Source organism: Inquilinus sp. CAU 1745 (assembly GCF_039839375.1).
Lineage (GTDB): Bacteria > Pseudomonadota > Alphaproteobacteria > DSM-16000 > Inquilinaceae > JBDOQU01.
Genome location: NZ_JBDOQU010000007.1, coordinates 167,767 through 223,135, shown reverse-complemented (window position 1 = coordinate 223,135; position 55,369 = coordinate 167,767). Strand labels below are relative to the sequence as shown.

Annotated in this window: 54 protein-coding genes and 1 tRNA gene (1 of these 55 cut by a window edge); 34 read left to right on the top strand and 21 right to left on the bottom strand. The window is 66.1% G+C overall.

Annotated features, from left to right (window positions below; translation table 11 throughout):
* Positions 1–257: 257 nt before the first annotated feature.
* From AAFN89_RS11140 to tyrS, 4 genes are all read right to left on the bottom strand, one after another.
* Positions 258–620 (bottom strand): hypothetical protein, encoded by a 363-nt coding sequence (locus AAFN89_RS11140; RefSeq protein WP_347539036.1) that lies wholly within the window; start codon positions 618–620, stop codon positions 258–260.
* Between the two features lie 137 nt (positions 621–757).
* Positions 758–1,669, bottom strand: coding sequence for a LysR family transcriptional regulator (locus AAFN89_RS11135; protein ID WP_347539034.1), 912 nt, complete (start codon positions 1,667–1,669; stop codon positions 758–760).
* A gap of 19 nt (positions 1,670–1,688) precedes the next feature.
* Positions 1,689–2,447 (bottom strand): sulfite exporter TauE/SafE family protein, encoded by a 759-nt coding sequence (locus AAFN89_RS11130; RefSeq protein ID WP_347539032.1) that lies wholly within the window; start codon positions 2,445–2,447, stop codon positions 1,689–1,691.
* Positions 2,448–2,453: 6 nt separating this feature from the next.
* Positions 2,454–3,707: a tyrosine--tRNA ligase gene (tyrS, locus tag AAFN89_RS11125; protein WP_347539030.1), complete on the bottom strand. Its 1,254-nt coding sequence runs from the start codon at positions 3,705–3,707 to the stop codon at positions 2,454–2,456.
* Positions 3,708–3,805: 98 nt separating this feature from the next.
* Between tyrS and AAFN89_RS11120 the strand changes: the two genes are divergently transcribed.
* A complete protein-coding gene (locus AAFN89_RS11120) occupies positions 3,806–4,549 on the top strand; it encodes a TlyA family RNA methyltransferase (RefSeq protein WP_347539028.1) in 744 nt (247 codons plus the stop codon).
* A 79-nt stretch (positions 4,550–4,628) separates the two neighbouring features.
* On the opposite strand, the gene sppA is transcribed toward AAFN89_RS11120, so the two are convergent.
* Positions 4,629–6,395, bottom strand: a complete 1,767-nt coding sequence (sppA, locus tag AAFN89_RS11115; RefSeq protein ID WP_347539026.1) for a signal peptide peptidase SppA — start codon at positions 6,393–6,395, stop codon at positions 4,629–4,631.
* A 103-nt stretch (positions 6,396–6,498) separates the two neighbouring features.
* Positions 6,499–6,918: a MarR family transcriptional regulator gene (locus AAFN89_RS11110; RefSeq protein ID WP_347539024.1), complete on the bottom strand. Its 420-nt coding sequence runs from the start codon at positions 6,916–6,918 to the stop codon at positions 6,499–6,501.
* Positions 6,919–7,115: 197 nt separating this feature from the next.
* Between AAFN89_RS11110 and AAFN89_RS11105 the strand changes: the two genes are divergently transcribed.
* Positions 7,116–7,631 carry a GAF domain-containing protein gene (locus tag AAFN89_RS11105; protein WP_347539022.1) on the top strand — a complete coding sequence of 172 codons (516 nt, stop codon included), beginning with the start codon at positions 7,116–7,118 and terminating at the stop codon, positions 7,629–7,631.
* Positions 7,628–9,223, top strand: a complete 1,596-nt coding sequence (locus tag AAFN89_RS11100; protein WP_347539020.1) for an ABC transporter substrate-binding protein — start codon at positions 7,628–7,630, stop codon at positions 9,221–9,223. Before AAFN89_RS11105 ends, AAFN89_RS11100 begins: the two co-directional genes overlap by 4 nt.
* 487 nt (positions 9,224–9,710) lie before the next feature.
* On the opposite strand, the gene AAFN89_RS11095 is transcribed toward AAFN89_RS11100, so the two are convergent.
* From AAFN89_RS11095 to fabI, 4 genes are all read right to left on the bottom strand, one after another.
* Positions 9,711–10,370: a peptidoglycan-binding domain-containing protein gene (locus tag AAFN89_RS11095; protein ID WP_347539018.1), complete on the bottom strand. Its 660-nt coding sequence runs from the start codon at positions 10,368–10,370 to the stop codon at positions 9,711–9,713.
* An 84-nt stretch (positions 10,371–10,454) separates the two neighbouring features.
* Positions 10,455–10,700, bottom strand: coding sequence for a hypothetical protein (locus AAFN89_RS11090; RefSeq protein ID WP_347539015.1), 246 nt, complete (start codon positions 10,698–10,700; stop codon positions 10,455–10,457).
* 168 nt (positions 10,701–10,868) lie between these two features.
* Positions 10,869–11,960: a chorismate synthase gene (gene aroC, locus AAFN89_RS11085; RefSeq protein WP_347539013.1), complete on the bottom strand. Its 1,092-nt coding sequence runs from the start codon at positions 11,958–11,960 to the stop codon at positions 10,869–10,871.
* Between the two features lie 9 nt (positions 11,961–11,969).
* On the bottom strand, positions 11,970–12,809 hold the full coding sequence (fabI, locus tag AAFN89_RS11080; protein ID WP_347539011.1) for an enoyl-ACP reductase FabI: 840 nt from the start codon (positions 12,807–12,809) through the stop codon (positions 11,970–11,972).
* Between the two features lie 185 nt (positions 12,810–12,994).
* Between fabI and AAFN89_RS11075 the strand changes: the two genes are divergently transcribed.
* Positions 12,995–14,350, top strand: a complete 1,356-nt coding sequence (locus AAFN89_RS11075) for a YihY family inner membrane protein (protein WP_347539010.1) — start codon at positions 12,995–12,997, stop codon at positions 14,348–14,350.
* Positions 14,351–14,356: 6 nt separating this feature from the next.
* Here AAFN89_RS11075 and AAFN89_RS11070 read toward each other — a convergent pair whose 3' ends face one another.
* Both AAFN89_RS11070 and AAFN89_RS11065 read right to left on the bottom strand, forming a co-directional pair.
* A complete protein-coding gene (locus tag AAFN89_RS11070; RefSeq protein WP_347539008.1) occupies positions 14,357–15,463 on the bottom strand; it encodes an ankyrin repeat domain-containing protein in 1,107 nt (368 codons plus the stop codon).
* Between the two features lie 166 nt (positions 15,464–15,629).
* Positions 15,630–15,926, bottom strand: a complete 297-nt coding sequence (locus AAFN89_RS11065; RefSeq protein WP_347539006.1) for a YciI family protein — start codon at positions 15,924–15,926, stop codon at positions 15,630–15,632.
* 89 nt (positions 15,927–16,015) lie between these two features.
* Here AAFN89_RS11065 and AAFN89_RS11060 point away from each other — a divergent pair, with 89 nt between their 5' ends.
* Together AAFN89_RS11060 and AAFN89_RS11055 are read left to right on the top strand one after the other, a co-directional pair.
* Positions 16,016–16,873: a LysR family transcriptional regulator gene (locus tag AAFN89_RS11060; RefSeq protein ID WP_347539004.1), complete on the top strand. Its 858-nt coding sequence runs from the start codon at positions 16,016–16,018 to the stop codon at positions 16,871–16,873.
* Positions 16,874–16,977: 104 nt separating this feature from the next.
* Positions 16,978–18,306, top strand: a complete 1,329-nt coding sequence (locus AAFN89_RS11055; protein WP_347539002.1) for an exonuclease domain-containing protein — start codon at positions 16,978–16,980, stop codon at positions 18,304–18,306.
* A 67-nt stretch (positions 18,307–18,373) separates the two neighbouring features.
* Here AAFN89_RS11055 and AAFN89_RS11050 read toward each other — a convergent pair whose 3' ends face one another.
* Complete coding sequence (locus AAFN89_RS11050; protein ID WP_347539000.1) at positions 18,374–18,553, bottom strand: DUF3553 domain-containing protein; 180 nt, start codon at positions 18,551–18,553, stop codon at positions 18,374–18,376.
* A 133-nt stretch (positions 18,554–18,686) separates the two neighbouring features.
* Here AAFN89_RS11050 and AAFN89_RS11045 point away from each other — a divergent pair, with 133 nt between their 5' ends.
* The 6 genes from AAFN89_RS11045 to AAFN89_RS11020 all read left to right on the top strand — a co-directional run bounded on the left by AAFN89_RS11045 (position 18,687) and on the right by AAFN89_RS11020 (position 25,174).
* Entirely contained in the window at positions 18,687–19,325 is a 639-nt protein-coding gene (locus tag AAFN89_RS11045; RefSeq protein WP_347538998.1) for a histidine phosphotransferase family protein, read from the top strand.
* A gap of 138 nt (positions 19,326–19,463) precedes the next feature.
* On the top strand, positions 19,464–22,199 hold the full coding sequence (locus tag AAFN89_RS11040; protein WP_347538996.1) for a chemotaxis protein CheW: 2,736 nt from the start codon (positions 19,464–19,466) through the stop codon (positions 22,197–22,199).
* A gap of 86 nt (positions 22,200–22,285) precedes the next feature.
* Positions 22,286–22,702 carry a chemotaxis protein CheW gene (locus tag AAFN89_RS11035; RefSeq protein WP_347539069.1) on the top strand — a complete coding sequence of 139 codons (417 nt, stop codon included), beginning with the start codon at positions 22,286–22,288 and terminating at the stop codon, positions 22,700–22,702.
* 52 nt (positions 22,703–22,754) lie between these two features.
* Positions 22,755–23,120, top strand: a complete 366-nt coding sequence (locus AAFN89_RS11030) for a response regulator (protein WP_347538994.1) — start codon at positions 22,755–22,757, stop codon at positions 23,118–23,120.
* A gap of 10 nt (positions 23,121–23,130) precedes the next feature.
* Positions 23,131–24,291 carry a chemotaxis response regulator protein-glutamate methylesterase gene (locus AAFN89_RS11025; protein WP_347538992.1) on the top strand — a complete coding sequence of 387 codons (1,161 nt, stop codon included), beginning with the start codon at positions 23,131–23,133 and terminating at the stop codon, positions 24,289–24,291.
* Between the two features lie 13 nt (positions 24,292–24,304).
* On the top strand, positions 24,305–25,174 hold the full coding sequence (locus AAFN89_RS11020; protein ID WP_347538990.1) for a protein-glutamate O-methyltransferase: 870 nt from the start codon (positions 24,305–24,307) through the stop codon (positions 25,172–25,174).
* A gap of 22 nt (positions 25,175–25,196) precedes the next feature.
* Here the strand turns inward: AAFN89_RS11020 and AAFN89_RS11015 are convergent, their stop codons facing one another.
* On the bottom strand, positions 25,197–26,012 hold the full coding sequence (locus AAFN89_RS11015; protein WP_347538988.1) for a GSU2403 family nucleotidyltransferase fold protein: 816 nt from the start codon (positions 26,010–26,012) through the stop codon (positions 25,197–25,199).
* A 332-nt stretch (positions 26,013–26,344) separates the two neighbouring features.
* Complete coding sequence (locus tag AAFN89_RS11010; protein WP_347538985.1) at positions 26,345–27,010, bottom strand: alpha/beta hydrolase; 666 nt, start codon at positions 27,008–27,010, stop codon at positions 26,345–26,347.
* A gap of 262 nt (positions 27,011–27,272) precedes the next feature.
* Between AAFN89_RS11010 and cysE the strand changes: the two genes are divergently transcribed.
* The 5 genes from cysE to AAFN89_RS10985 are packed head-to-tail and all read left to right on the top strand — an operon-like array spanning position 27,273 to position 31,237.
* A complete protein-coding gene (gene cysE, locus AAFN89_RS11005; protein ID WP_347538983.1) occupies positions 27,273–28,022 on the top strand; it encodes a serine O-acetyltransferase in 750 nt (249 codons plus the stop codon).
* A 47-nt stretch (positions 28,023–28,069) separates the two neighbouring features.
* The gene (locus AAFN89_RS11000) at positions 28,070–28,570 is read left to right on the top strand and encodes an Rrf2 family transcriptional regulator (RefSeq protein WP_347538982.1); all 501 of its coding nucleotides are present in this window, start codon (positions 28,070–28,072) and stop codon (positions 28,568–28,570) included.
* Positions 28,567–29,685 carry a cysteine desulfurase family protein gene (locus AAFN89_RS10995; protein ID WP_347538980.1) on the top strand — a complete coding sequence of 373 codons (1,119 nt, stop codon included), beginning with the start codon at positions 28,567–28,569 and terminating at the stop codon, positions 29,683–29,685. Before AAFN89_RS11000 ends, AAFN89_RS10995 begins: the two co-directional genes overlap by 4 nt.
* 11 nt (positions 29,686–29,696) lie before the next feature.
* Entirely contained in the window at positions 29,697–30,872 is a 1,176-nt protein-coding gene (locus tag AAFN89_RS10990) for a cysteine desulfurase family protein (RefSeq protein ID WP_347538978.1), read from the top strand.
* A 38-nt stretch (positions 30,873–30,910) separates the two neighbouring features.
* Positions 30,911–31,237 (top strand): ferredoxin family 2Fe-2S iron-sulfur cluster binding protein, encoded by a 327-nt coding sequence (locus AAFN89_RS10985; protein WP_347538976.1) that lies wholly within the window; start codon positions 30,911–30,913, stop codon positions 31,235–31,237.
* Positions 31,238–31,393: 156 nt separating this feature from the next.
* Here the strand turns inward: AAFN89_RS10985 and AAFN89_RS10980 are convergent, their stop codons facing one another.
* On the bottom strand, positions 31,394–31,867 hold the full coding sequence (locus tag AAFN89_RS10980) for a VOC family protein (protein WP_347538974.1): 474 nt from the start codon (positions 31,865–31,867) through the stop codon (positions 31,394–31,396).
* A 650-nt stretch (positions 31,868–32,517) separates the two neighbouring features.
* Here AAFN89_RS10980 and sufB point away from each other — a divergent pair.
* The 9 genes from sufB (at position 32,518) to AAFN89_RS10935 (ending at position 42,036) form a co-directional block, all read left to right on the top strand.
* A complete protein-coding gene (gene sufB / locus AAFN89_RS10975) occupies positions 32,518–33,975 on the top strand; it encodes a Fe-S cluster assembly protein SufB (RefSeq protein WP_347538972.1) in 1,458 nt (485 codons plus the stop codon).
* Positions 33,976–34,074: 99 nt separating this feature from the next.
* Positions 34,075–34,824 carry a Fe-S cluster assembly ATPase SufC gene (gene sufC / locus AAFN89_RS10970; protein ID WP_347538970.1) on the top strand — a complete coding sequence of 250 codons (750 nt, stop codon included), beginning with the start codon at positions 34,075–34,077 and terminating at the stop codon, positions 34,822–34,824.
* The gene (sufD, locus tag AAFN89_RS10965; RefSeq protein WP_347538968.1) at positions 34,824–36,155 is read left to right on the top strand and encodes a Fe-S cluster assembly protein SufD; all 1,332 of its coding nucleotides are present in this window, start codon (positions 34,824–34,826) and stop codon (positions 36,153–36,155) included. The genes sufC and sufD overlap by 1 nt, the downstream gene beginning before the upstream one ends.
* Positions 36,155–37,420, top strand: a complete 1,266-nt coding sequence (locus AAFN89_RS10960; protein ID WP_347538966.1) for a cysteine desulfurase — start codon at positions 36,155–36,157, stop codon at positions 37,418–37,420. The genes sufD and AAFN89_RS10960 overlap by 1 nt, the downstream gene beginning before the upstream one ends.
* Before the next feature lie 8 nt (positions 37,421–37,428).
* Positions 37,429–37,866, top strand: a complete 438-nt coding sequence (locus AAFN89_RS10955; protein ID WP_347538964.1) for a SufE family protein — start codon at positions 37,429–37,431, stop codon at positions 37,864–37,866.
* Positions 37,867–37,925: 59 nt separating this feature from the next.
* Positions 37,926–38,303 carry an iron-sulfur cluster assembly accessory protein gene (locus AAFN89_RS10950; protein WP_347539067.1) on the top strand — a complete coding sequence of 126 codons (378 nt, stop codon included), beginning with the start codon at positions 37,926–37,928 and terminating at the stop codon, positions 38,301–38,303.
* A gap of 3 nt (positions 38,304–38,306) precedes the next feature.
* Complete coding sequence (locus tag AAFN89_RS10945) at positions 38,307–38,735, top strand: iron-sulfur cluster assembly protein (RefSeq protein WP_347538962.1); 429 nt, start codon at positions 38,307–38,309, stop codon at positions 38,733–38,735.
* Between the two features lie 215 nt (positions 38,736–38,950).
* Complete coding sequence (locus AAFN89_RS10940; RefSeq protein ID WP_347538959.1) at positions 38,951–40,012, top strand: acyltransferase; 1,062 nt, start codon at positions 38,951–38,953, stop codon at positions 40,010–40,012.
* Between the two features lie 287 nt (positions 40,013–40,299).
* The gene (locus tag AAFN89_RS10935) at positions 40,300–42,036 is read left to right on the top strand and encodes a LytS/YhcK type 5TM receptor domain-containing protein (protein WP_347538957.1); all 1,737 of its coding nucleotides are present in this window, start codon (positions 40,300–40,302) and stop codon (positions 42,034–42,036) included.
* On the opposite strand, the gene AAFN89_RS10930 is transcribed toward AAFN89_RS10935, so the two are convergent.
* Complete coding sequence (locus tag AAFN89_RS10930) at positions 42,037–43,611, bottom strand: glucan biosynthesis protein (RefSeq protein WP_347538955.1); 1,575 nt, start codon at positions 43,609–43,611, stop codon at positions 42,037–42,039.
* Between the two features lie 185 nt (positions 43,612–43,796).
* Between AAFN89_RS10930 and mnmA the strand changes: the two genes are divergently transcribed.
* The 5 genes from mnmA (at position 43,797) to AAFN89_RS10905 (ending at position 46,296) form a co-directional block, all read left to right on the top strand.
* Positions 43,797–44,915, top strand: a complete 1,119-nt coding sequence (gene mnmA, locus AAFN89_RS10925) for a tRNA 2-thiouridine(34) synthase MnmA (RefSeq protein WP_347538953.1) — start codon at positions 43,797–43,799, stop codon at positions 44,913–44,915.
* Positions 44,916–44,940: 25 nt separating this feature from the next.
* Positions 44,941–45,243 carry an SCP2 sterol-binding domain-containing protein gene (locus tag AAFN89_RS10920; RefSeq protein WP_347538951.1) on the top strand — a complete coding sequence of 101 codons (303 nt, stop codon included), beginning with the start codon at positions 44,941–44,943 and terminating at the stop codon, positions 45,241–45,243.
* 91 nt (positions 45,244–45,334) lie between these two features.
* Positions 45,335–45,411 (top strand) — tRNA-Met (locus AAFN89_RS10915).
* Between the two features lie 241 nt (positions 45,412–45,652).
* Entirely contained in the window at positions 45,653–46,003 is a 351-nt protein-coding gene (locus tag AAFN89_RS10910) for a hypothetical protein (RefSeq protein ID WP_347538949.1), read from the top strand.
* Positions 46,000–46,296 (top strand): hypothetical protein, encoded by a 297-nt coding sequence (locus tag AAFN89_RS10905; RefSeq protein ID WP_347538947.1) that lies wholly within the window; start codon positions 46,000–46,002, stop codon positions 46,294–46,296. The genes AAFN89_RS10910 and AAFN89_RS10905 overlap by 4 nt, the downstream gene beginning before the upstream one ends.
* An 11-nt stretch (positions 46,297–46,307) precedes the next feature.
* On the opposite strand, the gene AAFN89_RS10900 is transcribed toward AAFN89_RS10905, so the two are convergent.
* The 4 genes from AAFN89_RS10900 to AAFN89_RS10885 form a co-directional block, all read right to left on the bottom strand.
* Positions 46,308–46,880 carry a GNAT family N-acetyltransferase gene (locus AAFN89_RS10900; protein ID WP_347538945.1) on the bottom strand — a complete coding sequence of 191 codons (573 nt, stop codon included), beginning with the start codon at positions 46,878–46,880 and terminating at the stop codon, positions 46,308–46,310.
* Positions 46,877–47,188 carry a DUF1778 domain-containing protein gene (locus AAFN89_RS10895; RefSeq protein WP_347538943.1) on the bottom strand — a complete coding sequence of 104 codons (312 nt, stop codon included), beginning with the start codon at positions 47,186–47,188 and terminating at the stop codon, positions 46,877–46,879. Before AAFN89_RS10895 ends, AAFN89_RS10900 begins: the two co-directional genes overlap by 4 nt.
* 85 nt (positions 47,189–47,273) lie before the next feature.
* Positions 47,274–48,803: a sorbosone dehydrogenase family protein gene (locus tag AAFN89_RS10890; RefSeq protein ID WP_347538941.1), complete on the bottom strand. Its 1,530-nt coding sequence runs from the start codon at positions 48,801–48,803 to the stop codon at positions 47,274–47,276.
* Complete coding sequence (locus tag AAFN89_RS10885; RefSeq protein ID WP_347538939.1) at positions 48,796–49,251, bottom strand: DUF2231 domain-containing protein; 456 nt, start codon at positions 49,249–49,251, stop codon at positions 48,796–48,798. The genes AAFN89_RS10890 and AAFN89_RS10885 overlap by 8 nt, the downstream gene beginning before the upstream one ends.
* A gap of 508 nt (positions 49,252–49,759) precedes the next feature.
* Here AAFN89_RS10885 and AAFN89_RS10880 point away from each other — a divergent pair.
* The 3 genes from AAFN89_RS10880 to AAFN89_RS10870 all read left to right on the top strand — a co-directional run.
* Positions 49,760–53,005 (top strand): PAS-domain containing protein, encoded by a 3,246-nt coding sequence (locus tag AAFN89_RS10880; RefSeq protein WP_347538937.1) that lies wholly within the window; start codon positions 49,760–49,762, stop codon positions 53,003–53,005.
* On the top strand, positions 53,005–54,177 hold the full coding sequence (locus AAFN89_RS10875; RefSeq protein ID WP_347538935.1) for an adenylate/guanylate cyclase domain-containing protein: 1,173 nt from the start codon (positions 53,005–53,007) through the stop codon (positions 54,175–54,177). Before AAFN89_RS10880 ends, AAFN89_RS10875 begins: the two co-directional genes overlap by 1 nt.
* Positions 54,178–54,492: 315 nt before the next feature.
* On the top strand, positions 54,493–55,369 hold the start of the coding sequence (locus AAFN89_RS10870) for an NADP-dependent malic enzyme (protein ID WP_347538933.1). The gene runs 1,460 nt beyond the window's last position; the window shows 877 of its 2,337 coding nt (coding positions 1–877); it begins with the start codon at positions 54,493–54,495; its stop codon lies off the right edge, out of view.

The following is a 55,369-nucleotide window of genomic DNA, read 5'->3' as shown; positions in this document are numbered from 1 at the left end:
GCCGCTTCGCCGGCGGCGAAGAACCGGGCGCGGTCTCCAGCATGACTTTGTTGTAGTTACTTATTGTTTGTTGGTCATTCCGGACTTGATCCGGAATCCATGGGCCCCCGCCGCTTCACCGGCGGCGAAGAACCGGGCGCGGTTCAGCAAGTCCAGTATGACATTGTTTCTATCAGGTCCAGCGAAAGACCCGACAGGAACGCCAGAACGATACGGAGGGGCCTGAATGCCCCTCCGCATCCGATGGAAGGCTGAATTTACTGCTCCATCGATCCGTGGACGGCCTCCTCGACTGTCATCTCGGGATTTTCCGCACAGGCGGAGACGACGTCGGCGGCCGTCGGGCTCGTCTCTACGCCGGTGGACCCGGTCATGTCGCCGGAGTCTTCCCCTCCGCCTCCGGTCGCATCCGGCATCGTGCCGGGATCCGCGCCGCCGGTGGTGTCGCCCTCCATCTGGTCTGCCGGCGCCCCCATGTTCAGGGCTTCCATCTGCGCGTCGGAATCCATGGCGGTGAACTCTTCGCAGGTCATCGCCATGCCGTCGGAGGATGAGGCCGCGAAGGCCGGAGCGGCGGCAAAAGCGCCTATGGCTGCGGCCGTTACGAGAAGATATTTCATGTCGTCACTCCATTGTTGGCTCGTCGCGTGACGCGCGACTTGCTTAATCAGCAAGCCGGAGGCCGAAATTGTTCCGGAGCGCGGGGTCGCAGCCGGTTCACATCTGGTTGACTACTCCCTCTCCCCTCGTGGTTCCGCTACCAGGCCAGCGTCGGGTCGGCCGAGGCGCAGAATTCGTCGGCCACGTCCCGCGCCATCAGCGCGATCGCCCCGGCCAGCAGGCAGTTGGGCGTCTCCTGGTAGCTGGCGTGAAAGGGCAGGGGCGGGAAGGATTGCAGCACGTCCAGCGTCCTCAGCTCCTCCCGCGCCAGATCCTGCTGGACCAGCACGGCGGGCAGCGCCGCCACGCCCAGCCCGTCCTTCACCATGCGGATGATGGTGGCGAGCGAGTTGGAGGTGTAGAAGATGACGCCGCCTTCCTCCGGCTTCCCCAGAAGCCTCGTCATCGATTCATGGGGCTTGGACGAGGCGGGAAATGAGACGATCGGATACCGCGCCAGATCCTCGACCGTAAGCCGCCCGTCCGGAAAGGGCAGGGCGGGGGAAGCCAGCCAGACGCAGGAATAGGTGCAGAGGTCGATATTGACCATGTTCGGGCCGATCACCGGCCCCATCAGCAGGCCCAGATCCAGCTCATGCCGCAGCAGCGCGTCGGCGATGTTCAGGCTGGTGTCGGCGTGGAGGACGACATTGACGTTCGGATAGCCGTCATGCGCCCGCTCGATCAGCCTGACCAGCCAGGTGTGGGATATCGTGTCGATGACGCCGATCCGCACGCTGCCGCGCAGCGCATCGCGGTCGCCGATCTGGTCCTTGAACTCTTCCGCCAGCCTGACGATCGTCTCCGCCTTGTCCAGCGCGGCGAGGCCCTGGGGCGTCAGCTTGACCTCCCGCCCCTCGCGGTCGAACAGGCGGACCCCCAGCTCCTGCTCCAGCGAGGCGATGCGCGCGGAGATCGCGGCCTGCGTCGTGTGCAGCCGTTCGGCCGTCAGGCTGAAGCTCTTCAGCCGCGCGACCCAGATGAAGGTCTCCAGGAACCGCAGGTTCATGGATTCGATATTCCCCGCTTCACCCGCGTCCGTCGAGCGCTCCGAAGATGATGAAGGCGGCCATGACGCACAGCATGGCCAGGATGATCCGGTCGAACGCCTCGCGGCTCAGCAGCGTCGCCAGCTTCTGCCCCAGGGGCATCAGCAGCACCACCGGCAGCAGCGCGAAGACCCCTTCCAGGAATCTCGGGCCGGTCAGGATGCCGGCCGCCGCCAGCGCCCCCGTCTGGGCCAGCGCGAACAGCAGGAACATGGTGGATACAGCGAAAACATGAGCTTCTCGGTCGAACCTCATGGCGTGGATGAAGGTGACGCCGACCGGCGCCGACAGGCCGGTCGATCCCTGCAAGGTTCCGGCGGCCAGCCCCACGAAAGGCGCGGCGCGGCGGCCGGTGACGGTTGTCAGCCGGAAGGATGGGCTGAACAGGCGCAACGCCACATAGGCCAGCACCAGCGCGGCCAGCCCCAGCGCCATCGCATCCTCGCTGATCGTGGTCAGCAGCCATGTTCCCGCCGCCACGCCGATCGCGCCCATGACCAGCATCGGCGTCAGGAACGCCATGTCCCCGCCGGCCCGGGCCTGGCGGTATCGCCAGACCTGCCACGCGTTGGTGACGACCAGCGGCACGCACATGATGGCGATCGAATGGGCAACGCCGAAGGTCGCGGCCAGCGCCGGCAGCGCGACCAGCGGCAGCCCCATCCCGGTCGCGCCCTTGACCAGCGCGCCCGCGCCCAGCGCCGCGGCGATGATCGCCAGGGATTGCAGGTCGATCATTGGATGTCAGACCGCGCGGACCAGCGCGTGACGCTTCTTCCCGGCGGACAGTTTGATGATTCCGTCTTCGTTAAGGTCGCCAAGTCCCACCATCCGCTCGCCATCGTCCAGCCGGCTGTCGTTCAGCTTCGCGCCGCCCTGCTGGATCAGCCGCCTCGCCTCGCCGTTGGAGGCGACGAGCCCCGTCATCCGCAGAAGCTGGAAGGCCACGATCCCGGCCTCCAGTTCGCTCCTCGGCATGTCGATGGTCGGCAGCCCTTCGGCGGCCTGGCCCTGGACGAAGGCGCTGTGCGCGGTCGTCGCAGACTCCTCGGCGGCCTCCCTTCCATGAGCCAGCGCCGTCGCCTCCGTGGCCAGCACCTTCTTCGCCTCGTTGATCTCCGCGCCGCCCAGCGCGGCCAGCCGGTCGATCTCGTCCAGCGGCAGTTCGGTGAACAGCTTCAGGAACCGGCCGACATCGGCATCCTCGGTATTCCGCCAGAACTGCCAGTAATCATAGGGCGACAGCCGGTCTGGGCTCAGCCACACCGCGCCGGCGGCGGTCTTGCCCATCTTCGCGCCCGACGCGGTGGTCAGCAGCGGGCAGGTCAGGCCGAACAGATCGACCCCGGCGATCCGGCGGCCCAGATCGACGCCGTTGACGATGTTGCCCCACTGGTCCGATCCGCCGCTCTGCAGGCTGCAATCGTAGCGCCGCGCCAGCTCCACGAAATCATAGGCCTGGAGGATCATGTAGTTGAATTCCAGGAAGGTCAGCGGCTGTTCCCGGTCCAGCCGCAGCTTCACGGAATCGAAGCTCAGCATCCGGTTGATGGTGAAATGCCGGCCAACGTCGCGCAGGAAGGGGATGTATTCCAGCCGGTCCAGCCATTCGGCGTTGTTGGCCATGATCGCGTCCGACGCGCCGTCGCCGAAGGTGAGGAAGCGCGCGAACGTCTTTTCGATGCTGGCGATGTTGGCGGCGATGTCGTCGGACGACAGCAGCCGGCGGGATTCGTCCTTGCCCGAAGGATCGCCAACCTTGGTCGTCCCGCCACCCATCAGCGCGATCGGCCGGTGGCCTGTCTTCTGCATCCAGCGCAGCATCATGATCGGCAGCAGATGGCCGACATGCAGGCTGTCCGCCGTTGCGTCGAAGCCGGTATAGGCGGTGATGCGGCCCTTTCCCGCGCGGGCGTCCAGCGCCTCCATGTCCGTGCACTGATGGAGGAAGCCGCGCTGCTGGAGAACGCGCAGAAGGTCCGATGTCGGCGAGGTCATGGGTGTCACGAATGTAAAGGGGTAGCCTGGATGAGCAGCGGTGATTAACACACAAAGCCGAGCCGCCACAATCTGACCGGCGGAAAGGGACGAAACGTATGGCGATTGAACGCAAGCGGCTGGACCAACTCCTGGTCGACCGGGGGCTGGCGGAAAGCAAGACTAAAGCCCAGGCGCTGATCATGGCCGGCCTCGTCATCACCGACGACCGCCGCCTGGACAAGGCCGGCCAGCCGGTCGCGGTCGACACGCCGATCGTCCTGAAGGGGCAGGACCACCCCTGGGTCAGCCGGGGCGGGCTGAAGCTGGTGAAGGGGCTGGATTCCTTCGGCATCGATCCCTCCGGCCTCGTCTGCATGGATGTGGGCGCCTCGACCGGCGGCTTCACCGACGTGCTGCTGTCGCGCGGCGCGGCGAAAATCTATGCCGTCGATGTCGGCCACGGCCAGCTTGCCTGGAAGCTGCGGCAGGACGGCCGGGTCGTTGTGCTGGAACGCACCAACGCCCGGCATCTGACGCGGGCGGAGGCGCCGGACCCGATCGGCCTCGTCGTCTGCGACGCCAGCTTCATTGGCCTCGCCAAGGTGCTGGAAACCCCGCTAGCGCTCACCCGTCCGGGCGCATTTCTGGTGGCGCTGGTCAAGCCGCAGTTCGAGGTCGGGAAGGACCGCGTCGGCAAGGGCGGCGTGGTCCGCGATCCCGACCTTCACAGGGAAGTCTGCGACGCCGCCGAGGCATGGCTTTCGAACCAGCCGGGCTGGCGGACGCTCGGCATCGTCGAAAGCCCGATCACCGGGCCGGAAGGAAATGTCGAATTCCTGTTGGGCGGCGTCCGCGACTAATCGCGGAGCGTGAGCTATAGAACCTGTTTCTATAACTCATGATCGGGCGCAATCGTGAGTTATAGAATGGGACCGCTCGTCATCCGCCGATGAGGATCGGCGGCATGCGGGCGACATGGGCGGAGGGATCGAACAGCAGCGGCTCCAGTCGCTGGACGAGCGGCCTTAGCCGGTCGAAAGCGCCGTTCGCGCCGCTGCCCGCGAAGCCGCCGACCAGCGAGAGCAGGCGGTCCAGGAGGGATGGCGGTTCCGGCATGACCCTTACCTCCAGCGGAACGTCCGGTTCCGCGTCGATCAGCTCCCGCGCCGCCGCGAACGCCTCGTTCAGCCCGCCCAGCCTGTCGACCAGCCCCAGCTCCAGCGCCTGCGCGCCGGTCCACACGCGGCCGCCGGCGATCGCCTCCACCGCCGTGGGGTCGAGGTCGCGGCCGGTCGCCACGCGCTCGATGAAGGCGGCGTAGGTCGCGTCCAGAAAGGCGTTCAGCCGCTCGACCTCCGAAGGCGAATAGCGGCGGCCGCTGCTCCACATCAGCGCGTTCTGCGCCTGCGGGACCGCCTCCCAATTGACGCCCCAGCTTTCCCAGAATTCCTCCGTCACGATCTTTCCGGCGAAGACGCCGATCGATCCGGTCAGCGTCGCCGGCTGGGCGATGATGAGGTCGGCCGGTGCTGCGACCCAGTAGCCGCCGGACGCCGCCGCATTGCCCATGGAGACGACGACTGGCTTCCCGTTTTCCCCGGCGCGCCGGATCGCCTGCCCGATGATGTCCGAGGCGACGGCCGATCCGCCGCCGCTGTCGATCCTCAGCACGATCGCCTCCACGGCCGGGCTGGCCGCGGCCCCGTCGATCGCGCGGGCGATCGTGTCCGCGCCCATGACGGCCAGGCCCAGCAGCGGGTCGGTGGCGCCCTCGCCCTCGACGATCAGCCCCTCGGCCTCGATCAGGGCGATGGTCGGGGCGTCTTCGGGAATCTCCACCGGCCACCGCGCATAGTCGGAAAGCGAGACGCGAGGCGTGGTGAGCGAGACGCCGTGCCGGTCGAAGATCTCCTCCGCCAGCGCCTCGCCGGAAGCCAGCCCGTCGATAAGCCCCGCCTCCAGCGCTTCCCGCGCCGTGAAAGGCCCCCGGTCGATCAGGTCGCGGACGGAGGCGACGGGCCGGTCACGCCCTTCGGCGATGCCGGCGACGAGTTGGGCCTGGAGGTCGCCGGTCAGGCTCTCGATCATCTCCCGGTGCGGCGGCGTGAAGCCGCTTTCCGTCAGGCTTTCGGGAAAGCTCTTGTAGATTCCCCGCCGGGCGAACTGGGCGTCGAAGCCCAGATCGTCCAGCCCCTCGCGCGCGAACGGGACCTCCGCCGCAATGCCGGTCAGGCCGACGCCGCCGACCTCGCGCAACCAGATCGTGTCGAAGGCGGTCGCCGCATAGTAGGAGATGTTGCCCGGCCCGAACTCCCCGAACGCGTCGGCGTAGGCCACGGCGGGCTTGCCTGCCGCGCGGAAGCGGGTGACGGCATCCCTGATCTCCTGCGCCGCCGCCATGCCGAAGGCGTCGCCGCCGAAATGGGCGACCAGCAGTTCAACCTCGGGATCGGCCGCCGCCTTGTCGATCGCCCGCACCGTGTCGCGCAGCGTCATCGCCTCGTCGCCCAGTATCTGCGCCAGCGGGCCCGCGCCCGGACCTTCCGAAAGGGTCTGCCGGAAATCGACGGTGAGCGCGATCCATCTGTTCTCGTAGGCGGCGTCGGGACGGGAGACCCAGACCCAGATGCCGGCCGCTCCCATGCCGATCAGGAGGACGACCAGAAATCCGATGACGGCGAACAGGCCGACGATGAAACGTCCCATGCCAGACCCCTGCGAGGATGCACGCGAAAGGTGCGGATGGTCGCTCTTACCCCGCGCCGGGAAGGTTGTCGACCGTCGCGGGATGACAGGTTACGCTATCCTCTCACGCGATCCCTTGGGCCCGAAGCGCCGCGAACAGCTTGTCGACGGCCCCGGCCAGGCAGGAGCGTTCCTGTTCCGGCAGCGTCGCGCAGGCCCGCGCCAGGCGCTCCAGAGGGTCGGTCTCCAGCAGCGCCCGGCCGCTCTCCGTCACCTCCAGATGGACGATCCGGCGATCGGTGGGGGAGGCGTGGCGCAGCACATGCCCCTTCTTCACCAGTGCGCTCACCGTCTGCGACGCCGTGCCCTTGGTGGTGCCGTGGAAGCGGGCGAAGGCCGTGACGGTGCTGGTCGTCAGGCCGGCGTTGGCGAGGTATCGAAGGGCGGCCCATTGGGCCGGGTTGAGGCCGTGGGAAAAGCTGCCCGTGAAGGGCACTCTGGCCAATTGTTCAAGACGTTCGGCAACAGCCCAGGCTGCTTCCATTTTCTGATCCATGCGCACCGGCCAATCTGGCGTCGGTATCCGGATATGATCGTTTCAGACATTCCGGAAATTGCCAATATAAACTTTGATACGTTTTTTTCGTGCGTTTGGGTTCACCGGACTTCTCCGCCCAACCATCTTCCTTCGCGGCGCGATGCGGTCTAAGGATGAAGGGCCGGAGACGACAGGGAATCCGAATGCCAGCCGCCCTCGACCGAATCCTCGACGCCCTCGCCGAACCGGGCCAGCCCGGCCCGCCGCTCCGCGCGCTGGAGGCGGTGGCGCGGGAAACGGTGGGGGCTAAGCTGTTCACTGTCATGGCCTACGATCCCCCGACCGCCATGGCCCACCGGCTCCACACCAGCGACCCCGCCGCCTATCCCGTGTCGGGAGCGAAGCCCTTGCCGGCCGGCCCCTGGTCCGCGACCGTCATCGAAGGGAAACGGCCCTTCGTCGCCAATACGATCGAGGCCATCGCCGAGGTCTTTCCCGATCACGCGCTGATCGACAGTCTGGGCTGCCAATCGGTGGTGAACGTGCCGGTTATTTTCGACGGCCAGGTGATCGGGACAGTCAATCTTCTTCACGAAACCGGCTTCTATACGCCCGGCCGCGTCGACGCGGCGATGGCGCTCCGGCCTTGCGCGACGCTCGCGCTCCTCGCGGCGCTGGCTGCCGGAACCATGAATTCAGCAGGGAGAACCGATCCATGAGAACCCTCGCCGCCGCCGCCATCCTCGCGGCCCTGACGATCCCGTTGCCGGCCGCGACGGCGCTTGCCGAAACGCCTCCGGACATGCTGGTCGTCGCCCAGAACATCGACGACATTGTCAGCCTCGATCCCGCCCAGGCCTATGAGTTCACGTCCGGGGAGATCGTGACCAACACGTACGACCGGCTGGTCCAGTACGAGGCGGAGGATGTGGAGAAGCTGGTCGGCGGGCTGGCGACGGAGTGGGAGTTCTCCGACGACGGTCAGTCGATCGTCTTCACGCTGCGCGACGGCGTCACCTTCCACTCCGGCAATCCGCTGCGGCCGGAGGATGTGGTCTTCTCCTTCGCGCGGGTCGTGAAGCTGAACAAGGCTCCGGCCTTCATCCTCACCCAGCTCGGCTGGACGCCGGAGAATGTCGGAGAGATGGTCCAGGTCACCGGGCCGAACGAGGTCACGGTGTCCTATGAGGGAGAGATGTCGCCGCTCTTCGTGCTCAACGTCCTGGCCGCTCGTCCGGCCTCGATCGTCGATGAGCTGACGGTGATGGAGCATGAGCAGGATGGCGACATGGGCAACGCCTGGCTCAACACCCATTCGGCCGGGACCGGGCCCTTCACGCTGCGCGCCTACCAGCCCTCGGAACTGGTCGCGCTGGACGCCAACCCCGACTATTTCAGGGGCGCGCCGGAGATGGCGTCGATCATCATCCGCCATATCGCGGAATCGGGCACCCAGCGCCTGCTGCTCGAAAGCGGCGACGCCGACATCGCCCGCAATCTGACGCCGGACCAGGTGGCCGGGCTGGAAGGCCAGGAAGGCATCAGGATCGAGACCTACCCCCAGGCCGCCGTCCATTTCATCAGCTTCAACCAGAAGGTCGACGCGCTGACCCCGCCGGCGGTGTGGGAGGCGGCGCGCTATCTGGTCGATTATGAGGGGATGGTGAATTCCTTCCTTCGGGGGCAGATGCGCATCCATCAGGCGTTCTGGCCCGCCGGCTTCCCCGGTGCCCTGACGGAGACGCCCTACACCTACGATCCCGAACGCGCCCGCCAGATCCTGGAGGAGGCGGGCGTGGAACTGCCGATCGACGTGACGCTGGACGTCATCGCCAGTTCCCCCTTCACGGAGATGGCGCAGGTGCTGCAGGCCGGTTTCGCGGAGGCCGGCATCAATTTCGAGATCATCCCCGGCACCGGCAGCCAGGTCATCACCAAGTACCGGAACCGCAACCATGAGGCGATGCTGCTCTATTGGGGGCCGGATTTCATGGACCCGCACTCCAACGCCAAGGCCTTCGCCTACAACGCCGACAATTCCGACGATGCGTTCCAGAGCACGACGACATGGCGGAACGCCTGGGCAGTGCCGGAGGAGATGAACGAGCTGACCATGGCGGCGCTGGCGGAACCGGACCAGGAGACGCGCAACGAGATGTATGTGGAACTCCAGCGCCGCGTGCAGGAGGAATCGCCGATCGTCATCATGTTCCAGGCGGTCAGCCAGGTCGCGATGAACGATGCCGTCCAGGGCTACGTCAACGGCGCGACATCCGATCAGGTCTATTACCGGCTGGTGACGAAGGAGTGATTGCGGTGAGCCTGTCGAACCATGCGGGCGCATACCAGAAAACCGTCATGCTGGACTTGATCCAGCATCCATAGGATGTCGATGACATTCGGGACCGCGTCCGGTCCTTCGCCGCCGGCGAAGCGGCGAGGGCCCATGGATTCCGGATCAAGTCCGGAATGACGAATGTGGGAGCGGTCTTCGCTCCTTCACCTCATGGTGAGCCCGTCGAACCATGCGGGCACACACCTTTCGACAGGCTCTCAAGGTGAGGGGTTCTCTCCAAAGACCGTCATGCCGGACCCCGATCCGGCATCCATGCGGCGTCGATGGCGGACGGGACCGCCCCCGGCCTTCGCCGCCGGTGAAGCGGTGAGGGCCTATGGATTCCGGCTCGGAGGCCGGAATGACCAGCAAGTAAACCTCAGGATGAGCCCGTCGAACCATGCGGGGCACACACCTTTCGACAGGCTCAAGGTGAGGCGGTGCGGCGGACAGGTCCGGACGATCAGTCCGTGGCGGTGAAGCCGACGCCTTCCAGGATGTTCTCGGTGATGACGCCCACGCGATCGGCAGGCTCCGCGCCGCGCCTGACCGCATAGTCGGCGACGGCGGCGCGGGTCTGCGGACCCACCGCGCCGTCCTCCGGGCCGGCGTCGTGCCCCGCCCGGTTCAGCGACCATTGCAGCTCTCGCGCCGCTTCGGCCTCCAGGGGGCGCTCAAGGATCACATAGCCGTCCGCCTCCTCGACATAGAGGACACGGTCGTCGACGATCACCAGTTCTCCGAACGTCTCGCCGTCGCAGACGATCTCCACCGTCTGGCCGCGCCGGTGATCCTCGAACATGCCCGTCTCCCCGACCGGCGGAACCCAGAGGTCCGACAGCAGGGGATCGCTCGTCACCGCCGGTTCCTCGGCCGTCGCCTCCGCGCTCCAGGGCATGCAGGACCGGCCGTCATACCAGGTGACGGTCTCTCCGAAGGTGATGGAGGAGGGGCGCTCGACCGGATCGGCGGAAACTCCGCCATCCTTCGCCCGCTGGTCGACGACGATGAATTCTCCGTGCAGGCCTGAGGTCGGATGCACGGGATCGGCCGACGCCACGGCAACGGCCGGAGTCAGAAGAATCGCCGCCAGCAGGGCGGCGGCGGTCGGATGATTCGGCATGGGAGGGAAACTCATCAAAGAAAAAGAAGGTGGGCCGGCTTGAGTTGAGGGGGAGGGATGCCGGCCCACCATCCGGGCGGCGGCTCAGCGCCACCAAGGCTTGCCCAGATTCACGTCTTCCTGGTCGGTCAGCGCGCCCGCGGCCGCGCCCACCGCGCCGCCGACAAGGGCCGCGCCGGCCACGCTGCCGCCGGTCACGATGTTGAGCGCCGCGCCCGAGGCCGCGCCGATGCCGGCGCCCGACAACGCCCGGTCGCCCGTGCTGCTGCCGCAGGCGGCGAGCGTCAGCACGGCGACGGTCGTCAAGGCCAGGGTTCTGATGCGGGTCATATACGTCTCCTGAATCTCTTTCATTGGGCCGTCAGGAACATCGCGACAAGCATCGCGCTGTCGTTCGGGCCAGGACGATACGATCCCGGAAAGGATTGTCGGGATTGCGGCGTTTCAGAAGAAAGTTGAGGCGTTTCCGGCCGCTCGGGGCCCGGATTTCGCCATGTTTCAACGCGGCGGAGCGGCGGCGGAGAGGGCCAACTGGCGCATCAGATGGTCGGCCAGGACGCAGGCCATCATGGCCTCGCCCACCGGCACGGCGCGGATGCCGACGCAGGGATCGTGCCGGCCCTTGGTGACGATCTCGGCATCCTTCCCGTGGATGTCGACGCCCCGTCGCGGCGTCAGGATGGAGCTTGTCGGCTTGACCGCGAAGCGCACCACCACATCCTGTCCGGTGGAGATGCCGCCCAATATGCCCCCGGCGTTGTTGGAGAGGAAATCGACCTCGCCGTCGCCGGCCATGCGCATCTCGTCGGCGTTCTCCTCGCCCCGGATCGCGGCAGCGGCGAAACCATTGCCGATCTCCACCCCCTTGACCGCGTTGATCGTCATCATGGCGCGGGCCAGGTCGCTGTCCAGCTTGTCGTAGATCGGCTCGCCCAGCCCGGCCGGCACGCCGGACGCCACGATCTCGATCACCGCGCCGACGCTGGACCCGTCCTTGCGCACGCCGTCCAGATAGTCGCCCAGCCCCTCGACCGCCGATCCGTCGGGCCAGAAGAAGGGGTTGTTCTCGACCTCCTGCCAGTCCCACCGGTCGCGGTCGACGGCGTGCGGCCCCATCCGGACCATCGCGCCGCGCACCGTGATCCCGGCCTGCGCCAGGATCTTCCGCGCGATCGCTCCGGCGGCCACGCGGCTCGCCGTCTCGCGCGCCGATGACCGGCCGCCGCCGCGATGGTCGCGGATGCCGTACTTCTTCCAGTAGGTGTAGTCGGCATGGCCGGGGCGGAACTTCTCCGCGATGTCCCCATAATCCTTCGACCGCTGGTCCTCGTTCTCGATCATCAGCATGATCGGCGTGCCGGTGGTCCGGCCCTCGAAGATTCCGGAGAGGATTTTGACCGTATCGCTCTCCCGCCGCTGGGTCGTGTAGCGGGACTGGCCCGGCTTCCGCCGGTCGAGGAAGGCCTGGATGTCGGATTCGCTGAGCGGGATGCGCGGCGGCGCGCCATCGACCACCACGCCGATGGCCGGCCCGTGACTCTCCCCCCAGGTCGTGAAGCGGAAGAGCGTGCCGAAGCTGTTACCAGCCATGATCCGTTCTCAGCCCTTCGGCGCCAGGCTCTGGAGAAGCTCCGCCGTCGCGGCGGCCGAATCGACCGCCACCATGCCAACGGTGTGGTAGCCGCTGTCGACGTGATGAACCTCGCCGGTCACGCCGCTGCCCAAATCGCTCAGGAGGTAGAGGCCGGCCGAACCGACCTGCTCGATCGTCACGTTGCGCTTCAGCGGCGCGTTCAGCTCGTTCCATTTCAGGATGTAGCGGAAATCGCCGATGCCGCTGGCCGCCAGGGTCTTGATCGGCCCGGCGGAGATCGCGTTGACGCGGATGTCCTGCCCGCCCAGATCGACCGCCAGATACCGGACCGACGCCTCCAGCGCCGCCTTCGCCACGCCCATGACGTTGTAGTGCGGCATCACCCGCTCAGCCCCGTAATAGGTCAGCGTCAGCAGGCTGCCGCCCTTCTTCATCAGCGGCACGGCGCGCTGGCTGACGGCGGTGAAGCTGTAGCAGGAGATGTCCATGGTGCGCAGGAAGTTGCCGCGCGTGGTGTTGAGGTAGAGGCCGTCCAGCTCGCTCTTGTCGGAGAAGGCGATGGCGTGGACGACGAAGTCCAGTTCGCCCCATTCCTCGCCGATCGTGTTGAACACCTGGTCCAGGCTTTCCTCGTCCGTCACGTCGCAGGGCAGCACCAGCGACGCTCCCGCCTGATCGGCCAAAGGCTTGACTCGCTTGAGCAGCGCGTCACCCTGATAGGTGAAGGCAAGGTCCGCGCCCTGCGCCGCGCAGGCGCTGGCGATGCCCCAGGCGATCGAACGGTCATTGGCCACGCCCATGATCAGGCCGCGCTTTCCGGCCATGAGGGGGGAGGAAACGGTCATGAAACAGCCTCGTCATGGGAGCCGCGGTGAGGCGCCGTCAGGGCGATGAATCCGGCGGCCGAATAAGGAGCGCCGATCCTACACGAATGGACCCTTGGGTCAAACAAGGGGAACGGCCCGGGAAGGTCAGCTATAAGGTCGGATATAAGGTCGGATGCAAGGGGTCGATCGAGGAGACCGGATCCATGAGATGGATAAGATGGAACCCCCAGTTCTGGCGGGACAGGGCGCTGGACATACCGACCTTCGGCCGGTTCGCCCTACGCCGGTTCCTGGGCGACCGCTGTCCCCAGGCGGCGGCCGCGCTGACCTATACGGCCCTGCTCGCCATCGTGCCGCTGACGACCATCATGGTCGGCATCATCTCCGCCTTCCCGGCCTTCCGCGACATGCAGATCGGCTTCCGTGAGCTGGTGGTCGATAATTTCGTGCCGCAGGTCGGCGAAAGCGTTCTCGACAATCTCAGCGGATTCGCCTCCAACGCCGGTCGGCTGACCGGCTTCGGCCTGGTCGGCCTCATCATCACCTCCATCCTGCTCCTCTCGACCATCGAAGGCGCGTTCAACACCATCTGGCGGGTGCGGGAGAACCGGCCCGTCCTGGTGCGCCTCCTGTCCTTCTGGGCGATCCTCAGCCTGACGCCGATCCTGGTGGTCGCCAGCGTCTCCGCGACGACGGAGCTGTTCAACGCCAACGGCGTCAGCTCCGCTCTCGGGTCGGTGCGGGGGATGACGCCGCCTTTGGTCGAATTCATCGGCCTGTCGCTGCTCTACTGGCTGATTCCCAACCGCGCGGTGCGCGGGGTGGATGCGATGCTCGGCGGCGGCGTGGCGACCATCCTGTTCGAGGTCGCGAAGGGAGCATTCACCTGGTATCTCACGGCCTTTCCCGTCTACCAGACGATCTACGGCGCCCTGGCGACGGTGCCGATCTTCCTGATCTGGCTCTACCTCACCTGGTCTATCGTCCTGCTGGGCGCGGTGATCGCCGCGGCGTTGCCCGACTGGCGCGCCGGGAAGCTGATCGGCGGGGAGGCCGACAGCCTTCTGCCGGCGCTCCGCCTGACGCTCGCCTGCGCCGTCCTGCGCGTCCTGGCGGAGGCCAGCCGGTTCGGCACCAAGCTCAGCCGGAAGACGCTGCTCAACCGCGTGCCGGTCGGCGGCGCGATGCTTGACGGCATCCTGGACCAGCTCCGCCACGCCCGCTTCGTCGAACGCGCCGCCAACGACAGCTGGATCCTCTCCCGCGACCTCCACACCGCCAGCCTCTACGACCTCGCCAAGGGGCTCGGCATCGGCCTGCGCGGCGCGCATGGCGCGATCAGGGGGCTGGACGGGCCGTGGCAGAGCCGCCTGTCGGAACTGATAACCGCCGCCGACGCCGCCCAGACGGACATCATGGGCCTGCCGCTGATGGAAGTGCTGGAACCCGAGCCAATCAACGCCCCCTCACCCAACCCTCTCCCACGGCGGGGAGAGGGTTACCAACTTCACCCTCTCCCCTCCGTGGGAGAGGGAGGGACCCGCGAAGCGGGAGGGTGAGGGGCGTTAGTTGGTAAATGCCTCCAACACCTCCACCACCCCATAATAACCATTCTCCGCCGCGGCCTCGCCGGCCGTGACGCCCGCCGCTGACCGGGTTGCCGGGTCGGCCCCAGCCGCCAGCAGCAGGCGGACCATCGACACGTCGCCGCGTTCCGCCGCCTCGATCAGCGCCGTCGTCTCCTCATCCCCGGCGACGGCATTCACCGCCGCACTGGACTCGATCAGCCTGGACGCCACCTCGTCCGCGCCGCCCGCGCTTGCCAGGATCAGCGGCGTCAGCCCGTCCAGGCTCGGCTGCTCGACATCGGCGCCGGCGGTCAGGAGGATGTCCACCACCTCCAGCCGGCCCTGCTCCGCCGCCAGCCCCAGCGCCGTCGCGCCCTCGGACGATCGCGCCGCCGGCGACGCGCCCTCATCGACCAGCAGGCCCACCGTGGCCGGGGCGCCGCCTGCGCTGGCGATCATCAGCGGCGTCACCCCGTCGTCCCGCGCCTTGTTCACCGCCGCGCCGCGAACCAGCAGCTCCGCCGTCGCGACCGGGGCTTCACTGTCGCGGGAAGCGGCGGCGAGAAGCAGCGGCGTCGCGCCGTCCGTCCTGTCGCTCGCGCCGATGTCCGCCCCGCCATCCAGCAGCGCCGCGATGGCGTCCGTCTCGGCCAGGGCGGAGGCGACCATCAGCGGCGTATAACCATAGTCGGCGTCCCGCAGCTCAGGGTCCGCGCCGGAATCGATCAGCAGGCGCACCGCCTCACCGTCGCCATAGGCCGCCGCGTGGATCAGCGGCGTCCAGCCCTCCACGCTGCGCGCATTCAGCTCCGCCCCCTCCAGGATCAGCAGCGCCATGGCGTCCAGATGGCCGGAATCGGCAGCCAGTATCAGCGGCGTCTGGCCCAGGTCGGGCGTCCGTGCGTCGACGTCCGCGCCGCGCTCCAGCGCATAGGCGACGATGTCGGCGCGGCCCTCCGATGCCCCGGCGAACAGCAGCTCGTTCAGGAATCGGTGGGCCAGGTCGACGCCCGGATCGCCCGGCCCCGCCATCTCCGGCGGAGTTCCTCCGGAATCGAGGGTCGAACAACCGCCAAGCACGGCCAGCGCGATAGCCGTCGCCATGACAGCCGGAAGGCCGCCGATCGGGCGGGAAGGGGGGGAGCGGCGCAGGGGGCGATCTCCATATCCTGCCGGAGGTGTCCGTTCCGCCTACGGTAGTCGCGGCGCGGCCCTGACGGAAGGGAGATATGGCCGGAATCGCCGGAAGAAACTCCGCCCCTCCGTTCCCTCAGATGCGCCTGCGCCCGCCCGCGAAAACCTGGGTCCATTCCAGGATGCGGACGGATTTGCGCAGGCCGGTGGGCCAGAAGGGATCGGCCTCGATATGGGCCCGGACTTCCTCGGCATTGTCCGCCCTGACCAGCCACAGGCCACCCGCCGGTTCGCCTGTCTTCGCATCCTTGAGCGGCCCGGCCGAATCGATGCTGGCCGCATTCCGCTCCAGGAACGCCAGATGCTCCTGCATGTGCTTTGCCCGCTCCCCCGCCTGGCTGTCGTCATCCTCCAACAGGACCGCATAGATCATGTCTCGTCTCCTCCATGGTTGATGGAAGGGAGAATGAACCTGTAAATTCGCCGCCTGAACCGGCGATTATGCGAAGTTGATCGGCAAATATGCGGGACATGAACTGGGACGATCTGCGCTTTATCCTCGCCATCGCGCGAACCGGATCGCTGGCGGCGGCGGGGCGGCGGCTCGGCGTCAACGAAAGCACCGTCGCGCGGCGGATCGCCAAGGCGGAGGACCGGCTGCGCGCCCGCCTGTTCGAGCGGACGCCCGCCGGGCTGGCGCCGACGGAGGCGGGAGCCGCGATCATCCGTGGCGCGGAGAGGGTGGAGCTTGAGGTCCAGGCGGCGGAAAAAGCCGCCACGGGCATGGACGATCTCGCGGCGGGCCTCGTCCGGGTGACCTCCGTTCCGGTCATCGTCAATCATGTGCTGGCGCCGGCGCTGCCGGAATTGCTGGATCGCCATCCGCTGTTGCGGATCGAGTTGAACGCCGACGCCCGCGATCTCAGCCTGACCCGGCGGGAGGCCGATATCGCCCTGCGCCTCGCCCGGCCCCGCGGGGAAGCCCGCGCCATCGCCCGCCGCGTCGGCCGGCTGGATTACGCGGTCTACGGATGTTCATCGAAAAGCGCCGGGGCGTCGCCCTGGATCACCTATGACGACAGTATGGCCGATCTTCCGCAGGCCCGCTGGATCGCCGGTCGGTTGGCGGCCGGGGGAGACGCGCCCGCGCCGGTGGCGGTCGGCGACGCGGAGACGATCCTCCATTGCGTGAAGGCGGGGCTGGGCAAGTCCCTGCTGCCGGCCGCGATCGGCGACGGCCAGCCCGGCCTGGTCCGGCTGGAGGAGGGGCCGGCCTTCCTGTCGCGGGAACTATGGCTCCTGATCCATCCCGACCTGCGCGATCTGGTCCGGATCAGGGTCGTGGTGGAATGGCTGGCCCGTGTGGCGGGCCGGCTCTGACAGGTATCGGCATGACGGAAGGCTTGTGACCGGTGGCAATGTAGAGCCTGCTCCTCTTCCCGATTGTGCAACATTGTGCCACCTTCTCGGAAAGGGAGAAGCCGATGTGGGGATGGCTGAAAGGGCTGTTCGGTGATCGATCCGAGTACCAGACGCGACGCATCGATCCGGTAATCAGCCGACGTACCACCGCAACTCACGATCATGTTACACGCGAGACTGCGGAGCCGCCGAGCGCTGAACAGCCGATAGCGGAAATCATCTCAAGATCTCTGGTTGAGTCGGAAACCATCGTCCCCGGGACCAACCAAGCGGAAGGAATCACTGCCAAGACAATGCCTCCGGTTGGAGAGGAGAAGCCGGAACCCGTCGGGCCTGTGCCCCTGTCACCCAGCTCGGCTTCCCCACCGGCACCGATCGAACTGGTCGAACCCACGTCGCCCGAGGCGAATCGTTACCGACCTCCGGCATCTACACCTCGCTTCATGATCCGTGAGGTCGTCGTCGACGTGGAGACGACCGGCCTAACGAAAGAGGATCGCATAGTGTCCTTGGGAGCGATCGAACTTCTCGATCACGCTCCGTCGGGGGCCATGCTTCACCTTGTGTTCAACCCGGGCATCAAGAGCCACTGGGCGGCCCGTAGGGCGCATGGGCTCGCCGATCGCTATCTGTCATTCCAACCGCCGTTCGAGGATCATGGCCGGGAAATCCGAGAGTTCATCGGCACGGCCAGAGTTGTAGGGCATAACATCGCGTTCGATATAGAAATGCTGAACCGTGAGTTCATCCGATGCGGCCTCCCCACACTACTGCTTGCGAACAGTTTCTGTACAATGGGGGAGTTTCGGTCGCGGTATCCGGGCCAACGCAGCGGCCTGGATGCGGCTCTGGCAATGTTCGGCGTCGGCCGGCAGATGGAGAAGCACAACGCCCTTGAGGACGCTGTACTGGCGACAGCGCTCTGCCTGTTGTTGAGGAAGGGGCGGGCAACAGTTGAAGTCCTCGTCGGCCCACCATCGAACGAGGTACAGCCCCATCGACGGAAGTGGAAACCGAACTCCACAGCGGAGCCGACAACGTCTCGGAAAGATGGCAATTCCCCCACGATCATTCCCGATATCCAGGGGATCGGCGACGTCGTCAACGCCGTTACAATCCTGAAGCGAGAGCGCCGGTATCAGGAGGCCCTGGCTCTGCTCTTGCCCACCTTGGACGCCATGGAGAAGCTGGAGAACTGCGCCCTTGGCGTGGCTCCTTGGTATTACGAGCAGTGTGCGATCATCTATCGAAAGATGGGCAATGATTACGCCGAACTGGAAGTTCTCCAACGATACGCAGGACAACCGAAGGCACTCGGCGCCGGCCCAGCAAAGCTCCAGGAGCGACTGGAGAAGGTCCAGAGGCGGATTAGAGGTCGCGTCCGTGCGTGACGTGCACGTCGTATCAAGCTGAGTATGCCTCAACCTAATCGTCGAACGGCATACCTCGCTCGACCGGTCAGGATTCCTCGTCGTCCTCGGGGTCGAGCGAGACGACCGCGCCGTTGATCAGCACCTTGCCCTGATGTTCGAAATTGACCGTGATCCGGTCTCCGATGACCGTCTGGATCTGGCCCAGCCCCCAATCGGGCTGGTCGGGATGGCGCACCAGCGCGCCGGGAACCAGAGTCTGGAACATGATGTCTAGCGATCCTCGTCTTCGGCGGTCGTCCTGTAGCGCGTCGCCGCCGAGTTTGGCTATGGTGGGCGTGACGTCGTCGTCAGCGCCGTCACCTTCTAGACGCATCATCCGCTGAAATGGTTTCCCGAACATGACCGTCGCCGCCATTCATCTGGAAGTCCGTGTGCTGGAGCTTCTGGTCTCCAGGCTCTGCCACGACCTCATCAGCCCGGTCGGCGCGATCAATAACGGGGTCGAGCTTATGGAGGAGATGGGGGAGGACATGGCGGGCGAAGCCATTGGCCTGATCGCCCAGAGCGGGCGGCAGGCGGCCGGCCGGCTGCAATGCTTCCGGGTCGCCTACGGCGCGGCCGGCGGCCAGGCCGGCATGGGCTGGAAGGAAGCGCGCGCCATGGCGGAAGGCTGGCTGACCGGCGGCAAGGTCACGCTGGATTGGGCGATCGGCCAGGGCGACTGGCCGGCTGATCCGCCGGCCGGGGCGGTCAAGCTGCTGCTCAACGCCGTCATGTTGGCCGACGAGGCGCTCAGCTACGGCGGCATCGTCACCGTGGAATCCGTCTCCGGCGCGTTTCTGGTGAAGGCGAAGGGCCGGGCGGCGGATCTGGGGGCGGACCGGCTGGCCGCCCTGAATGGCCGTGCCGCTCTCGCCGATCTCTCGCCCAAGACGGTCCACGCCCACGCCGCCGGGATATTCTCCCGCCATTACCGCCTGCCCCTGGACCTCCGCCCCGTCGACCCCGGCGAACTGCACCTTCGGGTCGGACTTTGACGCCGGCGCGGCCGCGATCCTCCAACTGCCGGCAGGGCGCTAATATAGGTTTTCTTAATCAGTTTCCCCGACATTGCCCTTAATTCAGGGCCGGTTTTCCGCCGGTCCCGCGATCTTGGGTGGTGACGGGAAACCGACATGGATGACTTGCTCAGCGAATTCCTGACGGAGACTTCGGAAAATCTCTCCGTTCTCGATCTTGAACTGGTCAAGCTTGAGCAAAATCCAAACGATCCAAGCCTGCTCGGAAACATCTTCCGGCTGGTCCACACGATCAAGGGCACCTGCGGGTTCCTGGGCTTGCCGCGCCTTGAAGCCGTCGCCCATGCCGGCGAGAACGTGCTGGGCAAGTTCCGCGACGGCGAACTGAAGGTGACGCCGGAGGCGGTGACGCTCATCCTCGCTTCGCTGGACACGATCAAGCACATCGTCGGCCAGCTCGAGGCGACCGAGGAGGAACCTGCCGGCGACGACAGCGAGTTGATCGGCCGCCTGAACGAGATGGCGGAAGGCCGTGCCCCGGCAACTCCGGTCAAGCCGGTTTCGGAAGCCGCGCCCCCCGAACCCACAGCCGACGAACCGGAAATCCCTCCCGGCCTGCCCGAGGACGCGTACGAGCCGGACGAGCACGGCTTCGTCCCGGTGCCGGCGCCGTCCCTGCTCGCCGCGATGGAGGAGAAGGCTACAGGGGCCGAACCCGAGGCTGAGCCCGAACCCGAAGCGCCGGCCGCGCCTGCGGCAGCCCCGGCCGTCGTCGCGCCGAAGGCGGAGATGATGGAAGCGGCGGCCGAGCCGCGCGAATCCGCCGTCGCCAACCAGTCGATCCGCGTCAATGTGGATTTGCTGGAAAACCTGATGACCATGGTCTCCGAGCTGGTGCTGACCCGCAACCAGCTCATGCAGATCCTGCGCAGCCAGAAGGAAAGCGATTTCGCAGCACCGCTCCAGCGGCTCAACCATGTGACGTCCGAACTGCAGGAAGGGGTCATGAAGACCCGCATGCAGCCGATCGGCAACGCCTGGGCGAAGCTGCCGCGCCTGATCCGCGATCTCAGCCACGATCTGGGCAAGAAGATCGAGCTCCAGATGCTGGGCGCGGACACGGAGCTGGACCGGCAGGTGCTGGACCTGATCAAGGATCCGCTGACCCACATGGTCCGCAACTCCGCGGACCACGGGATCGAAATCCCGGCCGATCGCGCCGCCGCGGGCAAGCAGGAAACCGGCCGTATCCGCCTCAACGCCTATCACGAAGGCGGCCATATCATCATCGAGATCACTGACGACGGCAAAGGCCTGGCGATCGGGAAGATCAAGGAAAAGGCCATCGCCAACGGGCTGGCGACCGATGGCGAACTGGCCAACATGTCCGATCAGCAGATCCAGCAATTCATCTTCAAGGCCGGCTTCTCCACCGCAGCCCAGGTCACTTCCGTCTCCGGCCGCGGCGTGGGCATGGATGTCGTCAAGACCAACATCGAGAAGATCGGCGGCACGATCGAGCTGAAATCGATCGAGGGGCGCGGATCGACCTTCATCATCAAGATCCCGCTGACGCTGGCGATCGTCTCCGCCCTGATCGTGGAATGCGCGGGCGAGCGGTTCGCCATCCCGCAGATCAGCGTGGTCGAGCTGGTGCGCTCCGGCGGCCACAGTGAACATGTCATCGAACGGATCAACGGCACGCCCGTCCTGCGCCTTCGCAACCGGCTGCTGCCGCTGGTCGGGCTGCGCAGCCTGCTGCATCTGGACCGGGACGACGATGCGGCGTCCGAGGCCGAGACCTTCATCGTCGTCACCCAGGTCGGCAACTACACCTTCGGCATCATTGTCGACCGCGTCTTCGATACGGAAGAGATCGTGGTCAAGCCGGTGGCGCCGATCCTGCGCCATATCGAGATGTTCTCCGGCAACACCATCCTGGGCGACGGCAGCGTCATCATGATCCTCGACCCCAACGGCATCGCCTCGGCGACCGGGGAGATCGGGGTGGCGGCCGAAGGGCTGGACCAGGCCTCTACCGCCAAGGTCCGCGCCTCTTCCGACCAGCGGGTCGCGCTGCTGCTGTTCCGCGCCGGAAAGGGCGCGCCCAAGGCGGTGCCGCTGGCGCTGATCGCGCGGCTTGAGGATGTCGAGGCCTCGTCGATCGAGACCTCCAACGGCCAGCTCATGGTCCAGTATCGCGGCAAGCTGATGCCGGTGATCCCCTTCGATCCGGCGTTCGACCTTTCCGCCGAGGAAGGAACGACCCGCCGGCCGGTGCTGGTCTTCGCCGACGGCGACAGATCGATGGGCCTGATCGTGGATGAGATCGTGGACATCGTCGAACAGCACATGAATGTGGAGCTGACGGCCGACGGCAAGGGCACGCTGGGCAGCGCCATCATCGCCGGCCGCGCGACCGACGTGATCGACGCCGGCTATTACCTGACCCAGGCGTTCCGCGACTGGTTCGGCGCCCGCGGCGGCGACGCGATGGGGGAGGAGACCAGCCAGCGGGTCCTGCTGGTCGACGACAGCCCGTTCTTCCGCAACATGCTGACGCCGCTCCTCACCGTCGCCGGCTATCAGGTGACCACCGTCGAAAGCGCCGACGAGGCGCTGGCGCTCTGCGAGGCGGGCGAGGATTACGACGTAATCGTCAGCGATATCGAGATGCCGGGCATGAACGGCTTCGATTTCGCCAAGGCGATCCGCGTCGGCGGCGGGCGCTGGTGCGATACGCCGCTGGTCGCCCTTTCCGCCCACGCCACGACGCGCGATCTAGATCGCGGCCGGCAGGCGGGCTTCACCGACTATGTCGCGAAATTCGACCGCGACGCGCTCCTGACCTCGCTTTCCAACACCCTGTCCGATCTTCGAGGTGCGGCATGACGACCAAGCAGCCGGCTAAGGCCCACTCCCGTTCCCTCGCCGCCGTCTCGGCCCATGCGGCGGAGGAGACGGTCGACTATGTGACCATGACCATCGCCGACCAGCTTTTCGGCATCCCGGTGCTCCAGGTCCAGGACGTGCTGGGCCAGCAGCGGATCACCCGCATTCCGCTGGCGCCGCCGGAGGTGGCGGGGTCGCTCAACCTTCGCGGCCGGATCGTCACCGCTGTCGACGTGCGCCTGCGTCTGGGCCTGCCGCCGCGGCAGCGGGAGGACAGGGACATGTCGATCGCCGTCGACCATGGCGGTGAGCTCTACAGCCTGATGGTCGACAGCGTCGGCGAGGTGCTGTCGGTGGCGACCAAGGATTTCGAGCGCAATCCTGCGACCCTGCACCCGGTCTGGCGTGAGGTGTCGACCGGCATCTACCGCCTGAACAACCAGCTCCTGGTCATCCTCGACGTCGCCCGGCTGCTGGATTTCACGGCCCGCGAAGCCGCCTGACGCCATTCCGCGCCCGGAACCCGTCCGGGTCCCCTCCTTGGGAAGTTGCACTATGAAAACCTGCCTGGTCGTCGACGATAGCCGCGTGGTGCGGAAGGTCGCCCGGAAGATCCTGGAGGAGCTGTCGTTCGATTGCCACGAGGCGGAGGACGGTCAGCAGGCCATGAGCGCCTGCGCCAGCCATATGCCGGACGTCATCCTCCTGGACTGGAACATGCCGGTGATGTCGGGAATCGAATTCCTGCGCCGCCTGCGCAAGATGTCGGGGGGCGACGGCCCGAAGGTGGTCTTCTGCACCACGGAGAACGATCTGGCCCACATCCAGGAGGCGCTGTCCGCCGGGGCCAACGAATACATCATGAAGCCCTTCGACAGCGACATCATCCAGACGAAGTTCGCCCAGGTCGGGCTGATCTGAGGGGCGCCAGATGACCGGCGCCCCCCTCTCACCGCGCGCTCCCGCCGGCGGGAGCGACCAGGGCCGTGAGATCCGCGTGATGATCGTCGACGACAGCGCGGTGATCCGCGGTCTCGTCACCAGGCTGCTGGAAAGCGATCCGGACATCCGCGTGGTGTCCTCCGTCGGCGACGGCAAGATGGCGGTTGCAGCACTGGCCCGCACGGCGGTCGACGTCGTCGTGCTGGATGTCGAGATGCCGGTGATGGATGGGCTGACCGCGCTGCCGCTGATGCTCGCGGCCGCGCCGGGGATCAAGATCATCATGGCGTCGACCCTGACGACGCGGAACGCCGACATCAGCCTTCGCGCCATGCAGGCCGGCGCCGTCGACTATGTCCCCAAGCCGACCGCGACGCGGGAGATCCACGGCGCGGACGATTTCCGCCGCGATCTGATCGGCAAGATCAAGGTCTGGGCGCGCCATCGCCTGCGCGCCGCAAACGCCGCCGCGCCTCAGCGGAGCGCGGCGCGGGAGATCCTGCCCGGGGCGTCGGCGGCCGGCGGCTCGAAGATCGCGCTGCGCCAGATGCCGGCCTCCTTCCGGCCGGAAGTGATCGCCATCGGCAGCTCGACCGGCGGGCCGCAGGCGCTGTTCGAGGTCATGACGCATTTGAAGGCCGATGCCGCGCCGCAGCCGATCCTGCTGACCCAGCACATGCCGCCGACCTTCACCGCCATCCTGGCGGAGCATATCAGCCGCCAGTGCGGCGTGAAGGCGGCGGAGGCGAAGGATGGCGAAGCCGTGGTCGGCGGCCGCTGCTACATCGCGCCGGGCGATTTCCACATGATCGTGGAGAAGCAGGGCGCGGGCCGGGTGATCCGGCTGGACAAGGGTCCCCAGGAGAATTTCTGCCGACCCTCCGTCGACCCGATGATGCGCAGCGTCGTCCGCGCCTTCGGCGGCCGGGGCGTGCTGGCCGTCATCCTGACCGGCATGGGGCAGGACGGCATGAGGGGATGCCGGGAGGTCGCGGCCGCCGAAGGGGTGGTCGTGGCGCAGGACGAGGCGACCAGCGTCGTCTGGGGCATGCCGGGCGCGGTGGCGTCGGCTGGACTATGCAACGCGGTGCTGCCGTTGAAGGAAGTCGGGCCATTCGTGCGCCAATGCGCGCGCCGGTCGGCGGCGTGAGCGGGAGAGGGTCATGAAGACCGACGATTTTGAGATGTTCCGGACCCTCCTGATGCAGCGATCGGGCCTCGTCCTGACGCCCGACAAGGCCTACCTGCTCGAAAGCCGCCTGCTGCCCGTGACGCGCAAATGGAACTTCACGGGGCTGGAGCAGCTCGCGGCCGAGGTCAGGTCGAAGCGGCCCGAAAAGCTGCTGAAGGAGGTGACGGAGGCGATGACGACGAACGAAAGCTCGTTCTTCCGCGACACCAAGCCGTTCGACCAGTTCCGCCAGCACGTGCTGCCGACCCTCATGACCGCCCGGGCCTCATCCAAACGCATCCGGGTCTGGAGCGCCGCCTGCTCCACCGGGCAGGAGCCCTATTCGCTGGCGATGATGCTGGCGGAGGATCAGGCCAGGCTCGCCGGCTGGCAGATCGACATCCTGGGCACCGATCTCTCCGGCGAGGTGCTGGACCGCGCGCGGGCCGGGCTCTACACCCAGTTCGAAGTCCAGCGCGGGATGCCCATCACCCTCCTGGTGAAGTATTTCCGCCAGCAGGGCGACAAATGGGAGCTTTCCCCGGATATCCGGAAGCGGGTGCAGTACCGCGAGTGCAACCTGCTGACCGACCTCGGCTCGATGGGCAAGTTCGACGTCATCTTCTGCCGCAACGTGCTGATCTATTTCGACCAGCCGACCAAGACGCGGGTGCTTGAGGCGATGGCGAAGCTGCTGCCGCCGGACGGCGTGCTCTATCTGGGCGGGGCGGAGACGGTGCTGGGCCTGACCGACCGGTTCCGGCCGGTCGAGGGGCAGCGCGGCATCTACCGCGTCGCCGACGGCCCCGCCCCCAGCCGCTTCCCGGCCCCGGACGCCACCCGACGCGTCGCCGCCGGCTGAGGCGGGGACAGCCTTCAGTCCATTACAGATAGTCGCCCAGCGCGGATTGAAGGCTCCGCATCTTCGCCACGGACGCCGTAATGCGTTCACGCCAGCGTTTGCCTCGGGAGAGGGCGTCCTCCAGGGCGTCGCGCAAATCGTCGGGCCGGTCGGCCGTCAGGATAACCACCAGATATTCGGCCTGAAGCCGATCCTTGGTCGCCTTGAGGCTGTCAGGGCCTTCAAGTCGCCGGCTCGCCACGATCAGCTTGTGAATGGCGAATCGCTCGGGCCGGGGGATTTGCACCAGCACGCCGTCACGATATGTCGCCGTGGCGAAAATCGGCTCCGCAAGCAGATAGTTGAGATAGTGAAGCGATTGGGCATGCACGCCCAGCGCCGGTAGCGGGCGCAAACTCTCTGCTTCGGCGAAAGATGGCGTCAGGAATTCGACCAGCGTTTCGTTCCGCGTCTGCTTCCAGCGCCATGTCCTGCCGCTGTCGATCGATGGCGCGGGGTCGAAAGAGAAATCCTTGAGGACGTTCGCAAGAGGTTCGGAAACCGTGTCACCGAGGGCGATCGAGAGGCGTTCGAAGCTCGCTATATCGATATCGCGAGTCTGGGCCGTCTGGTCGAAGGCGAAGCGGACGCCCAACTCTCCCTCATAGAGGCGGAACGCCTGCGTTCCGATGACCGTCCCGCCAAGCCGGAATACGCCTGCCGAAGCCATCGCGTTGAGAAGACTGCCGGTCGCGGCGTCGACGCCAAGGAAGCCCTCGGCTCGCAGGAGCCGGATCAGGCGCGCGCGGTTTCGCCGTCGATGCTCGCGGTCCTCGCGCAGTGATATGATGCGCTGCATGCGTTCGCGCAGCGGCTCACTGTCTTCTCCGATGTAAGTCTTCCTAACGTCGGAGCCGACCCTATAAGTATCATACCAATAGACACGGCCATTGCGTTCGATCCGTGTCGGCGTGCCACGGATTTCCGCTGCCGCCTCATCGCGCAAGGACGCGAGCAGGTCATGATAGGCGGAGTGGACGACAGGTGAGTGGCGTACAAACATGTGCGATGCTCAACAATTTCCTTCTTTGTTGAGCATCGCACATGTTCAACGAAATTGAAATTCGTTGAACATGTTTCTCCGTGCTGGTCCGAGCCTATGATTCCTGACAGTCAGGATTAGGCTCTATCCTACTCCGCCACCGCCGCCTGCCGGCGCGCGGCCAGGGCCGTGTCCAGGTAATCGTCGATATGGCCCACCAGCTCGTCCATCCTGTGGTGGAAGAAATGGTTGGCGCCGGGAATCACCCGGTGGTCGATCACGATGTCCTTCTGCTGGCGCAGCTTGTTGACCAGCTTCTGGACCGATTCATGAGGCACCACCTCGTCCTTGTCGCCCGCCACGACCAGGCCGGAGGACGGGCAGGGGGCCAGGAAGCTGAAATCGAACATGTTGGCCGGCGGGGCGAGGGAGATGAAGCTGTCGATCTCCGGCCGGCGCATCAGGAGCTGCATGCCGATCCACGCCCCGAAGGAGAAGCCGCCGACCCAGCAGCCGGCGGCGTTCGGGTTGGTCGCCTGCAGCCAGTCCAGCGCGGAGGCGGCGTCCGAAAGCTCGCCCTCGCCCCGGTCGAAGACGCCCTGGCTGCGGCCGACGCCCCGGAAGTTGAAGCGCAGCGCGCAGAAGCCCCGTTTCGTGAACGCCTGGAACAGCGTGTAGACCAGCTTGTTGTTCATCGTCCCGCCATGCTGCGGGTGGGGGTGCAGCAGCAACGCGACCGGCGCGTTGGGACGCTTGCTGTGATGATACCGTCCCTCAAGCCGGCCCTCCGGGCCGTTGAAGATCACTTCGGGCATGTCTCTTTCGAATCCTCAAACGGGAAAACGACCCGTCGCATGGCGGGGTCGGGGGCTCGCGCAATAGCCGACTTCATTAGTAGGTTTTGCATGGCGTCGGCAAGAAAACTCGGCGTCGAATTCTTGACCGTCGCCAGGGGTCATCTATATAACGCTTGAGCATTGTCCACCGCGCGATCGGCCGATCCGGGTTTTTTGCGGGCATTTCCGCACCCCGAAAAGGCCTGTTCAAATCGCCTTATATATCATGGGGATAATCCGCGTGTTCAAGCGCCTTCACGAAGATATCGACAGCGTGATGCGGCGCGATCCCGCCGCGCGGTCCCGGGTGGCGGTCTTCCTGACCTATCCGGGCCTCCATGCGATCCTGGCATATCGCGCGGCCCACGCCCTCTGGGTGCGGGACTGGCGGACCCTGGCGGTCTTCCTCTCCTATCTGGCGCGCATCGTCACCGGGATCGAGATTCATCCCGGCGCGCGGATCGGCCGCCGCTTCTTCATCGACCACGGCACAGGCGTCGTGATCGGCGAAACGGCGGAGATCGGACAGGACGTCACCCTCTATCAGGGCGTCACGCTGGGCGGCACGACCCTCGATCCCGGAAAGCGCCACCCGACGCTGGGCGACGGCGTCATCGTCGGCGCCGGCGCAAAGGTGCTGGGGCCGTTCACGGTCGGCGCGAACGCCCGCATCGGATCGAACGCCGTGGTGGTCAAGGAGGTGCCGCCGGGCGTCACCGTCGTCGGCATTCCGGCCAGGGTGGTGGCGCCGCGCGACCGCACCGAACAGCCGAAATTCGTCGCCTACGGCACCCCGTGCGAGGATTTGCCGGATCCGGTCGCGCGCGCTCTGCGCGGGCTGATGAACGAGGTGACGCATCTGCGCCGGCGCGTGGAGGAGTTGGAGACGACCCATGCCGGCGACGCTTCTCCCCTGGACGATCTGTCCCCGACGGACGGGGAGGAGAAGATCGCCGCGGAGACGGCCGCGTCCTCCCGAGGCGATTGCTGAACGCCCGATGCTGAATGCCCGGTCGGGGCTTCGAAGGAGCATATGCGATGAGGTTGAGCACCAAGGGACGTTACGCCGTGATGGCGATGGTCGATCTCGCCCGCTACAGCGACGGGTCGCCGGTCGCGCTCGCCGACATCGCGAGCCGGCAGGAGATCTCGCTCTCCTATCTCGAACAGCTTTTCGCCAAGCTGCGGCGCGGCGGGCTGGTCAGGAGCGTCCGGGGGCCGGGCGGCGGCTATCTGCTCGGCCGCTCGGTCGACATGCTCCGCATCTCCGACATCATCCTTGCGGTGGACGAGCCGGTGCGCGCCACCCGTTGTGAACCCCATTCCGCCGCCGGCTGCCTTTCGGACAAGAGCCGCTGCCTCACCCATGATCTGTGGGAGGAGCTGGGCAACCAGATCCACCTCTATCTGAGTTCGGTATCTCTGGAGGATGTGGTCCGCCGCCGGGTGCTCGGCCGGCGTCAGCTCTTCATGTCCCCGACTCCGAACACGGCCACTCCGCTGGAGGTGCGGGACGCGCCGCCCGCGGCGGCTGAATGACCCCTCTCTATCTCGACCACAACGCCACCGCGCCGCTGAGGCCGGAAGCGAAGGCGGCGATGGTCGCCGCGCTCGACCATGTCGGCAACCCGTCCTCGGTCCACCGTTTCGGCCGCGATGCCCGCCGGATCGTTGAGGATGCCCGCAAGGCCGTGGCCGCGCTGGTCGGCGCTCCCGCCGCCGCGATCGTCTTCACCGCCGGCGCGACGGAGGCCAACAACGCGATCCTCTCCGGCTGTGACCGTCCGAGGATCCTGATCTCCGCCATCGAGCATGACAGCGTCCTTGCCGTTCCCGACGCAGCGGAAACCCTCGCCGTCGGCCCCGACGGGCTGCTCGACCCGGCCACGCTGGACGCGGCGCTGACGGTCGGAGAGCGGCCGGCGCTGGTGTCGGTCATGCTGGCGAACAATGAGATCGGGACGATCCAGCCGATCGCCGAACTGGCCGGGATCGCCCGCCGCCACGGCGCTCTCTTCCATTGCGACGCCGCCCAGGCGGTCGGCAAGTTCCCGGTCGATTTCATGGCGCTCGGTGTCGACTACCTGACCCTCTCCGCCCACAAGTTCGGCGGCCCGCAGGGCGTCGGCGCGCTGGTCGTGCGCGAAGGCGTCGCCGCGCCGCGCCTTCTCAAGGGCGGCGGGCAGGAACGTCGCCGTCGCGCGGGCACGGAGAATGTCGCCGGCATCGCCGGTCTGGGCGCGGCCGCTGCCGCCGCTTTGGCCGGGCTCGACGGCTTCGCTGCGCTCTCCCGCCTGCGCGACGCGATGGAAAGCCGCATCCGAGCGGCCTGCCCCACGGTTCGGGTTTTCGGGGAAGGCGCTCCGCGCCTGCCCAACACCTCCTGCCTGACCATGCCTGGCGTCCCGGCGGAAACCCAGATCATGGGCTTCGACCTGGCCGGCATCGCAATCTCCTCCGGGTCGGCCTGCTCCTCGGGCAAGGTCGCCGCCAGCCATGTGCTGGCCGCCCTCGGAATCGACCGCGCGGAGGCGGAGACGGCGCTCCGCGTCAGCCTCGGCTGGACGACCCGGCCGGGCGATATCGAACGGTTCGTGGAGGCCTGGATCACGCTGCGCCAGCGCGCCGCCCACCGGTCCAGCGCCGCCGCCTGACCTCCCCAATCATGGCCCAGGCAATCTATCTCGACCACGCAGCGACGACCCCGGTCTCGCCCCAGGTGCTGGAGGCCATGCTGCCCTGGTTCGGCGCGGCAAATCCCCACGCAGGCCATGCCGCCGGCGCCGAGGCAGCCGCTGCCGTGCGGCGCGCCTGCGCGCTGATCGCGGCCCCTATCGGCGTCGACGGCGCGTCGATCGTCCTGACCTCCGGCGCGACGGAGGCAAACAATCTGGCGCTCCGGGGCGCGGCCATGGCGGCGCGCAGCGGGGGACGCAACGGCGTAGTGACGGTCGCCACGGAACATTCCAGCGTGCTGGAAAGCGCCCGGCTGCTGGAACGCGACGGCTTCCGCCTGACCCTCCTGCCGGTCGATGGCGACGGGCTGGTCGACCCCGCCGCGCTCGCCGCCGCGGTCGACAGCCGCACCGCCATCGTCAGCGTCATGGCCGCGAACAATGAGACGGGCGTGATCCAGCCGCTCCGCGAATTGGCGGCGATCGCGAAGGCGGCGGGCGCTCTCTTCCACACCGACGCCAGCCAGGCCTATGGCCGGATGAATCTCGATGTCGGCGCGTTGGGGATCGATCTACTCAGCCTCTCCGGCCACAAGATCGGCGGCCCGCAGGGCGTCGGCGCGCTTTATGTCCGCTCCAGCCCGCCATTGGGGCTGGAACCGCTGATCGTCGGCGGCGGCCAGCAGAGGGGCTTGCGGGCCGGCACCATGCCGGTTCCGCTGGCGGTCGGGTTGGGCGAAGCGGCGCGGCTCATATCCGATCTTGGCGATATCCGTGAGGTTTTCCTGGCGGAGATCGGGCGTCTGATTCCCGACGCGGTCGTCCATGGAGAGCGCGCGCCGCGCGTGCCGCATATCCTCTCGCTCCGGCTCCCCGGTGTTTCGGCGGAGGATCTGCTGCTGGATCTGCCGGAGATCGCGGCCTCCACCGGCTCCGCCTGCGGTAGCGAAAGGCGGGAACCGTCCCATGTCCTGGCCGCGATGGGCCTGCCGCCCGTCGAATCGGCTGCGACGCTGCGTCTCAGCTTCGGCCGAACGACCGAAAAGGCCGCCGCCCTGGAAGCCGCCCGCCGGCTGGCCGCCGCCGCGCTGGCGCAACGCACCCAAGCGCCGGGCGGGACGCCACCGGGGGATGCGCCGCTGGCGTCGGCCGCCATCCTTCGCTAGAACACCGCTGCTTCAGGAAATTCGAGGTCACTGGCGACATGCCGCGCATCATTTTCATCGATCCGGACGGCACACGGCACGAGATCGAGGCTCCCGTGGGCCTATCGCTGCTCGAGGTCGCGCATGAGAACGACATCGACATCGAGGGCGCGTGCGAAGGCTCGCTCGCCTGCTCCACCTGCCATGTCATCGTCGATCCTTCCTGGTTCCAGAAGCTGGACGAGATCAAGGAGGATGAGGAAGACATGCTGGACCTCGCCTTCGGCCTCACCAAAACCTCCCGTCTGGGCTGCCAGATCATCGTGACGGAGGACCTGGACGGGCTGACCGTGACCCTCCCGGCCGGCACCAACAACATGATGTAACGACACCTTTGTTGGTCATTCCCGACTTGATCCGGAATCCATGGGCCGCCACCGTTTCGCTGGGCGGTGCAAAACCGGGCACGGCCCTGCCATCAATACCGCATGGATGTCGGATCGGGTCCGGCATGACGACGATTTTGGACTTCATTCAGAGCGTCAGCCGCGCCGCGCCGCCTCGATCGCGGCGATATCGATCTTCCCCATGGTCATCATGGCGTCGAACGCGCGCTTTGCTTCGCCGCCGCCAGCCGCCAGCGCGTCCATCAGCACGCGCGGCGTGATCTGCCAGGAAATCCCCCATTTGTCCTTGCACCAGCCGCACGCGCTCTCCTGCCCGCCATTGCCCACGATGGCGTTCCAGTAGCGGTCGGTCTCCTCCTGATCGTCGGTGGAGATCTGGAACGAGAAGGCTTCGCTGTGCTTGAACTGAGGGCCTCCGTTGAGGCCAAGGCAAGGAATGCCCGCAACCGTGAATTCGACCGTCAGCACGTCGCCTTCCTCGCCGGACGGGTAGTCGCCGGGCGCCCGGCATACGGCTCCCACCGCGCTGTCGGGAAAGGTCTCGGCATAGAAGCGGGCGGCGTCCTCGGCGTCCTTGTCGAACCAGAGGCAGATCGTGTTCTTCTGCATTGCGTGCTCCTTTCGCTTTGAACCCGGGATTTCGGCGTTCTCCGTTTCGCCCGCCGCTGATGCCCCACTATGCCGGATCACGTCCCGCATGACGTTCGAAAGTTGTCCTTATCCTGAGCTTGTCGAAGGATGCGGGGCCACATGGTTCGACAGGCTCACCATGAGGCTCCCTTGTTGGTCATTCCCGACTTGATTGGGAATCCATGGGCCGTCGCCGCTTCGCCGGCGGCGCAAACGTGATCGAAGCCTGGGCTTCTTCGACGCTGCATGGGTGCTTGATCAAGTCCGGCATGACGAATTTTCCCCAAATAAACCTACCATGACAGTAGGACATATCAGGGTTGACGCTCATCCATCGGCGCTACCCGCTCCCCCGAGCTCAAAGACCTAGAAACAAAAGGGTTTTTGTGCCATCCGCCCCATGATAGAACTTCGGCCGGTATTCCGGGATTTCCGGGCGTGAAAAGGCATAAAGGGGGTGGGAGAGCCCCTGGCATAAAGCCGGAAGCGTCCTATCTATCGTCTATCTGCCGCACAATGTGAGGTGACAGCCTCGGCGGCTCCGATCGCCGGACGATCGGAAACTGGTCAATTACCTGAGCGCGCAGCTTGGTTAATCGGTAGACGGTGAACTTGAGTGAGGAGCTGTCATGGCAGCCGTCAGCGAGACGATCGAACAGGTCAAGTCGGTCACCCGCGACAAGTACAAATATGGCTTCGTCACCTTCATCGAGCAGGAGACGGCGCCCAAGGGCCTGAGCGAGGACATCGTCCGGTTCATCTCCGCCAAGAAGGAGGAGCCGGAATGGATGCTGGAATGGCGGCTGAAGGCTTTCCGCGTCTGGCAGGCGATGGAACAGCCGAATTGGGCCAAGGTCTCGTTCCCGCCGATCGACTACCAGGACGCCTACTACTACGCCGCGCCAAAGCAGAAGGTGCGCCCGGAAAGCCTGGACGAGGTCGACCCGGAACTGCTGCGCACCTATGAGAAGCTGGGCATCCCGCTCGACGAGCAGAAGGTGCTGGCCGGCGTCGTCGCTGTCGACGCCGTGTTCGACAGCGTCTCCGTCGCCACGACCTTCAAGAAGAAGCTGGCGGAAGTCGGCGTCATCTTCTGCTCCATCTCCGAAGCGATCCGCGAGCATCCGGAACTGGTGAAGAAGTACCTCGCCTCCGTCGTGCCGGTGGGCGACAATTATTTCGCCGCGCTGAACTCCGCCGTCTTCACCGACGGTTCCTTCGTCTATATCCCGCCGGGCGTCCGCTGCCCCATGGAGCTGTCGACCTATTTCCGCATCAATGCGGAGAATACGGGCCAGTTCGAGCGTACGCTGATCATCGCCGAGGAGGGATCCTACGTCTCCTATCTGGAAGGCTGCACCGCGCCGCAGCGCGACGAGAACCAGCTTCACGCCGCCGTGGTGGAACTGGTCGCCCATGACGATGCGGAGATCAAGTATTCCACCGTCCAGAACTGGTATCCGGGCGACGAGGAAGGCAAGGGCGGCATCTACAATTTCGTGACCAAGCGCGCCGCGTGCCGGGGCAAGAATTCCAAGGTTTCCTGGACGCAGGTGGAAACGGGCTCCGCCATCACCTGGAAGTACCCGAGCTGCATCCTCCAGGGCGACAATTCGGTGGGCGAGTTCTATTCGGTCGCCATCACGAACAACCGCCAGCAGGCCGACACCGGCACCAAGATGATCCATATCGGCAAGAACACCAGAAGCCGGATCATCTCCAAGGGCATCTCGGCGGGCAAGTCGGACAACACCTATCGCGGGCTGGTGAAGGTGCTGCCGGGCGCGGAGGGCGCGAAGAACTACACCCAGTGCGACAGCCTGCTGATCGGCGACAAGTGCGGCGCGCATACCGTGCCCTATATCGAGAGCCGGAACAAATCGGCCCGCGTCGAGCATGAGGCGACGACCTCCAAGGTCAGCGACGACCAGCTTTTCTACTGCCGCCAGCGCGGCATCGGGGAAGAGGAGGCGCTGACCCTCATCGTCAACGGATTCTGCAAGGAGGTCCTGCAGGTCCTGCCGATGGAGTTCGCGGTCGAGGCGCAGAAGCTGGTCGGCATCAGCCTGGAAGGCTCCGTCGGCTGAGCCCCGTCCATTCGCCGAGAACGGCGAATGATGACAAATGATGACATCGGAAGAAAAACGCCGCGCACGCGGTGATCGAGAGTTTGGGAAGAATGACGAATGCTTGAGATCAAGGATCTGAAGGTCGCCGTCGACGGCAAGGAAATCCTGAAGGGCGTCAGCCTGACCATCAAGGCGGGGGAGGTCCATGCCATCATGGGCCCCAACGGTTCGGGCAAGAGCACCCTTTCCTACGTCATCGCCGGGCGCGACGGCTATGAGGTCACCGGCGGGTCGATATCATTCGACGGCAAGGATCTGCTGGAGATGGAGCCGGAAGAACGCTCCCGAGAGGGCGTGTTCCTGGCCTTCCAGTATCCGCTTGAGATCGGCGGCGTCGGCACCACCACCTTCCTGCGCACGGCGCTCAACGCCCACCGCAAGCATCGCGGCGAGGAAGAGCTGGACCCGATGAAGTTCGTGAAGCTGATGCGGGAGAAGACGAAGTCGCTGGGCATCGATCCGGAGATGATGAAGCGCGCGGTCAATGTCGGCTTCTCCGGCGGGGAGAAGAAGCGCAACGAGATTCTCCAGATGGCCCTCCTTGAGCCCAGGCTGGCGGTGCTGGATGAAACCGACAGCGGCCTGGACATCGACGCGCTGAAGATCGTCGCCGACGGCGTGAACGGGCTGAAGACGCCTGACAACGCCGCCCTGGTCATCACCCACTACCAGCGCCTGCTGGACTATATCGTGCCCGACCATGTCCATGTCTTGGCCGGCGGCCGCATCGTCGCGTCCGGCGGGCCGGAACTGGCGCACAGGCTTGAGGCGGAAGGTTATGCGGGCGTGGCGCCGGAGGCCGCGTGATGCCGACCCTCTCCGTCGTTCCCAAGACGCCCTATTCGGAGCGGTACCGTGAGGTCGCGCAGACCCTTCCGGGCCATGGCCGCGACTGGGTCCGCGCGCGCCGGGAGGAAGGGCTGTCCCGGTTCGAGAATGCGGGCATCCCCAGCCGGAAGGTGGAGGCGTGGAAATATACCGACCTCCGCGCCCTGGCGAAGGTCGAATTCCAGCCGACGCCGGCCGCTGATGCCCTTTCCCCCCGCGCGGCGGAACTGGTGGCGGCCGTTACCGGCGACGATCATCTGGTGGTCTTCGTCAATGGCCGTTTCCGCGCCGATCTGTCGGCGCTGGGCGCGTTGCCGGAAGGTGCGCGGATCGAAAGCCTGGCCGCCGGGCTGGAGTCCGGCGACGGCTTCGTCGCCGATCATTTGGGGCGCCTGGCCGACCTGCCGGACCGGCCGTTCCGCGATCTGAACGATGCTCTCCTGACCGACGGGCTGGCGCTGCGCGTCCCGCGCGGCGTGACCGTCGACGCGCCGATACGGGTCCTCTTCATCACCGACCATGAAGGCGATCCCGTCTCCCATCATCCGCGCCTCCTGATCGTGGCGGAGGAAGCCAGCCAGGCGACGGTCGTGGAAGACCATCGCGGGCCGGACGGCCAAACCTATTTCGCCAACGGCGTCACTGAGATTACCGTCGGGGAAGGGGCGCATATCCATCACTACAAGCGCCAGAGCGAGGGCGAGGCCGCGTTTCACCTCTCCACCGTCTTCGTGCATGTGGCCAAGGATGCCACCTATGACAGCTTCATCCTGTCCGACGGGGCGGGGCTGGCGCGCAACGACATCTACGCCCGGCTGGACGGAACCGGCGCGGATTGCCGCCTCTCCGGCGCCTATCTGGGCCGCCGCCGGCAGCATATGGACACCACGACGCTGATCGACCACGCCATGCCAGACGGCACCAGCCGGGAAGTCTACAAGGGCGTGCTGGACGGCAAGGCGCGGGGCGTCTTCCAGGGCAAGATCATCGTCCGCCGCGACGCCCAGCGGACGGACGGCTACCAGCTCAACCGTGCGCTGCTGCTGTCGCGGGAGGCGGAGATCGACTCCAAGCCGGAGCTTGAGATCTACGCCGACGACGTGAAATGCAGCCACGGCGCGACGGTGGGCGAGATCGACGCCGAGGCGCTGTTCTACCTGCGCGCCCGCGGCATCGGTGAGAAGGAAGCCCGTTCCCTCCTGGTCGAGGCGTTCGTCCAGGACGCGCTGGAGGAGGTCCGGGTCGACGCGGTGCGGGAGGAATTCGCCGCCCTGGTGCGGACCTGGATGGAAAACGCGGAGACCGCCTGATGGACGATGCCCTGACCCGTCCCGCAGCGGCGCATGTCAGCGCCGTCAACGATTACGATCTCGATCGGGTGCGGGCCGATTTCCCGATCCTGTCGCGGGAGGTCTATGGCAAGCCGCTGGTCTATCTCGACAATGGCGCGTCGGCGCAGAAGCCGCGCGCGGTGATCGAGGCCATCACCCATATCCTCGAGAACGACTACGCCAACGTCCATCGGGGGCTCCACTATCTCAGCGGCGCGGCGACGGACCTCTACGAGGGCGCGCGGGAGAAGGTGCGCGTCTTCCTGAACGCGGATTCGGTGAAGGAGATCATCTTCACCAAGGGAGCGACGGAATCGATCAACCTCGTCGCCTCCAGCTTCGGCCGCTCCCTCAGGGAAGGGGACGAAATCGTGGTGTCGGCGATGGAGCACCACGCCAACATCGTGCCCTGGCAGTTGCTGCGCCAGGATCGGGGCATCGTCCTGAAGGTTGCGCCCCTGCTGCCCGACGGGTCGCTGGACATGGCGGCGTTCGAGGCGCTGCTGGGGCCACGGACCCGGCTGGTCTCCATCGCCCATACTTCCAATGTGCTGGGCACCGTGACGCCGGCGGCGGAGATCGCGCGGCTGGCCCATGGGGCCGGCGCGAAGGTCCTGTTCGACGGATCGCAGGCGGCCGTCCACGGCCATGTCGATGTCCGCGCAATAGACGCCGATTTCTACGCCTTCACAGGCCACAAGCTCTACGGGCCGTCCGGCATCGGCATCCTCTACGGCAAGCAGGATCTGCTCGACCAGTTGCCGCCCTATCAGGGCGGCGGCGACATGATCCGGTCGGTGACGTGGGAGGAAACCCGCTTCAACGATTTGCCCTACAAGTTCGAGGCCGGGACGCCGCCGATTGTGGAGGCGATCGCGCTGGGCGTGGCGATCGACTATGTGACGCGGCTGGGGTTCGACCGCATCCGCGCCCATGAGAACGATCTGCTGCGCTACGCCACCGAAAGGCTGTCCCGCATAAGGGGGCTGAAGATCCAGGGCAACGCGCCGGGCAAGGCCGCCATCGTCTCCTTCACGGTGGACGCCGCCCATCCGCACGATCTGGCGACGCTGGTCGACCGGTCGGGCGTGGCGATCCGCGCCGGGCACCATTGCGCCCAGCCTCTGATGGACATGCTTGACGTGACCGCGACGGCGCGCGCCAGCTTCGGCCTCTACAACAGCCGGGCGGAGGTTGACGCGCTGGCCGAAGCGGTCGACTCTGCGATCAGGAAGCTGAGCTAGGGTCCGTCATGGCCGAACAGGACGCGGACGAGATCATCGAGGCGCTGGAGTTCCTGGAAGGGGATGAGCGCTACGACTACATCATCGGCCTCGGCAAGGCCCTGCCGCCGATGCCCGACGCACTGAAGACGCCCGCCACCAGGGTCGAGGGCTGCATGAGCCAGGTCTGGCTGGTCAGCCGCGTCGACAACAGCGGCAGGGAGCCGGTGCTGGAGTTCCAGGGCGACAGCGACGCCATCATCGTCAAGGGGCTGGTCGCGATCGTGATCGCGCTCTGCTCCGGCAGGACGCCGCGGGAGGTGCTCGATCTCGACCTCGCCGACCTGTTCGAGCGGGTGGAGATGCACAAGCACCTGTCCGGCGGCCGCCGCAGCGGTCTGGCGGCGATGGTGGCCCGTATCAAGGGCTTGGCGGAAGCCTACACGACGGCGGAGCCGGTGAATTAGGCGAGCGGCGACCCTATATGTGCGGGTAAGAGGACAAAGGATCACGGATAATGGCGACCATGCGACCCCTGCCCAAGGCCATCACCATCACCGACCGCGCGGCGGAACGGGTGAAGGAACTGATGGCGAACGCCGACAAGCCGATCGTCGGCGTCCGCGTCGGCGTCAAGGCACGCGGCTGTTCCGGCCTCAGCTATCACATGGAATATGCCGAGGAGGTGAAGCGGTTCGAGGATGTGGTGGAGGACAAGGGCGTCACCATCCTGATCGAGCCGTCGGCCTCCATGTTCCTGATCGGGACGGAGATGGACTACGTCCAGGAGGATCTGGGCGCGCGGTTCGTCTTCAACAATCCCAACGAGGTCGACCGTTGCGGCTGCGGCGAGAGCTTCCGCGTCGCGCCCCAGCAGCCCGATGCCGAACCCGCGGCGCCCTGACCGATGTCCGCCGCGAGCAATCTTTCCGAAGGCCCTGGCCTCCAGGACTTCATGGGCGGGCTGGAGGTCGTGGAGCCGGACTGGATCCACGTCAAGACCGACCGCAACCATGTCGACCCGCCGGTCGACGTTGAGACGGTCCGGGAGGCGGTGATCGACAACCTGATGCTGGTCGAGGATCCGGAGATCCCGATCAACATCTACGATCTGGGCCTGATCTACGATCTGGACGTTTCGGCGGACGGCTCCGTCCGTGTCCTGATGACGCTGACCGCGCCGAACTGCCCCGTCGCCGGCAGCCTGCCGGAGATGGTTCGCAAGGGCGTTCTCAACGTCCCCGGTACGACGGGATGTGAAGTCGATCTCACCTGGGATCCGCCCTGGGGTCCTGAGAAAGCCAGCGAAGACGCACGGCTGGCGCTGGGTTTCTAGAAGAGCGGGCTTAAGGCTGTTCCCGTTTTTGCTCGTTTCGATATCACGTTATTGTCCCTGTCCTTCGTGAGCGATCGCGAGTAGCACGGACGCCATTGGCGATATCGGTTTTTCTTCTGTTTTATTTTACGTAAATGTGACGCTCTCCATGCAGGAGGACGTCTCCATCCGGTTTCGCCGCCTTGATCAATGCCAACAGGCGGAGACGGCACCCCGTGAGCGGAACGAGAAAAGACTGGATCGATTGCGCCAAGGCCCTGTCGATCCTTCTGGTCATCCTCTATCACATCGACCTCTATTTCGTGGCCACCGGCTGGAACAGCCCGTTGCTGGGCGGGCTGTCCTCGCTGTTCCAGTACATGCGGATGCCGCTCTTCTTCTTCATTTCCGGCGCCTTCGCCGCGCGGCTGATCAACAAGGAGTCTCCGGGGAGCAAACTGGCTTTCCGGATAACCAATTACCTCTATCTCTATCTGCTCTGGTCGCTGGTCCGGCACTACGTGCTGCTGGCCGATCCCAGCATCGCCCATGAAGCGCAGGGCGGCGTGCTGCCGCCGATCCTGAACATCCTGTTCTACCCGTTCAGCGGCCTTTGGTTTCTCTACGCGCTGGGGCTCTATTACAGCCTGGCCTTCATCCTCCGCCGGCTGCCGCCTGGCCTGCACCTGGTCCTGGCGATGGCGCTGGCGGCGACCGTGGAATCCGGCGCGTTCCGAACCGACAATTTCGTCCTGAACAATCTGGCGCAGTACTACGTGTTCTTCGCCATGGGCGGGGAACTGGCGCGGCTCCTGTTCGAACGGGCGGAGAAGGTTCCTCTCGCAGCCTGGGCGGGCGCCATCATAGCCTTCCCGGCCCTCGTGGGTGCGGCCAGGATGACCGGCCTGCTCAACGTGCCGATCGTCGTGCTGCTGGCCGATCTCGCCGGACTGGCGGCCGGGATCGGCATGGCCCTCTTCATCGCGCGGACGCCCCTGCGATCGGCGGTGGCGATGATCGGCCGGAACACGCTGCCGATCTACGTCCTGCACGCGCTCATCATCTCCATCACGATCAACGCGATGCTGAGATTCGACCTGGCGCCGGGCTATCTACCGGTCGCCCTGATCGCCACCGTCTGCGTCGTGCTGCCTCTCGGCATCCATGCCCTCTGCGCCAGGCGGCCGCTGGCCTGGCTGTTCCAGTCCCCCCTCCCGGACCTACTCAACCGCCCGCCCCGCAAGGCAACGTCCAGGCCCGCGCCCTTGCGCGAAGCCTCGCTGGGCAGGAGCGCTTAGACCTCTCCTTCATGGTGAGCCTGTCGAACCAAGTGGGCATCGCACCAGAAAACGTCATGCTGGACTTGATCCAGCATCCATACGGTGTTGATGGCCGCGGGGGCGGTGCTCGCTCCTTCACCCTCATAAGGCGGCGCCGGCCCATGGATTCCGGATCAAGTCCGGAATGACGAATAGGAGAAGATCTTCGCATCTCTCCCGGGAATCGTGGCACATTACGATTTTCTTAAGTCCTGATCGGTTAACCAAGACGCATGACGGCGTCTCTCTTCGGAATGGCGGCACCTGTGCTGTCACAGATCGCGTCGATCGCGATCATCGCGGCGCTCTACCCCCTGTTCCGGCGGGTTCCGCGGCGTTGGGGCCGCGCCATCGTATTGGGAAGCCTGTTCGGCGTCGGCGCCATCGCCGGGATGCTGATGCCGGTGGAGATCGACCCCGGCTTCGTCTTCGATCTTCGCGCCGTGCCTCTCGGCGTCGCCGGCTTCTTCGGCGGGCCGATCGTCGGCCTGGTGGCGTCGGCCATCGCCGGAGCGTTCAGGCTGTGGCTGGGCGGGGGCGGCGCGCCGACCGGCATCGTCATGGTCTTCGTCGCCTTCCTGTGCGGCCTGTCGGCGCGGCTGTGGATTCCCGAACGCCAGGCGCTGCGGTACCTCAACCTGATCGTCCTCGGCGCGGCGCTGGCCGGGACCAGCATCCTGGGCCTGTGGGTCCTGCTGCCGTCGATGATCATGGCCAACTTCATGACCTTCTACCTGCCGATGATCGCGGGAACGCTCATCGGCACGACGCTTCTCGGCGGGCTCCTGCTGCATGAGGAAGACAGGATCGCGGCGCTGGTAGCCCTCCGCCGGGCGCTCAGGAAGAAGCACAAGCTTCAGAAGGCTCTGTCGATCGAACGCGGCATCGTGCGCACCCTGTTCGAGGGCTGGCCCGAATTCATCTATCTGAAGGATCCCGACGGCCGGTTCCTGGCGGCGAACGCCGCTATGGCCGCCCATCTGGGCCGCACCCATCCCGATGATCTGATCGGCCACGGTGACGATGAGTTCCTGAAACCCGACGATGCGGCGCTGTTCCGGTCCATCGAGCGAGAGGTGATGGAGAAGGGGGAGGGGATCGTCGGTTATCTGGAGCATTTCATGACGCCGTCAGGCCGCGAATGCTGGGTATCCTCGACCAAACTGCCCTCCTATGACGATGAGGGCCGCCTGATCGGCGTCCTCGGCATCGGCCGCGACGTGACGCCGGAGATACAGGTCCAGCATGAGCTGGAGGCCGCCAAAACCAAGGCGGAGGAGGCCAACCGCGTGAAGGCGGCCTTCCTCGCCAATATGAGCCATGAGTTGAGAACGCCGCTCAACGCCGTCATCGGCTTCTCCGACCTGATGCAGCAGGCGGTCGTCGGGCCGCTGACGACCAAGCAGCGGGAATATATAGCCGACATCAACGGCGCCGGCCGCGCGCTGCTGAACATGGTGGAGAACCTGCTCCGCTTCTCGACGCTGGAGGCGGGGCGGTTCCCGATCCATGAGGATTGGATTGATGCCGTGGAGGTCATCCGCGATGTTGGCCGGCTGGTCCGGCCGGCGGTGGAGAAAGGCGGGATCGACTATTCGGAATCGCTCGGCCGCGACCTGCCGCTTCTCTATGCCGACCGGCTGGCGCTCGTCCACATGGTCCAGAACCTGCTGGTCAACGCGGTGAAGTTCACCGCCGCCGGCGGCAGCGTTCGGGTGGAGGCGTCAATCGTCGACGGAGCGTTCCGCATCGCCGTGGCCGATACCGGCATCGGCATCAGCGAGGAAGCCCTGGCCGAGGTCATGGAACCCTTCGCCCAGGGCGACGACTGGCTGAACAAGCGCCATGAAGGCGTCGGACTGGGCCTCGCCATCACGCTCTCGCTGGCGAAGCTGCACGATGCGCGGCTGGTCCTGGAGAGCCGGCAGGGGGAAGGCACCACCGCGTCGCTGCACTTCCCCCCGGACCGCGTCGGCCAGACCAGTCTGGTCCGGACCGGCTGATCAGATCCGGCGCGGCGTCCACTGATAGATCCAGGTCTCCGTCAGCGCCGTTTCGTCCAGCTTGAGATAGAGGCGCAGGTCCACAGGCTCCGTGCCCTCGACCTCCACCAGGTCGAAATTGACCCGCCAGCCGCCCAGTTCCTCGATCGGGCGCGCGGCCGGCTCGCTGATGCGGCCGCGGGAGGTGGTGATGACCGGCTCCACCGGCGTTTCCCGGCTCAGGAGCGCCAGATCGCCGCCCTTGAAGTCGATCACGAACTTCCGGCTTTCGCTGGTCTGGTCCAGCCCCGGAATCCCGCCGGCGCCGATCCGGGTCGCGATGACTCTGGCGGCGGTCGCGTAATTGCCCGGCACCTGCGTGCCCCATGACAGGCGGTAGTCGAGAGCAATCTCCTGCCCCGGCGCGATCTCCTGCTCCGGCACCCAGAAGGCGACGATGTTGTCGAACGTCTCGTCCGCCGTCGGGATCTCGACAAGCTGCACCGCGCCCTTGCCCCACGGCCCCAGCGGCTCCACCCACAGATTGGGCCGCTTGTTGTAGTAGACGCCGTCATCCTGATAGTGCTCGAATTTCCGGTCGCGCTGCAGCAGGCCGAAGCCGCGCGGATTCTCGTCCATGAACAGGTTGGCCCGCAGGACGGGTGAGTTCACCAGCGGCCGCCACATCCATTCGCCGTTGCCGCGCCACATCGACAGCCCGTCGGAATCATGGACCTCCGGCCGGAAATCGTCCGAGACGCGGCGGTCGTTCTCGCCGAACTGGTACATGCTGGTCAGCGGCGCGATGCCAAGCTGATTGATCGCGGCGCGCGGGAACAGGTTCGTGCGCACGTCCATCAGCGTGGTCTGGCCGGGGCTGATGTCGAAGCTGAAGGCACCGGCGATGCTGGGGCTGTCCAGCAGGGCATGGACCGTCAGGGTCGTCTCCCCTGGCGCCGGCCGCTCGATCCAGAAGGCGCGGAAGTCCGGGAACTCCTCGCCGCTCGGTAGGCCGGTGTCGATCGCCAGGCCGCGCGCGGACATGCCGTACTGCCGCTCGCCGCCGACCGCCCGGAAGTAGCTCGCGCCCAGGAAAGCCGCCATGTCGAATTCGAAATCGGTATGGAAATGGACGCGGAAGCCGGCGAAGCCCAGATCGGCCGGCAACGGCGGATCAAACTCGTTGTCGCCATAGTCGAACAGGTCGCTGGAATAGGCGATCGGCGTCGCCTGCCCGTCCACCACCTCATGGATCTTTACCGGCTTCAGGAAGAAGAGCCCCAGATGGAAGAGCCGGACCTGGAAGGCCAGATCGTCCTCCGCCCACAGGGATTCGTCCTCCTCGTACGCGATGTCCTGATATTGGTCCCAGCTCAGATCCTTCAGGGCCTGGGGCACCGTGTCCGGCGGCGGCACATAGGCCGCCTCGGCCAGCCGCCGCGCCTCGGCCACCAGCCATTCGCGATCGAAGGGCTGGGCAGGGCCGGCGGCCGATCCAGTCATCTGGGCGCGGGCGGGCAGGGCGGCCAGCAGCGGATAAAGGGCGCCGACCGCTGTCGCGGCGGCGGCGGTGGAGAGAAGCTCGCGTCGTTTCATCGGGCCTGTCGGGGAAAGGTCGTGCGGGAGACCGGACGGCCTGTCCATCCGGCAGCGGAATCTAGCGCGATCGGCCATAAGGCCGAAGCGCATTGTGGCAAGGAACGTGCGGCGGCGGGCGGAGGTTGCATGGCGTTGTCGAACGCCCATATAACCCGCCGATGAACTCGCCCATGAACTCGCCCATGAACTCACTGGGATTCGACAAGGCGCCGAAGGACACGCGGGTCGTCGTCGCCATGTCGGGCGGCGTCGACAGTTCCGTCACGGCCGCCCTTCTGGCGGAGGAGGGGTATGACGTGGTCGGCGTCACCCTCCAGCTCTACGACCATGGCATGACCGTGGGGAAGAAGGGCGCGTGCTGCGCCGGGCAGGACATCTACGACGCCCGGCGCGTCGCCGATTCCGTCGGGTTCGCCCATTACGTCCTTGATTATGAAAGCCGCTTCTCCCAGGCGGTGATCGACGACTTCGCCGACAGCTATTTGCGCGGAGAGACGCCGATCCCCTGCGTGCGCTGCAATCAGCGGGTAAAGTTCCGCGACCTTCTGGAGACGGCGCGCGATCTGGGCGCGGAGGCGCTGGCCACCGGCCACTATGTACGCCGCGCCATGGGGCCGGCGGGGGCGGAACTGCGCCGCGCCGTCGATCCGGCGAAGGATCAGAGCTACTTCCTCTTCGCCACCACGGCCGAACAGCTCGATTTCCTGCGCTTCCCCCTCGGGGGGATGACCAAGCCGGAAACCCGGGCGCTCGCCGCCCGTTTCGGGCTGGAGGTCGCGGACAAGCCGGACAGCCAGGACATCTGCTTCGTGCCCACCGGCGGCTATGCGGAGGTGGTGAGGAAGCTGCGCCCCGGCGCGATCGATGCGGGCGATATCGTCCATGTCGATGGCCGCGTGCTGGGCCGCCATGACGGCATCATCAACTACACCATCGGCCAGCGGCGCGGCATCGGCGTCGGCGGCGGTGATGCGCTCTATGTCGTGCGGTTGGAGCCGGAGACGCGCCGCGTGATCGTCGGCCCGCGTGATGCGCTGGCCCGCGACCGGGTGCGCGTCCAGGACGTCAACTGGCTGGGCGACAACCCGCTGGACGACAGCCCGCGCCGCATCCAGGTCAAGTTGCGCTCCGCCCAGCCACTCGCCGACGCGGCGGTGACCGTCGCGCCCGGCGGCGCGGAAATCCTGCTCGACGCGCCGCAGTTCGGCGTCGCGCCGGGGCAGGCCGCCGTCTTCTACGATGGCGACCGGGTGCTCGGCGGCGGCTGGATCGCCGAAGCCGCCCTCGAACTCGCCGCCTGATCTCCCGTCCCACAAGGAACCATCGATGTCGCTCGACGCCCTGACCGAATCCGTGCGCGCCCGCGCCGCCCTGAACCCGCCCCTGGGCGCGCGGGTGAAGTTCGACCTCGGCGCGGACGGCGTTCTCTACTGGGACGGAACGGCCTCCCCGGCGGTGATCGGCGCCCAGGACGGCGAGGCCGACACGGTCCTGACCATCAAGGCCGACAATCTGCGCAAGCTGGTCGACGGTACGCTCGACCCGACGCTCGCCTTCATGACCGGGAAGCTGAAGGTGAAGGGCAATATGGGCATCGCGCTCAAGCTCTCCTCGATGCTCGGCGACTGACGCCGGGAAAGGGTGCAAGGAAGGGCACGCCGAACCGGCCGATCCGCCTTGACAGCCGCCCCGTCCCGCCATATACGCAAGCCCTCTCCGGGGCGGAGTAGCTCAGCCGGTTAGAGCAGCGGAATCATAATCCGCGTGTCGGGGGTTCGAGTCCCTCCTCCGCTACCAATATTTTCAAGCACTTGACACATTTTCCCGCTCATCAATCCGCGCGCCCTGTGCCGGGGATTGTGCGTGTGCTGAAATTGGCCAAGGTCAGCGCGCCCTCGAAACCGACTGCACTGTTTGCTTTTCGTTCTGGCGTAGAGTGGACCGGACCACTGAGGAATAGGCGGTGCGGCTGGAACCGCACAACCGGTAAGCGGAAAGACGATTGATAACTGCCACCACGCATGCTTGAGTTTCGCGCATGGCAATCGTCAATGTCGATGGCATCCGATATCTCGATTCTGGTGTCGTTTTCCTGCGACCAGATGGGGTAGTCGAAGTCTCTTTCCTGCATGGGTCAGAGACGCATGTTGTTGCCCTCAAGCTGCGTGCTGACGGTGGTGCGCCCGGGGTTAGGCATGGTGCCCCAACCTCGGGGCGCACAGTCGTCCATTTGGCAAACATGCCAATGGATAAAGTCTCGGCCGGTGGAAGAGTCGGCATAGGCAAGATCGGCGACGAGAATTTGCGGCTCGCTTTTGAGCTTGAGCCGCTGCCGATCCCGGATCACCAGCGTAAACTAACCTTCATGCTCTTTGTGGATGCGTCATGACAGACCCGCCACAGGTAGTCGATGAAGGCGTTGTCATGAAGCCGTCTGTGGACGCCGAGTTCCGTTTGCGCCAAGAGCGCCAGCAAATGGGTCGTGTCGGTGAACTGTTTGGCGACAAGTACCATGCTCCGATCTGGATTGCCGGAATTGTGTGCTTCGCTGTACTAATTCTCATTGGAGTTGCAATGACATTTAGTGGCAATGAGGGCATAAAATTCTTTGAGGGTTTGGTTGGTGTCTTGTTGGGCGCGCTGGGTTATTTATTCGGCTCGATGACTGGGGGAAGCCGTTAGATATTTGCTTTCTATTCTTGATCCGCCCTCCGCATCTCCTCCTCACCCAACATCTTCCAGACAGTGGCAAGGGGAAGAAACATCCTGAGCGGGTTGGACTTGAACGGCGTGAAACCGTAGCCCTCGTAAAGCGCCTTGCGTCGCGCGGTCAGGTTGGGGTTTCCGTCGTCGAGAACATCGAGCACGACAACCGCGATCCACAGGCTTTCGGATGCGAGTGCGATGCGCTGCAACGCATCCGCTAGCAGGTCGCCCCCATAGCCTTGGCCGGCATGCTTTTGATCGACGCCGATCATGGAAATGTACGCGGCGGGGATCGATCCATGGCGTGGACGCGACCGGGCGAAGGTCTTTGGCAATTCCTGATAGTCGATCGCATGGGCATTGACAGCGTGGAAGCCGATGACCTCATCGTCTGCGCCCACCATCACGAAAACGCGGAGGTTTCCTGCTTTCGCCAGCTTGTTCGCAGTTCGTTTGAAGAAATTATCGACCTGCTCAACACCGCAGGAAAAAGCCGTCCGATCGTGTTTTTCAGGATCGAACGGCTCTATGGTCAGCTTGGCGTCGCCGGGCGAAGTCACCTGGAAACGACACGCGACCCATGGCGAGCAAAGGCATCCCGCAATTTGGCAGTCGGGGCCGGCGGATTGTCGAGCGCCGAGAAGAATGCGGCATGATCCACCGGATCAAGCACGGTGCGCTCGTGTGCCGCGATGGTTTCCAGTGCGGAATGATAGGCGGCGTTCATCGTAAACACCGAGTCATCCACCCCGCTCAGCGCCGCCGCCTGCTGGATCGTCCTCTTGATGTGGGGCTTGGTGCGGAAATTCATCCGCTCGCTGGCCCGCTCGTCAATGTCTTTCGTATCGTCGTGGAAAGCGCGCATCATCGCCTCCTCATGTCAGGCGTGATACATGTACGTCGGTGTGACGTACATATCAAGGGATGATCTCTGCCGTGCCCCCCGGCGCCGTTCACTCCGGCTGCACGGCCGGGGCAATCTCCGTCTGTGGTGGCGCTGACGAACTATCGGCGTCTGATGGCGAGGGCGCCGGTGAAGGCTCGTCGGTTGCGGGTTCCGGCGTGGCGGGGTCTGCCTGCTGCGCCTCCTCCTCGCCGGCGGCCATTGCGGACCGATCCGTGCCGATCGGCTCCGGCGTGATCGTGCCGTCCGCCGCCGCGACGCGCCAGACGGTGTTGCCGGCGTCGTCGGCGATCAGGAGCGCGCCCGTCCCGTCGATGGCCACGCCGACCGGCCGGCCATGGGCCTGGTCGCCCTCGATGAAACCGGTGACGACATCCTGCGCCATGCCGGCGGGGCTGCCGTTCTCGAACGGCACATAGATGACCTTGTAGCCATTGAAGAAATTGCGGTTCCAACTGCCATGCTCGCCGATGAACGCGCCGTTCGCATAGGCGTCGGGCATGGCGGAGCCGTTCGTAAAGGCCAGGCCCAGCGCGGCGACATGGCTGGAGAGCGCGTAATCGGGCATGACCGCCTGCTCCACCATGTCCGGCCGCAGGGGATGGACCCGCTCGTCCACATGGTCGCCGTAATAGCTCCAGGGCCAGCCGTAGAACGCCCCCTCCCGCACCGACGTCATGTAGTCCGGCACGAGATTGGGGCCGAGTTCGTCGCGCTCATTGACGACGGTCCATAGTTCGCCGGTTTCGGGATGGAAGACCAGGCCGTTGGGGTTGCGCAGGCCGGAAGCGTAAACGAGGGCGGCGCCCGTCTCCCGGTCCACCCGCCAGATCGCCGCGCGACCCTTTTCGGCTTCCAGCCCCCGTTCCGCGACATTGGAGTTGGAGCCGACCGAGGCGTAGAGGAAGCGGCCGTCCGGGCTGAGCGCCAGATCCTTGGTCCAATGGTGGTTGATCGGCCCGCCCGGCAGCGGCGTCAGCACGCTCGGTTCGGCGGTGATCTCCATCTGGCCCAGCTCATAGGGGTAGGCGAGGATCGCATCGGCCGCGGCGACGTAAAGCGTGCCTTCGTACCAGGCGACGCCGAAAGGCGAGTTGAGCCCGGTCAGGAGATCGCTGCGTTCGTCCACCTGCCCGTCGCGGTTCGTGTCGCGCAGGAGGGTGATCAGGTTGCTCTCTTCCTGCGGCCCCCCGCCGCCGCCGTGGGCCAGCGACATGATCCAGCCGCGGATCACGTCCTTGGGCCGGATGACCGGCTTGCCGGTGGGCCCGCGCGACTGGACGACGAGCACGTCTCCGTTCGGCAAGGTATGGACTGTCCGCGGGTTGACGAGATCCCGCGCATAGGCGGTGACGGTCAAGCCCTCGGGAACCGTCGGCGTCTCGCCCTCCTGCCAGCCGATGACTTCCGCGATCTTCATGTCGGGCAGCAGGCCCGGATCGGGCTCGGGCAGCACGGGGTCGGGGCCGATCTGCTGGGAAATGTCGAAATCCGCGCCGTCGTCGCAGCCGGCGAGGGCGAAGAGGACGATGCAGCATCCCGCGAGGGTCGATGCGCGGAGGAATGAGAGGCTATTCATGATTGCTGACCCCGATGCCGTGGCGAAAGACCATCGCTCGGCCGAACCAGTCGGAGACGGCGAGGACGAGCACGGTCACGGCCGACAGGATCAGGCCGTAGGGAACGACGCCGGTCCAGCCGTCGCCGGCATGGACGAGGCTGTTGAAGAAGGCCAGGATCAGGGCGATCACGCCGCCCAGCGCATGGGGCCAGGCCGATCCCGGCGCGCGAGCCGCCGGCCGAAACAGGAAATCCGCCGCGCCCACGAGCGCCGCGATGACGCCAAAGACTAGCCCCGCCAGAAGCAGCCACTCGGAAAAATACTGCCACATGAGATACGACGTTCGCCAATAGGCGATGTCGGTCAGGAGCGTGAGCGTGAAGCAGACGATAGGAAACGGAGCGAGGGTCGCGTGAATCGGATGCCCGGCGACTGCGGCGGCGGAAGCGGATTGCTGGCGGTTCATCAAGGCGGCTCGACATGGTCATCGTTGGGTTACGTCGAGTCATACAGACGCCGGCCCCTTTTGTTCCCGTCGACCGTGTGGTCGCCTGAACCCGCGTGACAATGTCGCCGGATCAGGATATTATTCCTGTAACGATTGCGGGAACTCTCAAGTCTGAAGTGATTTGGAAACAGCTAAAGCCGACAAAAGCCTACAAAAGCCAACACGAGAAAAAAAAGCCCTCTCCCCTCGTGGGAGAGGGTTGGGTGAGGGGGCGGTTGGTTTCCTGCTCCGATGTCTCCGCCCTCGAAGGCTTTGAAATTCGATGAAAAGCCGACAAAAGCCTACAAAAGCCGACACCAGAAAAACCTCCTCCCGCCGCGGCGGTAGCAGGGGCGGCCTGAGGTCTCGTTAATGATGATTGCCCGGCTCGCCGCATTCGAGGAAAATGCCGATGGTCGCCGAGCCCCGAAGGAGGGCCGGCGTGGCTTGCCTTCAGGCAGGGGGCGGTTGCAGGGATTGCCCTTCCATGGCCGTCGCTCTGTCGGAGGTGCGGGACGCCGTCGATGCACGGGCGTTGCTGGACGCCCTCCTGTCCCGGATCGAACTGGCGGTCTGCCTGTTCGACCGTGAGGACCGCGTCGTCTTCTGGAACGACGCCTATCTTCGCTTCTTTCCCGAGGAAGCGCCGATCATACGGCCCGGCATCCCCTATGCCGAAACGCTGCGCCGCTATTTCGAAACGAACCTGTCCGCCGCGGAACTGCCGTTGCTGGAGCGTCACGTCGAGGCAGGGCTGGAGCGGCATCGGAAGCAGAACGATCCCTATGTCTATCAGCGGCAGGACGGGCGCTGGTATGAGGTCCGGTTCCACCGCTTCGCCGACGGCGGCAGGCTGAAGATCTGGTCGGACGCAACGGCCGCCCTGACAGCGGAGGCGGCGCGGTCCGGCATCGCCGACGCCGTCGCGGCGGATATCGGCGTCGCCCAGTACGATGCGGAAGGCAGGTTCATCCTGGCCAACAAGGCGATGGGCGGCCTGTTCCCCTGGAGCATCGATCTCTACCGCCATGGCGCAAGCTATGGGGAGCATCTTCGCCGCTACGCCGACCAGATCCTGGCGGAAGGCGAGCGGGCGCGGATCGAGCGGCTGGCCGCGCGGGAGAATCCGGGCGGGGAGCCGGTGCGCGAGCCGATGATCTTTCAGCGGCGGGACGGCGGCTGGCTCCAGCTTGAGGAGCGGTTGATCGGCGGCAACGGGTTGATGAGCCTGTGGACCGACGTGACCGGCCGGATGAATGCGGAGGCGCAGGTCAGCCGGCTGCGGGAAAGGCTGACCGACGCCATCGATTCCCTGGCCGACGGCTTCGCCCTCTATGATTCCGACGATCGTCTGGTGATCTGCAACGACCAGTACCGGGAGTTGAACGCTGTCACGGCCGACCTGCTGGTCCCCGGCGTGCGGTGGGAGGATTTCGTGCGCGAGGGGGCCCGGCGCGGCCAGTATGCGGACGCGGCGGGCCGGGAGGAGGAATGGGTGGCCGAACGCAAGGCGCAGCGCGCCCGCGTCGGCACGCCGTTCGAGGTGCCGCTGAGCGACGGAAGATGGATGCGCGTTGTGGACTGGCGCACGCGGGAGGGCGGCACGGTCGGCATCCGCATCGACGTCACCGCGCGAAGGGAGCGGGAGGCGGAGATCGCGCGCCGCACCGCCATGCTCGACGCCATCGGCTATGCCGCGTCGGCCATCGTCGGGCGCATCGGCTGGCAGGGCGGCATCCGGCAGTTGCTGAGCAAGCTGGGCGAGGCGGCGGAGGTCAGCCGGGTGTCGATCTTCCAGGTCCATCGGAATGCCGAGCGGGAACTGGTGCAGAGCTGCCGGTTCGACTGGGCGGCCCCCGGCCTCGTCACGCTCAGCGACGATCCCCGGAACTGGAACCAGAGCCTGACCGGCGACGACCCGGTGATGCGGCGGTGGACGGAGGAACGGCGCGGCGGCCGCCCTATCCAGGTGATGGCCCGCGACCTGACGGGGGAGTTGAGGGAGGAGTTCGACCGCCAGGGATCGCTCTCCTTCGTATCGGTCCCGATCTTCGTCGACGAGGAATGGTGGGGGCATATCGGCTTCGACGATTGCCGGCGGGAGCGGGTCTGGACCTCGCTTGAGATCGACATCCTCACCACCGCCGGCACGCTGATCGCGTCGGCGATCGAACGCGCGCAGGTGGAGGAGCGGCTGAGGCTGAGCGAGGAACGGTACCGGCGGCTGGTCGATTTGCTGCCCGACGGCGTTATGCTGCACGACCGGCGCGGGATAAGGTTCCTCAACGCCGCCGGCCGCGCCATCCTCGGCCTGTCCTCGCCGGAGGATCTGAATGGCCGCTCCTACGCCGATTTCATGGTCGACCCGCGCGATCCGGTCAATCGCGGCGCGATGCGGCGGCTGCTGGAATCGGGCGGGGACGTGCCGGTCACGGAATGTCGCGTCCGCACCGATGACGGAAGGGAGATCTTCCTGGAAGCGGAGGCCGTTCCCTTCTCCTACGACCGCAAGCCGACGGCGCTGATCCTCTTCCGCGACATCACCCGCCGGATCGAGACCGAACGCGAGCTGGCGTCCCATCGCGGCCATCTTGAGGAGCTGGTGGCCCAGCGTACGGCCGCCCTCACCGGGGCCGAAGGGCGGCTGATGGCGGCGATCACCACCTTCAAGGGTGGCATCGCGCTCTATGACAGTGAGGAGCGGCTGGTGGTGGCCAACGACGTGATCGCGGGCTTCACGCCCAGCCTCGCCGGCATCCTCAAGCCCGGCGTGGGGATGGAGGAGGTGACCCGCGCCATCGCGGCGGCGAGGGGGCACGATGAGGGATGGATCGCAGCGGAGCTGCGCAATCTGCGCGGACCGGAGGAATTCAACCAGGAAAGGCTGCTGCCGGACGGGCGCTGCATCGCCGTCAGCGTGCGCCATCCGCCCGACGGCAGCACGCTGATCGTCGCCACCGACGTCACGCCCTATCGCGACGCCGCCGAGGCTTTGCGCAGCGCGCTCCGGAAGGAAAAGCAGCTCGGCCAGTTGCAGCGGGAATTCATCTCGCTCACCTCCCATGAATTCCGGACGCCGCTCGCCATCATCGACATGGCGATCCAGCGCCTGATGCGCCGGAAGGATGTGCTGGAGCCGGACGAGTTCGACGCTCTGGGAGGCGAGATCCGCGACGCCGTCACCCGTATGGTCGGCCACATCGATTCCATCCTCAGCACGTCGCGGCTCGATCAGGGGGAGATCGAATTCCGTCCCGCCCCGTGCGATCTGCGGGCGATCCTTACCGAAGTCGTGCGCCGCCACGCTGCGTTCGACGCGACGCATGATTTCTCGCTCGACCTGGAGGGCCTGCCGCGGACGGTGTTCGCCGATGCCGGCCTTATCGACCATATCGCGACCAACCTGCTGTCGAACGCGGTCAAATTCTCTCCCGACGGCGGCCCGATCGCCATTCGGGGGTGGGCGGAGGATGGCTGCGCCGTCTGGTCCGTCGCCGATCGCGGCGTCGGCATCCCGGCCGAGGACATCCCGCGCGTCGTCCGGCGGTTCTACCGCGCCCGGACTTCCATCGGCGTCGCCGGCACGGGCCTGGGCCTCAGCTTCGTCGACAAGCTGGCGACGATGCATGGGGGAGAGATGATTATCGCCAGCACCGAGGGGGAGGGCACGACCGTCACCATCCGGCTGCCCGTGAGGCCCGCCCCTTCCGGCGTGGACGGGGACGGCGTCTGATGGCGACGATCCTGTTCATCGAGGACGAGCCCGCCCTGCGCCGGATGATCGCGGCGGAGCTGGCGGACGCCGGATACGCCGTGCTGGAGGCGGGCAACGGCCGCGACGGGTTGGCCTCTATTCTGTCCGATCGCCCGGATCTCATCCTCTGCGACGTCAACATGCCGGTGATGAGCGGCTATGACGTGCTGACCGAACTGCGCCTCAACCATCCCGACGCGGCGGAGATCCCGTTCATCTTCCTCTCGGCGCTCGCAGATCGCCGCGACATCGTTGCGGGGAAGCGGCTGGGGGCGGACGACTATCTGACCAAGCCCGTCGATGTCGACATGCTGCTGGCGACGGTCAGCGTCCGGCTCGACCAGATCGAGCGGCTGGGCCGGAAGTTCGAGATGGAGCGCGTGCGGCTGGAGACGGAATGGCGGCGGCTGGGGGAATCGGAACGGGTGGCGCGGGAACATCTGACCCGCCTCTTGGCCAGCCACGTCTCCGACACCGTGGCCGACGAGCTGGTCCGACAGACCGGCGTGACGGGCGGCGTTATCCTGAGGCCGCGACAGCTTCAGGCCACGATTCTCTTCTGCGACATCGACAATTTCACCTCGATCGCGGAGACGCTGCCGCCCGACACGCTGATCGAATGGCTGAACGGCTATATGGAAGCGATGGTGCGCTGCGTCCGCCGCCATCAGGGCATGGTGAACAAGTTCATGGGGGATGCGGTGATGGCGGTGTTCGGCGCCCCGGCGCTCCGTGCGGAGGAGGCGGAGATGGATGCCGACGCCGTCGCCGCCGCCCGATGCGCGCTCGACATGCGGCGGGAGCTGGTGGCCCTCAATCATGACGGCGAGGCGCGGGGGTTGCCGGCGATCGGCATGAGCATCGGCATCCAGTCCGGCCCGGTCATGGCCGGCAGCTTCGGCAGCGCGGATCGCATGGAATATACCGTCGTGGGCGACACGGTGAACACCGCCGCCCGTCTCGGCGATTTCGCCAAGACCTTCGTCGACAAGGCCGAACCCCGGGCGCCGGTGAAGATCCTGGTCGGCGAGGCTGCCTGGATGCGGCTGCGCGGCGGCTTCTCCGGAATCGCGATGGGCCCCGTGGTCCTCAAGGGCAAGGCCGGTGCGGTGGAAACCTATCGGCTGCTGGGACCCTGGGAAGCGATCTGACCCGGAAGAAAGGCGAGGCCGCCATCTCCGGTCAGGCGGCCTCGCCGGGGCCACCTACGGGCGCAGGGATGAACCCGCCGACATTCCCTGGTTTCCCCAACGCCCGTCCGGAACCGAGGTTCCCAGAAAAAGCCCCTCACCCAACCCTCTCCCCGCCGGGGAGAGGGCTACCTTTTACCCTCGCCCCTCAGGGGAGAGGGAGGGACCCGACCGCGAAGCGGGCGGGAGGGTGAGGGGGTTGGTTCATGCCCGGGCTTTTTTATGTTTGAGCGGCACCCTATAAGGATCGGCGATGCCGTTTTCCGGGAGAGAGCCTTGGCCGCCAAAGACCTTCGTGACGCCGCGCTGGATTATCACCGCCTTCCGACGCCCGGCAAGATATCGGTCACGCCGACCAAGCCGCTGACCACCCAGCGGGACCTGGCGCTGGCCTACTCCCCCGGGGTAGCGGCGGCCTGCGAGGCGATCGTGGAGGACCCGCTGGCGGCCAGCGAGATGACCTCGCGCGGCAACCTTGTCGCCGTCATCACCAACGGCACGGCGGTGCTGGGCCTCGGATCGATCGGACCGCTCGCCTCCAAGCCGGTGATGGAGGGCAAGGGCGTCCTCTTCAAGAAATTCGCCGGCATCGACGTCTTCGACATCGAGATCGACGAGAACGATCCCAAGAAGCTGATCGACATCATCGCGGCGCTGGAGCCGACCTTCGGCGGCATCAACCTTGAGGACATCAAGGCGCCGGAATGCTTCGAGGTCGAAGGCCGGCTGCGGGAGAAGATGAAAATCCCGGTCTTCCATGACGACCAACACGGCACGGCGATCATCGTCGCGGCGGCCATCACCAACGGGCTGCGCGTCGTCGGCAAGAAGCTGGAGGAGGTTAAGCTGGTGACCTCCGGCGCCGGCGCGGCGGCGATCGCCTGCCTCGACCTGCTGGTCGACATGGGCATGCCGGTGGAGAACATCACCGTCACCGACATTGCCGGCGTCGTCTGGAAGGGCCGGACGGAGCTGATGGACCCGCGCAAGGAACGCTACGCGAAGGAGACGGACGGCCGCACGCTTGCGGACGTGATTGCGGGCGCGGATATCTTCCTCGGCCTCTCCGCACCCAAGGTGCTGAAGCCGGAGATGGTGGCCCAGATGGCCGACCGGCCGATCATCATGGCGCTGGCCAACCCGGTGCCGGAGA

Excerpts from the sequence above, each read along its gene's own strand:
- AAFN89_RS11140 (WP_347539036.1), bottom strand. The coding sequence starts at position 620 with ATGAAATATCTTCTCGTAACGGCCGCAGCCATAGGCGCTTTTGCCGCC.
- AAFN89_RS11135 (WP_347539034.1), bottom strand. The coding sequence starts at position 1,669 with ATGAACCTGCGGTTCCTGGAGACCTTCATCTGGGTCGCGCGGCTGAAG.
- AAFN89_RS11130 (WP_347539032.1), bottom strand. The coding sequence starts at position 2,447 with ATGATCGACCTGCAATCCCTGGCGATCATCGCCGCGGCGCTGGGCGCG.
- tyrS (WP_347539030.1), bottom strand. The coding sequence starts at position 3,707 with ATGACCTCGCCGACATCGGACCTTCTGCGCGTTCTCCAGCAGCGCGGC.
- AAFN89_RS11120 (WP_347539028.1), top strand. The coding sequence starts at position 3,806 with ATGGCGATTGAACGCAAGCGGCTGGACCAACTCCTGGTCGACCGGGGG.
- sppA (WP_347539026.1), bottom strand. The coding sequence starts at position 6,395 with ATGGGACGTTTCATCGTCGGCCTGTTCGCCGTCATCGGATTTCTGGTC.
- AAFN89_RS11110 (WP_347539024.1), bottom strand. The coding sequence starts at position 6,918 with ATGGAAGCAGCCTGGGCTGTTGCCGAACGTCTTGAACAATTGGCCAGA.
- AAFN89_RS11105 (WP_347539022.1), top strand. The coding sequence starts at position 7,116 with ATGCCAGCCGCCCTCGACCGAATCCTCGACGCCCTCGCCGAACCGGGC.
- AAFN89_RS11100 (WP_347539020.1), top strand. The coding sequence starts at position 7,628 with ATGAGAACCCTCGCCGCCGCCGCCATCCTCGCGGCCCTGACGATCCCG.
- AAFN89_RS11095 (WP_347539018.1), bottom strand. The coding sequence starts at position 10,370 with ATGCCGAATCATCCGACCGCCGCCGCCCTGCTGGCGGCGATTCTTCTG.
- AAFN89_RS11090 (WP_347539015.1), bottom strand. The coding sequence starts at position 10,700 with ATGACCCGCATCAGAACCCTGGCCTTGACGACCGTCGCCGTGCTGACG.
- aroC (WP_347539013.1), bottom strand. The coding sequence starts at position 11,960 with ATGGCTGGTAACAGCTTCGGCACGCTCTTCCGCTTCACGACCTGGGGG.
- fabI (WP_347539011.1), bottom strand. The coding sequence starts at position 12,809 with ATGACCGTTTCCTCCCCCCTCATGGCCGGAAAGCGCGGCCTGATCATG.
- AAFN89_RS11075 (WP_347539010.1), top strand. The coding sequence starts at position 12,995 with ATGAGATGGATAAGATGGAACCCCCAGTTCTGGCGGGACAGGGCGCTG.
- AAFN89_RS11070 (WP_347539008.1), bottom strand. The coding sequence starts at position 15,463 with ATGGCGACGGCTATCGCGCTGGCCGTGCTTGGCGGTTGTTCGACCCTC.
- AAFN89_RS11065 (WP_347539006.1), bottom strand. The coding sequence starts at position 15,926 with ATGATCTATGCGGTCCTGTTGGAGGATGACGACAGCCAGGCGGGGGAG.
- AAFN89_RS11060 (WP_347539004.1), top strand. The coding sequence starts at position 16,016 with ATGCGGGACATGAACTGGGACGATCTGCGCTTTATCCTCGCCATCGCG.
- AAFN89_RS11055 (WP_347539002.1), top strand. The coding sequence starts at position 16,978 with ATGTGGGGATGGCTGAAAGGGCTGTTCGGTGATCGATCCGAGTACCAG.
- AAFN89_RS11050 (WP_347539000.1), bottom strand. The coding sequence starts at position 18,553 with ATGTTCCAGACTCTGGTTCCCGGCGCGCTGGTGCGCCATCCCGACCAG.
- AAFN89_RS11045 (WP_347538998.1), top strand. The coding sequence starts at position 18,687 with ATGACCGTCGCCGCCATTCATCTGGAAGTCCGTGTGCTGGAGCTTCTG.
- AAFN89_RS11040 (WP_347538996.1), top strand. The coding sequence starts at position 19,464 with ATGGATGACTTGCTCAGCGAATTCCTGACGGAGACTTCGGAAAATCTC.
- AAFN89_RS11035 (WP_347539069.1), top strand. The coding sequence starts at position 22,286 with ATGACCATCGCCGACCAGCTTTTCGGCATCCCGGTGCTCCAGGTCCAG.
- AAFN89_RS11030 (WP_347538994.1), top strand. The coding sequence starts at position 22,755 with ATGAAAACCTGCCTGGTCGTCGACGATAGCCGCGTGGTGCGGAAGGTC.
- AAFN89_RS11025 (WP_347538992.1), top strand. The coding sequence starts at position 23,131 with ATGACCGGCGCCCCCCTCTCACCGCGCGCTCCCGCCGGCGGGAGCGAC.
- AAFN89_RS11020 (WP_347538990.1), top strand. The coding sequence starts at position 24,305 with ATGAAGACCGACGATTTTGAGATGTTCCGGACCCTCCTGATGCAGCGA.
- AAFN89_RS11015 (WP_347538988.1), bottom strand. The coding sequence starts at position 26,012 with ATGCAGCGCATCATATCACTGCGCGAGGACCGCGAGCATCGACGGCGA.
- AAFN89_RS11010 (WP_347538985.1), bottom strand. The coding sequence starts at position 27,010 with ATGCCCGAAGTGATCTTCAACGGCCCGGAGGGCCGGCTTGAGGGACGG.
- AAFN89_RS11000 (WP_347538982.1), top strand. The coding sequence starts at position 28,070 with ATGAGGTTGAGCACCAAGGGACGTTACGCCGTGATGGCGATGGTCGAT.
- AAFN89_RS10995 (WP_347538980.1), top strand. The coding sequence starts at position 28,567 with ATGACCCCTCTCTATCTCGACCACAACGCCACCGCGCCGCTGAGGCCG.
- AAFN89_RS10990 (WP_347538978.1), top strand. The coding sequence starts at position 29,697 with ATGGCCCAGGCAATCTATCTCGACCACGCAGCGACGACCCCGGTCTCG.
- AAFN89_RS10985 (WP_347538976.1), top strand. The coding sequence starts at position 30,911 with ATGCCGCGCATCATTTTCATCGATCCGGACGGCACACGGCACGAGATC.
- AAFN89_RS10980 (WP_347538974.1), bottom strand. The coding sequence starts at position 31,867 with ATGCAGAAGAACACGATCTGCCTCTGGTTCGACAAGGACGCCGAGGAC.
- sufB (WP_347538972.1), top strand. The coding sequence starts at position 32,518 with ATGGCAGCCGTCAGCGAGACGATCGAACAGGTCAAGTCGGTCACCCGC.
- sufC (WP_347538970.1), top strand. The coding sequence starts at position 34,075 with ATGCTTGAGATCAAGGATCTGAAGGTCGCCGTCGACGGCAAGGAAATC.
- sufD (WP_347538968.1), top strand. The coding sequence starts at position 34,824 with ATGCCGACCCTCTCCGTCGTTCCCAAGACGCCCTATTCGGAGCGGTAC.
- AAFN89_RS10960 (WP_347538966.1), top strand. The coding sequence starts at position 36,155 with ATGGACGATGCCCTGACCCGTCCCGCAGCGGCGCATGTCAGCGCCGTC.
- AAFN89_RS10955 (WP_347538964.1), top strand. The coding sequence starts at position 37,429 with ATGGCCGAACAGGACGCGGACGAGATCATCGAGGCGCTGGAGTTCCTG.
- AAFN89_RS10950 (WP_347539067.1), top strand. The coding sequence starts at position 37,926 with ATGCGACCCCTGCCCAAGGCCATCACCATCACCGACCGCGCGGCGGAA.
- AAFN89_RS10945 (WP_347538962.1), top strand. The coding sequence starts at position 38,307 with ATGTCCGCCGCGAGCAATCTTTCCGAAGGCCCTGGCCTCCAGGACTTC.
- AAFN89_RS10930 (WP_347538955.1), bottom strand. The coding sequence starts at position 43,611 with ATGAAACGACGCGAGCTTCTCTCCACCGCCGCCGCCGCGACAGCGGTC.
- mnmA (WP_347538953.1), top strand. The coding sequence starts at position 43,797 with ATGAACTCACTGGGATTCGACAAGGCGCCGAAGGACACGCGGGTCGTC.
- AAFN89_RS10920 (WP_347538951.1), top strand. The coding sequence starts at position 44,941 with ATGTCGCTCGACGCCCTGACCGAATCCGTGCGCGCCCGCGCCGCCCTG.
- AAFN89_RS10910 (WP_347538949.1), top strand. The coding sequence starts at position 45,653 with ATGGCAATCGTCAATGTCGATGGCATCCGATATCTCGATTCTGGTGTC.
- AAFN89_RS10905 (WP_347538947.1), top strand. The coding sequence starts at position 46,000 with ATGACAGACCCGCCACAGGTAGTCGATGAAGGCGTTGTCATGAAGCCG.
- AAFN89_RS10895 (WP_347538943.1), bottom strand. The coding sequence starts at position 47,188 with ATGATGCGCGCTTTCCACGACGATACGAAAGACATTGACGAGCGGGCC.
- AAFN89_RS10890 (WP_347538941.1), bottom strand. The coding sequence starts at position 48,803 with ATGAATAGCCTCTCATTCCTCCGCGCATCGACCCTCGCGGGATGCTGC.
- AAFN89_RS10885 (WP_347538939.1), bottom strand. The coding sequence starts at position 49,251 with ATGAACCGCCAGCAATCCGCTTCCGCCGCCGCAGTCGCCGGGCATCCG.
- AAFN89_RS10880 (WP_347538937.1), top strand. The coding sequence starts at position 49,760 with ATGGCCGTCGCTCTGTCGGAGGTGCGGGACGCCGTCGATGCACGGGCG.
- AAFN89_RS10875 (WP_347538935.1), top strand. The coding sequence starts at position 53,005 with ATGGCGACGATCCTGTTCATCGAGGACGAGCCCGCCCTGCGCCGGATG.